Source organism: Aminipila sp. (genome assembly GCF_032051575.1).
GTDB lineage: Bacteria > Bacillota > Clostridia > Peptostreptococcales > Anaerovoracaceae > Aminipila.
On record NZ_DAMBYD010000015.1, the window covers coordinates 1 to 57,671 of the forward strand.

Sequence of the window (57,671 nt, forward strand, 5' to 3'; positions counted from 1 at the left end):
CAGCATAAAAAATCCAGCAGTTGTTGTACTGCTGGATGAAAAAGTTTATATTTATCCAGTTGTCTACTTGACGGGGAGCGGTTCACACTTTTAGTGCGGCAGCCTCTTTATATTTCCCTTAAAAATTCTGTAAACTTATCTAACCCTTCCTTTAATGTTTTAGAATCAAATGCATATCCAATCCGTAAGCATCCCTCTAACTCAAAACAGGACCCTGGAGTAAACAATACCCCCTTTTCCTTAATCAGTCTTACACATAAATCATAAGAAGGAATATCTTTGTCATAATATATGAGAGCTGTTGTCCCCGCTACAGGTTTTACATAATGAACTTCTTCTGTTTCATTCACCCATTTATCAAGGATTGCTCTATTTTGATTTAAAATTTTTCTATTTCTTTCAAAGATTTTATCTTTACTGGCAAGTGCAATACAGGCAAACAAATCATCCAATACTCCGCAGCATATGGTATCATAGTCTCTTCTTCTCCTGCAAGCCTGAAGCACGCCTTCATCTTTCGAAACAATCCACCCCATTCTTAACCCAGCAAGGGAAAAGACTTTAGACATACTGCTTACAGAAATTCCTTTTTCATAAAGATCTACAATAGAAGGCATATAGCTATCATCTTCTGCAATGCCTCTGTATACTTCATCCGATAAGATATAGGCGTCCACACTTTCAGCAATTTTTACGATTTCCTTCATAATATCTAAAGGAATCCATGAACCTGATGGATTGTTTGGGTTGTTTATGGTAATCATTTTCGTATCTTTATCCACCAAACTTCTTAATACTTTTAAGTCTGGAAGAAAAATATTTTCTGGATAAAGCTGCAAAGGCCTTACTTCAGCACCTATAGACTCTGGTATGGAATAATGTTGTTGATACGTAGGCATAACAGATACCATATTATCCTTTGGTTCAATTAAGGATGTAATAACTTGATGGTTTGCACCGATTGCTCCATGAGTAGGAATCACTTGATTTGTATGTACTTCTTTATATAAACCCGCAATGCCTGCTAATAACTCTGGTGAACCATCTATATATCCATAAGTCATCCGTTTATCTGCTAGTGATGCCAGGAATTCTTCCGCATTCCTGCCGGATAATTCCAAAAGTTCCTTTAATGTCATGGAATCAATGCAGGTTTCTCCTAGATTATATACTGCATCATTTTCATAATCGTTCATCCATTGTTCAACTTTAAAACTTTTAATTTTCATACTATCTCCCCCTATATAATTATAAATTCACGCTGGTTCCTAAATTCAATTTTTCTGCTTCATCGAAAGCAAGCTTTGCTGTCATTAGGTCAAGTAACGCTGTGCCCGTTGCATCAAACACTGTAATTTGTTCATCGTATTCTCTTCCCTTTACCCTTCCTACTATGATTTCTCCGATTTCACCTGCAATGTCTTCCTTAGTAATCATGTTTTTCTTAATGGGAATTTCTATTTCACCTATGTTTATACACTGATTAATGTCATCTACGAAAATCCTTGCTCCCCTAAAGATCTCTGGATCGATTTCTTCCTTACCAGACATATCTGCCCCAATACAACTAAAATGTGTACCTGCTTTTACCCATTCAGCCATTATTATTGGGGCTCTAGCTGGCGTTACGGTAATAATAATGTCGCAATTTTCTGTTGCATTTTTTATATCTTTTACTGCTGTGAATTTTGTAGTTTCTTTAACCTGCATATGAAAATTCTGGTCTAAAGTCGCTCTAATCCTTTTCACAAAGCTTTCAGCAGATCTATAATCCATCGGATCATAAACCATTACTTCTTCTATATTGGGAAAAAGGGTTAGTGTGGCCGCAACTTGAAAAACTGCCACATGTCCAGCGCCTACAATAAGTAACGTTTCAGAATCGGGCCTTGCTAAATATTTTGCACCTAAGGCCCCTGCTGCTCCAGTACGTATTCCTGTAATATACGAACCATCTAAAATACCAATTGGTACTCCTGTTTTATCGTCAAATACTAAAACAGTACCGATAAGAGCAGGTAATTGTTTGTTTACATTTTCCCCAAACCAAGAAACTAACTTCAAACCAAATAGTCCACTCCCTTTTAGCCATCCAGATTTTATATCCATATCTGCCACTCCAGAAGTAAATTCGTGAAAAATAAGCGGAAAAACTTCCGTATCACCTAATGCCTTTTGTTTATAGACTTCTTCAATTGAATGAATGACATCACTCATTTTCAATGCTTTTTCGGTTTCCTCTTTACAAAGAACTTTCAACTTAAACATACTTATACCACCCTTCAGCTTTTTATTAGAGTATACTTAATTAAAAGTTGTTTTTCATTATATAGTGTACAAACTTTTGTCGTTTTTTTGTACAAAAAAACAAAGCTCTAAAAGCTTTGTTTAATGTACCAAACCATTTATTAAATATATCCGAATGGCTGTTGCCAAATGTTCAAAAAACTCCATTTCATTGCTATTTATGTCTATCAGTTCATGTATTTTATTCACCCTGTATCGAACTGTGTTTTTATGGCAAAATAAACGCTCAGAGGCCTGATTTAAATCTCCGCCAGCTAAAACATACTGAACAGCGGTTTTAATCAGTTCACTTTGCCCTTCCCCATCATTTAGAATGGGGTGTAAATAATTCTGCATATATTTCTGCAAATGCTCAGATTTTATCTCTGGCAATAGCATCTGATACGCTCCAATCTCCTCATAGTTTATTACTTTCTTACCTTCAATCTGCCCCACAATTCTGCTATGTATTGCTTCTTCTATAGCCATTTTTATGTTACCTTTACCAGCATGTACCCTACTCTGCCCGATTTTCAAATCATCTTTTTTAATTCCTAAATAAAATAATGCATCTTCAAGTTTATGCTGTAAATTACTCTCCTCTTTGTCTGTGGACAGAATTATTAATAAATCTTTACCATATTTTGAAATTATGCTTTTTCTTTTTAGTTTTTCCGAAGGAGTAAAGGCCATAAGAAGTTTTATTGTTTTCCGTTCATCCCCAATTTCTAGATAAAATGCCTGGTTTTTATTTTGTAAATCAGGGTTCATGGACTCAACCACAGCTTCAATTTCTTCCTTTGACAATTCCTGTTTTAGAAGCTTCTTTATCTGCTCTTCCATTAGCTGAATTCTTGAATCTTGTTTCACTTGATCCATTATTGCAAAAATAATATCTTCAAAATATGCATCTTCATCCTGAAACTCCAGAATAGGCAGATTTTTACTATCAGCGAAATCTAGAATTTCTTGAGGAAGATTTTGATATATTACATTTTTATAGGCAAAAGCACTGATATTTAAATCCGCTAATGTTTTTATAGCCTTTACCAGAACTGTCTTATTATCCCTGGCGAACAGCAGGCTACTTATAACAAAGCTATCTCTATCAAACATTATTTTTCTTTGACTTTGCAAGCCATCCACAAATTCAAAGTCTAACACTTGAGCTGCTGCAATCCTGCGATTCAATCCTCTTTCTCCAGCGACTACCTTAAAGTTTTTAAAAGTATCCAGTTGAAATAAATCTTTCACATAAATGGACATATTTTGCTCCCCCAATATCCTGCTTATTTATTTTCTAATATCCAGTAGCTTCTGCTTTAGCTCCCCTTCCATACGGCTTAACTCTATCTCAGCCTGAGCCCTCTTTTGACGGCCCTCCTCTTGAATCTTTGTAACCTCTTCTAATGTTGAAATCAGACTTTGATTAGTATTTACCAATGTTTCCATATCTACAATCCCACGCTCTGATTCCTTAGCTGTGTCAATAGATGCCATTTTCAAGGTATCCGCATTCTTACGCAAAAGTTCATTGGTCATATCTGTCACCTGTCGCTGTGACTTAGCCGCCTGCTGAGAATTGGCAATTCCTAAAGCAAGTACCATCTGACTCTTCCAAAGAGGAATAGTATTGACCAGCGTAGATTGAATCTTATCTGACATTAATGTATCGTTGTTTTGAACAAGACGAATTTGTGGTGCCATCTGTATAGAAATCATCCGCGTAAGTTCCAAGTCATGTAGCTTTTTCTCAAATCGATTGCACAGAGAGGCTAAATCATTTGCCGCCTGAGCGTCTTCTGGCAGACCGCTGATCTGGGCTTTTTCTGCCAATTTAGGCAACTCAACACTCTGAACTTGATTTAATTTCTTCTTTCCCGCTAAAATATACATAGATAACTCTTTAAAGTAAACCTTGTTCATATCATACATTTTGTCTAACATTGCCACATCTTTCAGCAACTGAATCTGATGATTTTCTAATATAGTGCATATCTTAGTTACATTCACTTCAGCCTTGTCATATTTTGTTTTCATGTTAGCCAGTTTATTAGAAGTACGCTTAAAAATTCCTAAAAATCCTTTTTCATTCTCTTCTACTTCGAAACTTTTCAATTCAGTAACAACACTAGACAGAATATTTCCTACTTCACCAAGGTCTTTTGTCCGTACATTATTTAATGCAGACTCTGAAAAATCTGCAATTTTTTTCTGTGCTCCTGACCCATATTGTAAAATTAGATTAGAATTGCTCAATTCAATCTTTGACGCAAAATCGTCTACCATTTTCTGTTCCTCTACAGTCAACGGTACTTCCTGTACGGCTGGCTGCTGCTCTTTTGGCATCACAACTGGTTCAGGTGCAGTTGGTTGAACCAGTTCTCCCTCAAAAGGCTCAAATGTCAAAGTTGGTGTTTCTGCTTCATTTATCGCTTCACTCATTTTTTCCTCCTTAAACCCCTTGCAGCTTTCTGATTAAGCTGTCATCAGGCATGTTAATTAATAGCTACTAATTTAATCCTTTGTTTGTTATAAAATCGTCATCGGTAAGCCCCTCTTGAGCCAGTATAGTCTCTAATGCAGAGATATCAGATGAAACATCCAGAATATCTGTCTGCATTAATTTCTTCAATAAATTCTGATAAGCCATATTAATGGTATCAAGAGTTCCCTTGATTTCTAGCTTTGTATCAACAATCTCCGTTTCATTAAACCCATGCTCGTCAAAATTCTGGTATGCCTTGACCAGTTTAAGGGTAATTGGCATATAATAGCACATAAATTTTCGAATTTCTGGAAGCTTATCCGGGTGTTGTTCAACATAATCGAAAATCTTCGTCGTAACATTTTCCAGTTGATCAAGCTTTTCTGATATTTCTACTTCTGGTAATGCATCATTTGCAGCCTTTATTATTTGAATATAGTTTTTACCCTCATCAATAGTCTCTTTTAGTATATTTCCGTCTTGTCTGTTGGCCCACTTTTCCTTTTCCTTTTTCTCAGCCTCTTGCCTTTCTTTTGCATTTTTCATAGTTTCCAGATACTGAGTATATGTCTTGTAATCAGTCATCAGACAAGTTTCCTGCTCATCAAGATACGCTTCTGCAAACAACCCTGATTTAATCATTTTACGAAGATCACTTATGATGAATTTCGATTCTTCACCAGTGGCCGTAGACAATTCCTGTATCATACAATATGTACGACCATTCAATAATTTTTGATAACGTTTAAACCGCTTTATACGATTTCTTAATTTGTATCCAACAATAATCATTGGCAGGAAAACGAAAAAAAGCACTCCAAATATTGTACTAATGACTGTCAATGCTGGGATATTTCCAATTGTAGCTTCTGTTGCTATTCCAATTAAGGTTACCAATCCCGTAGTGATCGCTCCGATAAATCCGAAAACAAGAAACAGAATACTTGCTAAAGAACCTGTCCCTTTAGTCACTTTATGATTTGTTCTGTAGTTTTGTGTAGCAAAGGAACCATAGTTCCCTGCGTCATTATCATTCCGGTATTCTTTAGACAAGGGTGGTATCCCAGCCCCTTTAAAAGGATCTTGAAAAAATGGACTTCCCCCCATTCCCGGAACATTATTCATCGTACGATTAATCGTGTTCTTCAAATCATAAAGATCTTGACTATTCAACACTTTTCGGACTGTCCTGCTGATTTCTTCTCCAAAATCTATAAAATTGTTATTTCTCATGTTCAAAATAATCCCTTCCCATTGTAACTGTGTTTTTAATTATTTGGATTTATTATATCATAAATGTCCATATTTTCACATCTGTTTTATCTGTCCCGTTTTTTTGCATATGTTTTCCATTAGATTGTTAGTCGGTATTATATTAAAATAGTATTACATACAGTCTATCTCTTAATAAAAGTACTGGCAAAGTAATTTTGAGGGCACCAAGGAGGGAAAATATGAACAAAACAAAAAAAATCAGACTAATTTTTTTAGCATTATTCTTAACATCCGGTATCGCTTTATTTTTATATACTTCAACAGCATCTACTCAGAATCACAGCAACTCACAGGGACTAGAAAGTAAAACATCTCAACTAGATGCAACTGTCGCAATAAAAAGCACTCCGGATAGTATTAGTTCAAATATGAAGCAATTATCCGAAGTTGCCCCTGAAGGTTACCCAGATGAGCAAATGACATTTTTCAATGGGCAGACTGGTGATGAAGGAACTGTCATCTCTAGAGGATTAAGAAGTAGAGATACATATAAAAAAGAAAAATCTGTGAAGCCGTCTGTAGCCACGGCTGATTGGGCTGAAGAAAATAAAGAAGTTAACGAAATAGAAATCGCTGAAACTCCACAGGATGAAGTGAGAAAAATAGAAGCCCCACAAAGTACTCAGAGAAAAGATGATTCACCACATGAGAGTGACTTGGATCTGCTTGCAAGGTTAATTACAGCAGAAGCACAAGGTGAGCCTTACGAAGCGAAAGTCGCTGTAGGCGCCGTGGTTATAAACAGAGTAAATAGTGGTGTTTGGGCACATACAATAAAAGGAGTTATATACCAGAATATCAATGGGTATTATCAATTTACTCCAGTTGTAAATGGATGGATTGATAAACCTGCCCAGCCTGAATGTATCCAAGCCGCAGAAGCAGCAATGAATGGTGCAGATCCCACAGGGGGTGCGCAGTTTTATTATGATGATAAAACTACAAATGCATGGATTTTATCTAAACCAGTATCTGTACAAATTGGGCATATGATTTATGCGTACTAAAAGTAGAAAAAAGCTTGTTCAGAACTAATTCCTGAACAAGCTTTTTTAAGTTAATCTAGGTTAATGCATAATCGGCTAGATTATCAGTGTTATACGATTTTAGTACCGCTTTTACCCATCATAGCAAGTGGAGCTTTTTCTAGAGAAGCAATCACTGCAGTTCTTCCTTTTTTACTTTCTGCAAAAGCTATAGCAGCTTCTACTTTAGGACGCATGCTTCCTGCTGCAAACTGTCCTTCTTCACAGTAATTCTTTGCTTCTTTAACTGTAATCTCTGTTAGATTTTGCTGTTCTGGAGTGCAGTAATTAATGGCTACGTAATCAACAGCAGTTAATATAAACAGGTAATCTGCATCTACCAGTTCGGCAAGTTTAGCCGTTGCATAATCTTTATCAATAACTGCAGCTACACCTTTATAGTCTCCATTCTCATCTAGAATCACAGGGATGCCGCCACCACCACAGGCAATTACAATAAACTCGGAATCTAACAATTTTATTATGGATTCCCTCTCTACGATATCAATTGGCTTAGGAGAGGCAACCATCTGCCTGTAACCTCTTCCCGAGTCTTCTTTCATCACTATACTTTTATCCTCTTCCATAATTTTTTTAGCTTCATTTTCTGTATAAAAACTACCAATTGGTTTAGAAGGATTTAAAAATGCAGGATCATTCTTGTCTACAATCATCTGCGTAATTACAGTTGCTGCCTGCCAGGGCATACCCTGTCTGTGAAGTTCTTTTTTTATTCCCTTTTGAAGATGATAACCAATGTATCCCTGACTCATAGCTGTGCATTCTGGAAGCTCCATCTTGGGTACTTTTTCACTTTTTGCTGACGCTATATCAAATGCAAGATTAATCATGCCAACCTGTGGACCATTTCCATGACTAATGATAATTTCATGTCCCTGCTCAATTAAACTTACCAGGGAGGGGGCTGCATTTTCAATCATTCTTTGTTGTTCTTCCGGGGAATTTCCAAGGGCATTTCCACCTAATGCGATAACAATTCTTGACATATGTAATTCTCCTAACTTTTTAATATACTTTTGGCTGTTGTTGTGTAATACAATGAATATTTCCTCCACCAAGAAGAATTTCTCTTGCATAAACACCAACTACCTTATGATTTGGAAAACATTTTTGTAATGTTTCTTTAGCTTTTTCATCATTTGGATCATTAAAAGTTGGGAATACAACTCCACCATTGGCAATATAGAAGTTCGCATATGAAGCTGCAAGCCGATCACCTTCTTGACGTGGTAATGTTCCATCAATAGCATCTACGCCTTCACTTTCTTCTTTTGAAATTAAGATATTTGATGGAAGTAATAACTTAATAACCTCTAGTTTTCTTCCTTTTGCATCAGTTTCATTGCTCAAAATTTCATAGGCTTTCTGGCATATGTCATATTGTGGATCATCCTTATCCTCTGTCCATGCTAGTATCACCTTACCTGGTGCAATATAATGGATAATATTATCCACATGTCCATTTGTTTCGTCATGATAAATTCCATACGGTATCCAAATAATTTTTTCAAGATTTAAATATTCTTTTAATTTATGCTCAATTTCCTCTTTTGTAAGATTAGGATTTCTACCTCCACTTAGCAGGCATTCTTCCGTTGTTATTAGTGTTCCTTCACCATCTACATGAATAGAGCCTCCTTCTAAGATGAAATCGTCTAGACGATATCTATCCTTTCTTTCTAAATCACAAACCTTCCTTGCTATATGATCATCATCTGCCCAAGGAAAATACAGTCCATCAACTAAGCCCCCCCATGCATTAAATGTCCAATCGATTCCTCTTATTTCTTTACCATTGGTTACAAAGGATGGACCACAATCACGAATCCATGAATCATCATTTGACATTTCAACAATTCTTACACAATCTGGCAGCATATTTCTTGCATTATCATATTGCTCATCACTGACACATACGGTAACCGACTCAAATTCACTTATCACCTTCGCAACCTCTGCGAAAACCTTCTGTGCAGGTTTTCCACCAAGTCTCCAGTTATCTGGGCGTTCTGGCCATAATATCCAGCAACCTTCATGTTCTTCAAATTCTCCAGGCATTCTAAATCCATCTTGTTTTGGAGTAGTTGTTAAAGTTTTCATAATAATTCCTTCTTTCTAATCTAATTTTTCTGACCAACTTTTTTAATTTTAATAATAATTTCTCCGATGATAATACATACAATAGACCCAATGGTAATCGGTAGTGTTGCACCTAAAGTTTCTGCGTCAAAACTCAATGGTATTGCTAAAAAGATTAAAGCAATTATTATTAACGCCATAGGAACCATGGCTAATACTTTTAAGAAGGTTTTGCTTCCACCAACCTTAAATGGTCTTTCTACCTCAGAATCAATTTCTCGAAGCTTTAAGAAAGCCGGGAAAATTGGTAGATATGCCAATAAGAACATGACTAAATTAAGGGCAAAGAAGCTCCAGAATAAATCCTGGTTTGGTAACATTGGTGACAGAATAACAATAAGCGTTGCTACAATTCCATTCATGATTGCTGCACCTGTAGGCATTCCGTTTTTCTTGCTTGTTCTACCAAAAACTGCTGGCATATCCCCATTAGAAGCTGCATATTTTGCTACATTATTAACACCCAAAGACCAGGAAATCATATTTCCAAATAACGTCAGAAGAAACAAAATTGCCATTATACTGATGAAAATCCCTGTAGTCTTTCCTGTTAATAACTGTAAGCTGTCAATCATGCCACTACTTGTACTAACCTCTGCGGTAGGAATGGCAACACCTATCCCAAAAGCTGAAAAAATGTAAATCGCCGCAATGACTATTCCACCTACTATAATGGATTGTGGTATTTGTTTCTTTGGATTATTCATGCTGTCTGCAAAAGTACAGATAACCTCAAATCCTAAGAAATTAAATAATATTACAGAAATAAAGGATAAACTGTTAAGGTCAAAGGATGGTAATAAAGAAGATAAAGTATATTCATTTGCAACACCATTTGTAATTGCCCCATATATACCAAACCCTCCTACTACTAAAGCTAAAAATACCTTAATAATTGCCGCACCATCTAAAATCCAAACACTGTCACAAACTGGAAAAAAGCTAATCAATACAATAATCCAAATAAAAATCAGTTCGATAACAATACTTTGAACAACTCCCAACTGTTGCCCTAGAATCATGCCTATTATTTCTGGGAACATTACGGCTAGGGAAGCCATCCATAATGGGAAATTTATCCAGTAATACCACGAAGCTCTGGCTCCCCACTTCGCTCCAAAAGCTTTCTTTATCCAATCGTATAAGCCACCTTCACTGTTATATGTAGTGCCTAATTCCGATGAGATCAAACCATATGGTAATAGAAAGGTAATCATCAAAAATATCCACCAGAAATATTGTGAGTTTCCTATAGCGGCAACCGGTGCTGCTGCTTCTGCTACAAACACAACACATATTACCGCTAATATTGCATCGATTAACCTGAATTTCTTCTTTTCATCAAATTCTGACATTGAGTTTCCTCCTTTCGATTAAGCTTAAAGTGCTCTTTTTAGGAATACTTCTAAATCTGCCTTTGCTTTTACCTGCGCTTCTTCATTAACTGGTTTTTTTGCCTTTTCTAAAAAGTGAACCAACAGCCCCCTCATTGAAGTTAATCTATTCTCTGCTTCGTCAAAACAAATGGAATACTCTGAGTCAATTACTTCATCTACCACTTCTTCTCCTCTGCTTGCTGGTAGACAGTGCATAAACTTAGCGTGAGGTGCCGCTTTTTTCATCATTGCATCTGTGACCTGATACTTTGGATAAAAGATTTTCATTCTTTCTTCCTGAGAAAGTTCAGCATCATATAAGCCATACCATACATCTGTATAAACAAAGTCTGCATCTTTTAATGCCTCATTTTCATCTTCAGTAATGAAAATGCTTCCGCCTGATTTCTTACAATTTTCCTGTCCAATTTTTATATGATCTTCTCTTAATTGATAGCCCTTAGGCCCAAACTGTAAGAAATTCATACCTAATTTAGTTGTAATAAACATTAGTGATGCACAGACTTGTGTGGCATCCCCAACGAAAACCACTTTGCAATCTTCTAATTTTTTACCTGCAGGAAGATGTTCTATCATAGTGCAAACATCCCCCATTTCTTGTGTTGGATGGTTATAATCAGACATTCCATTAATTACTGGAATTGTTGCATTCATAGCAAGATCTGTAACACTTTTATGTCTGTCAACACGAGCCATTACGATGTCAACTAATTTGGATAAAACCCTACTTGTATCCTCAATGGTTTCGTGTCCACCCAGCTGTATCTGACCAGGAGCTAAGTACTGAGCATGTCCACCTAACTGTCCCATTGCTGTTTCAAAGGATATTCTTGTTCTGGTAGAAGATTGCTGAAAAATCATGCCTAAGGTTTTGTTCTTTAATAATTGCGGATAATAACCGGCTTTAATACATTTCTTAATTTTAAGAGAAAGATTAATGATATCCATTAATTCCTCTTTTGTGAAATCATTTGTGTCAATAAAATCCTTTTTTAAATTTTCCATTACTCTAATTTCTCCTTTTCTTTACTGAATTTATGATGATAATATTAGTTAGTTAACACCGAGCATGGGCTTAAGTTATCTGCTTGCTGCAACTAGATGTCTCGACCATACCCGTGATTAGCTCAGTTGAAAAGGGTGATTTTCCTATATCTTGTATATCTACGGTCTTTTCCGCCTCTAAACTTTTCTAATCTTTTAAATTACGCTTAAAGTTTAGGCCCGTTTCAACAAGTCCGTATTGCAATCATTTTTTTCTTCCGTTATACTGATTTTATTAAAACAGAAAAGAGGATCACGCTGGATGGATATCATTGTTTTTTTATATAACGTAGTATTGCTTTTATTGTACGGTACAGCTATGATTTACAGTTTTATCACCTATGGTCTAAAAAAGTTTCCAGTCTGTTTTTATTTAACAGTACTTTTTTTATTCTATATCTTCGACAATACTGTCATCTACATGACCGAATTTGTCCATGATTTTTCAGTAACATATGATACCTCATTTATGTCTGTTCCTGCCTTTAAAACGGTCATTGTAATCGTAACCGGCTTTTGTCTGACCAATATTAATAAACGCATTTTTAAAAAATCATTATCTACAATGGATTTTATTGTACTTATTTCATTAGGCCTATGGGATCTCTTTGTTCCTATGTTACGTGATAGTGCATTTATGGTTTGGCTCTACTATCTTCCCTATCAGCTTTTTACCCTATATATCAGCGTAACGGGTCTATTAATCATAAAAAAGGACACAAAAATAACAGAAGCAATACCATTTTTAAAGCATTATAAAAAAATACTTCTCTGTACTCTTCTGTTTTCTTTTTTAATCGTGATAGAGGATACTATCGTAATATTTAATTTTGATAGTTATAATAACCTTTTAGTTAAGATTAATAACCGCAGTCTGACCGAAGATATTTTAAGTATTATTTATTCACTTTTCGTCATCCACCACCTATCAAAAGAACTACAAAACGATACTTTAAACCATTCACCTATGCCTATGGTTGTTAATTTAGATAATGACCACTTTTATAAGTTTGTAAAAACTCATAATTTTACAACAAGAGAGCAGGATATCCTCAAATATCTTTTAGAAGATAAGAATAATCAGGAGATTAGTGATATTCTTTTTATTTCCATCGGAACAGTAAAAACACATGTCCATAATATTTATCAGAAAATGAACGTTAGTAAGAGAAACCAATTAATTCGATCCTATGAAGATTGGATAGATTGTAATTAAAAAAGACCCTAATGGGCCATTTTAGTGTATGTTCATTGAAAATATTCTTTTCCTAGCTGCCAAAGGTACTTATCAATTTCCTTTAAGTTATATTGTGTTAAATTATAGTAGATTTGAAATTCTTTAAGAATTTTTTTGAAGTTAGAGTAGATTTTCAGTTTCTCTTTACTATAAGAAGAAAATTTATCAATTTTTCTAAAATGTTTTAAACTCTTAGCAATATAACTATCATATACTGGGAACTCTTGTGGAACATGGTGACTGCAATACTTTGATGCAAAAGAATAAAATGTCTTTGTTACTTTATTACCCATATGAACTTTTGCAATATCATTAACAAGAAAAGCATCACCCATATATAATCTTTCGTCAATGTTAAGATTAACAATATGCTTTGCCACTTTATATGGGTTGAAAATATTTGTGTTATAAAAATCATTTAAAAGTGAAACTTTAACTAAGACCTCATCAATGGAAGTATTGGCAGGATATGTATTAAGAAATAACTTATTTAGTGCATTTTCTTTTACTTTATAATTTTCAAGTTCATTCCACTTTTTTAAATAATAATCAACTTCCTCTACACAAGGTCTCGGAACAATTACATGAAAAGTTGTTTTCACCTCATCCACATCATGTTCTGTATCTTCGAAAGTTTTAGTGTTATCATAATCAAGTGCAGCGGTATTAAGTAGTTTATGAACTCCACCATAGCTATTGTCAATATACTCTTTAAGTTTCTTTATGGAACCAATATAAGTAGAGGCATCCCGTTTTGGATTCAAACGATTCCTCTGCTGAAAAAATTGTTCCAGAAGTCTTTGGCACCTTTTTATTGATTCATCATCTTCAAAAACATCCCAAAATCCAATACCAATATTATGTCTTAAAGGGTAGAAAGCATCACTAATTATTATATTTTTATCTTTCATAGTTGGATAGTCATTTTCAATATGACTTCTAAAACTATCTCTTATTTTCATAATTTGTGAACTGTTAAGATTTATCTCATTCATTCGGCCAAATCTCCTTAAAGTTCTCAGTGAATTTTAATTCTCTTTTTAGTATTTTATTTTATAAATTGCTTTAGTTTTATTTTTTTGATTATTTACTACATTTTCACACATTTTCATTTAATTATCAAGCATATTTTCTTTTAAGATGTACACGATATATTTATTTTTTATATGCTAAAAAACCCGTAACATCATGCTACGGGTACTTTAAACTTTGTCTTTATTAAAATATAAGCTTTAACATTCACCTATTCAGTTTTACGATCTTGATAATTTCGACAAGAGGCGTTCTACTGGCTGATTTCTTCCAAAGATCTACCCATAGTTTCCTTACCAAAAATGGCCACTACGATTGCTACCATAGCAAATACTGCAGTAAGTAATGCAAAGATATATCCGTACCCAGTTTTTTCACCATATGTGTTATAAATCACTGGTACCACAAGAGGTGCTGCAAACGCCCCAATTCTACCAAAAGCTGCTGCCCAGCCTGCACCGCTGGCTCTTGCAGCAGTCGGATATACTTCTGGAGTGTACGAATAGACACATCCCCATGCTCCCAGGCTAAAGAAGTAAAGCAGACACCCATATACCAGAACTTGAGTTGTAGTACCGGCATGTCCAAACAACCATGCGGCTAAAGCAGTCCCTGCAAAGTATAAAGCCAGCACTTTTTTTCGTCCAATCTTTTCAACAAAATAGGCTGCACTGAAATAACCTGGTAATTGTGCAAGACACATAATCAATGTAAATTCAAAGCTCTTAACTAAAGCGAATCCCTGTGCCATCAATAAGGATGGTGTCCATAATACAAAACCATAATATCCAAAATTTATTCCAATCCAAATTATCCAAAGCACAATTGTAGTTCGTATATATTTCTTTGACCATAAATCTCCTAATGATAAATGATCTTTTGTTTCTTTGTTGTAAATATATTCATCTGCATGAACCGGTAAACTTTCAATATTAGCCTGTTGTTCCATTATTCGAACCAATTGATCGGCTTCTGCATGTTTCCCTGCTATTTCCAGATATCGAGGAGACTCAGGAACAGCTTTCCTCAAATAAGCTGCAAACAAAGCTGGTACAGCTCCGGCCCAGAACGCTACACGCCAGCCATAAACAGGAATAAGCAGATATGCAACCAAAGCTGCCAAAATCCACCCCCACGCCCAAAAGCTTTCCAGAATAATAACATTGCGTCCACGAATCTTCTTCGGGGAATACTCACTAATCAAAGTTGAAGCTGCAGGTAATTCTCCACCTAATCCAAAACCTGTGCAGAATCTTAAAACCAAAAGCATTGGATAATTCACAGCAAACCCCGACAAACCGCTAGCGATACCATATATGATTAATGTACACATTACAATATTTCTTCTGCCCCATTTATCAGCAGCCATGCCCGACAGTGCCGCTCCTAAGATCATACCTAACATACCAGAGCTTCCCAATAATCCAATCTGTCCTGTGTTCAATCCCCAGTCAGTTCCAATGGCTGCCATTACGCCTGATACCATTCCTTGATCCATCGCATCAAACATCCAGCCAATTCCTGTCAAAAATAAAATCTTTTTTAACATAGGGGTAGTTGGTAATCGATCAATACGATTTGCAATATTATTCATTTTTTCTCTCCTTCTTTAGTAAATACCTAATTGCAATGCAGCTAGCATATACACATGTCTTGTCACTTGTTTTATTCTACTATATTAATATGTAACAATCAATACAATATTAGTCATTTTAATATCTTTAATAGTTTATAATATCTTGTTCAATCTTATTTGTTCTGATTCTCTTTTAAATATATAAATCTTATGTTTTTTTATATGAATAGGAATAAAGTGCGTTCCCATGTCCTGAGAACGCACTTTATTCCTATTCATCCATATTCTCTTATGGCAGTGGCTTTATTCTAATTATTTTACTTTTTCCTCTAACTCAGCAATCATTGATATATATTTTGACTGTGTATTTTTAGTTTTAGCCTCTTGTTCAAACTGATCACATTCCTTCTCAAGTATTTGCTGAGTTTCTGATGATAAGTTTTTCTGAGCAAATTGATAAACCACATTATCTTCCTTTTCGATATGCCTGTAAAGTAAATGAGTATACGAAATAGCATTGGCAATAATATCTAGTCTGGCTTCATCTTCTCCCTTAAGAACATTGTTTACTGCTGTCTCCAATTCCTGCATATACAGTCTGCCCATATCATGTTCCACTAACATACCATTTCTCACCAGTTTTTCTGCAGTAGGCCCAAGCTCTTTTATCATTCGGTCAAAAAGTAGTTTTTCTTCTTTCCCATGATGATGTTTATCTGCGTAATTTCTAACAAAATCAATTAATATAAAGAAATCTGCATAATTTACCTCTTCATTTTTTAATACTTTATAACAATACTTTCGAATTACCGAAAGCACCCTTTTAATATTGCTGTGTTCTTCCACCATCAGTTCAATATAATTCATCTTCCATTCTCCTTCCTATCTTCTTGTGATTCTGTGATTTCCATCTTCATCCTTATTGTATTGAAATTCAGAATTTAATCCCTTAATAAAAGCGGATACCCATGCTTCCCTTAGATCGTAGAAATTCTGTATATTTCCTTTTACTTCTATCCAGTAAGGTTCATGAATGGACGTTTCAAGTCTCCATATAATTTCATCATTATCATTTGATAGGACTTCGCTCGCTCTATCACAAGGCATTCCTTCCAAAACATAATCATTCATTGCATTGAACAATCCTTCAGGAGTATTCGGTTGTTCAGTATATTCAAGGGCTGCTGCTTGCCCTTGTGACTTAAAGATATCAAGGAGTCCATCTTTATATCCTTTATTTTCATCCAATATATTTGTAATTAATGCAGCCTGTCTTAGTTCAGCACTTTTGATTCGTTCCTGCAGCCAGCCATGAATATTGGAAGTGTCTATAATATCCTCTAATGCTTGACTTTCTGTTGGTGGTCCATATTTTTCAATACCTTGCAGGACCCACTGCTCAACAGGAAGTTTATTTTCATTTGCAAATGATATAATTTCTCTTTCTGTTTTTTCTGCCCATAATATTTTATTGTACAACCAATAATGTATTTTCCCTAAAAATAAACTCATGCTTTTTTCTCCTATCGCTAATTTTATACCGCTGCGTTCAGCTTATCTATTAACTTTTCAATCTCAATGCCATGAACAGAAGCTGCTTCTTCAAGTGTTTCTGATTGTGCCGAAGGGCATCCTACACATCCCATACCAAAGTCCATTAAAATTTTAATTGCTTCTTGATGATTTCTTATCACTTCACCAATGGTCATTTCTTTTGTTACTTTCATAATTATTATCTCCTTTTTTATAATCTTAAAACTCTCTTATTTAGTTTCACGTATTTGGGTTATTTGATATATGAATTATATTCGAATAAACCCATGCTTTCCGTTGTAAAAACAACGCAAATATATTTATTTTTATAAGTTAAAATTAGATATATTAAATGAATGCAAAAAAATAGGGTGTTAACCCTATTTTTCATTTTTTTATATTTTATAAAATAGATTGCGCAAAGCAATAACTATGCATTCTTTTTACTGTTTTTTATAGCAATTGTTACTGCAACTGCGCATCCACCCCAAAGTCCACCACATCCGATAACCATCATAATTATAGCACCTACACTCATCTTACGCTACCTCCTTACGTGATACTTTGTTTAAATCCGCATATCCATCCTTACCTTTCATGGTACTAAGAATAGTAGCAACAATAGCAACAACAAGCATGGTCCCCCATCCAAATACAGCTACATTTGAAGATGCATATCCACCATAACCATTCATTAAGTAATCCTTAGTATTTAAGAATACCATAATTCCAAGAACAACAACAGTAACAAACTTTAGGGAATAAACCCACCATCTTCCAATACTGAAATTAGAGAAACTGTTGGCTTCCTGACGAAGTTTCTCTGTATCAAAGAACCATCCGACTAATATAACTTCAATCAGCCCTGCACCTACTATACCTATATTATTCGCAAAGGCATCTACGATGTCCAAAATATTTAATCCTGCTCCAGTAATAAATAATATGCTTATCAAAAATGCTGGAATAATAACAGTAGTAACTGCTTTTTTATGTGACACTTCAAACTTATCCTGTATGCCTGCAATAACTGCCTGCATAATTGAAATAAGTGAAGTAATACCTGCAGTAAATAAAGCACCAAAGAAACAAATTCCGAAGAAACCATTGAATGCTGGAAGGCTGCTGATAGCTGCAGGGAAGGTCATAAATGCCAGGCCAACACCAGCTTTAGCAATTTCTTCAACTGCAACATTCTGCGTATAGGCCATATAACCCATAATACTAAATACACCAATACCAGCAAAAACTTCAAAACCATGATTAGCAGTGGCTGTAATAAATGCACTGTTTACAACGTCTGTTTCCCTTGGTAAATAACTTGAATAGGAAATCATAATTGCAAAAGCTATAGATAAACTAAAGAATATCTGGCCATACGCTGCTACCCAAACACTAGGCTTTGCAAGTGCAGCCCAATTTGGTGCAAACATGTATTCAAGACCAGCTGCAGCACCAGGAAGCGTAATACCACGAATTACTAAAATTGCTATCATGACCAATAATACTGGTAAGCATATTTTGCAAGCAAGTTCGATTCCTTTACTAACACCTCTATATAGAATAAAGGCACTTATAGCCCATACAAGTAAAAATGGTATAATTAAGTGCGTCTGAATACCACCAAGTTCTAGGGCACTATTGGTCAAACCAAGGTATTGAACAAAGAATCCGGTTGGATCCGATCCCCAAGCCTGTGTTGCTGAAAATCCTATGTAGCTTACAACCCAAACTACAATTGCGAAATAGTAAACTGTAATGACAAAAGCAACCATTACCTGAAGCCATCCAAGCCATTCAAATTTTTTCTTCATTCTGGCAAAGGTTACCGGGGCTCCAGCCCTGTAAGTTTTTCCCAAAGTATACTCTAAAATAAGAATAGGAATACCAGCAGTAATAATAGCGAAAAAGTAAGGTAATAGGAATGCTCCCCCTCCATTCTGGGCTGCTATATAAGGAAAACGCCAAATGTTGCCTAACCCTACAGCAGAACCTATTGCAGCTAATAAAAAGCCCAATTTTGTGTTCCATTGTTCTCTCAAAGAACTCACATCCTCTCAATAAATATTAAACAAATAATAACTGGTTGATTAAATTAAAATTCAAATCAAACTAAAATACCTTATTAGTATACTGGTACTTTTCAAAAACGTCAATGATTTTTTGTTTTCAGAAACAGTTTTTTTGTTTTTTAATTGTTCGTGTATACAAAATTCAAAATAATATAAATTTTAATACCTAAAAAAGCTAAAAAAATAGCCCTGCAGATTAAACCTCTTTTCTAGTGGTTAATCTACAGGACCTATTTTTTATTTTCACAGATTCAGCAATCTAGTGGATGAATGCAAGCGATAACCATGGGATATAGGTTATAAGGGCAAGCCCCACTAGTCCTACCATAAATAGTGGAATAATGTACTTAAACATACTTTCCATCTTGATTTTTGCAACTGCCGCACCCACAAACAAATTGCAGCCGTATGGCGGGGTACATAGCCCTAGTGCTAAGTTAACTGCCATAACAACACCAAAATGAATGGGATTTATATGCAGCGCAGCCACTGTAGGCATCAGCATCGGTGCCATAACAATAATTGCCGGCACCGTATCCAGGAACAGCCCTACAACAAGCAAAACGAGATTAATGAAGAGCAATACTACAAGTGGATTATTAGATACGCTTGTCAAAAATTCAGTTATCATCTGAGGTACTTTTTCATAAGTCATAAATGTAGAGAAAACAGTGGAATATCCTAGTAAAAATGAAGTAATTCCGTTTAAAACCGCTGTTTCAAGAAATACATTTTTAAGTTGCTCCATGTTCATTTCCTTATAGACAAATACACTAATGATAATTGAATATACAACGGAAATACATGCAGCTTCTGTAGGTGTAAATATACCGGAATAAATACCACCCAGAATGATAACAGGAGATAGCAATGCCCAAAATCCATCCTTGATGCTTCTACCAATTTCAGTAAACCTAAATTTCATGGCTTCCCCTAGTGATACCATTTCGTCTTTTTCCCGGGTATTTTTCTTCAGATCCGTACCATTAATTGTACAGATTACAATATTTGCAATGGTAAATAATACACCGATTAAAATCCCAGGCACAACGCCAGCTAAAAATAATTGTGAAATAGAAACACCTGTAGATGCCCCATATAATACAAAGGATAGACTTGGCGGAATGATTGGGCCTACTATCCCTCCAAAACAAACGATTGTCGCAGCATATGCAGGATCATACCCTTTCTTTCTCATCTCTGGAATCATCATTCCGCCAATAGCTGAAGTTGTAGCCATCCCAGATCCTGAAAGTGCTCCGAAAAACATGCATGCAATAACAGCAACACAGCCTATTGAACCATTTACAAAGCTGATTAAAGCGGATGCAAAATTAACAATTCTTCTGGCAATCCCACCAGTTGACATGATAATTCCTGCTAGCATAAAGAAAGGAATTGCCATTACTGTAAACGAAAATATGCCACTATAACAGTATTGTGCATTAATGACCATGTTCAAATCTGAAGCCATTACCATGGAAATCATTGTAGCTCCACCTATGGCAAATCCAACAGGAACACCAATCAACAGCAATACAAACAGGGATATAAACAATATAGTTACTGCCATTAATACTCGCCTCCCTCTATCTGCACATCATTTTTGACAATACATGTTATTGCTTCGATGAAGTACGCAATTGCTCTTATGATAAATAGCGCACATCCAAGTACAACAGATAAATACCCCCACGCCGTGCTGATCTTGATTCCTGCATACGGAATATTCATTTGAATTTGTATCATTGTAAATCCGTAATACATTGTGATTCCACAAATGGCAATCAAAATAATTTCTGTCAGCGCTTCCGCAGCCTTATTTAGTCTGTACGGCAGTTTATCTACAAGCATTGTAATTTTTATATGCTCTTTTCTTCTATGCCCGATGCCGATTCCAAGCCATGAAACCCATACAAACAAGAACTTACCCATTTCCTCCGACCAAGAAAGTGAATTGTTAAATACATATCTCATAATAACCTGAAAAAAAATGATTCCAACCATTGCTGCAAACATGACAATCAGGCAAGTATCTTCAATCCTATCTATGGTCTTTACTACCTTTTTTATCATAAACTATCATTATCTCCTAAAAAGTGATAATGACCTCCTTTCATACTTCCCTATTAGTGTAATTTTAAAATACTAGTTTTTCATCTTATTTAGGGCGTGTAGCTAACCATTTATCAAGCATTTCATCGCCAACAAGTTTTCTTTGATAGTCATAAACTGGCTTAACTGCTTCTTCAAATGCAGCCAACTCTTCAGGAGTCAACTCATAAACTTGAGCACCTTCTTTTTTAAAGCGTTCAATGTAGCCTTGCTCTTTTGCATATTCTTCAGCTCTCTGATTTTTTGCCACTTCTCTAACTCCTGCTTCAAGCACTTGTCTGTCCTCAGGATTTAAAGATTCAATCCATTCTCTTGAACAAATGATTGGGAAAGGTGAACTTGCATGATTTGTTAAAGTGATATATGGGGCAATTTCATGTAAATTAAAGTCATTAAATACTCCTAATGAATGATCCAGCGCATTAATCTGGCCTTGAGACAACGAGGTCACAACTTCACCCCACGCCATTGGTGTTGGATTAGCGCCCATGGCTTTCCAGATTTCAATGTTTAAATCATTTTGCGCAATTCGAATTTTTTGTCCTTTTAAGTCTTTTTGATTGTGGTAGATTTTATCTCTGCTTATAACTTGTCTCATACCGTTATAGTACATATCAATACAGTAATAACCTGAATCTTTCAGAGTTTCGTTAAATAACTCCAATCCACCGTTTTCAAATGTACCTTTTTCCCAATCTTCAAAGGAAGGATATAAATAAGGTAGATCAATACAGGTTGAATCCGGTCCTGCTGCTGATGTTATAACGGATGACAAATCAAACATCATTGTAACCGTTCCCAGTTTAATGCCGGATACCAAATCTGGAGTATCTCCTAATTGTCCATCAGGATAAACTTCCACTTTAAATCTTCCTGGTGCTTCTTTTTCTAAATATTCACCAAGTGCTTCACTCCATTTATGGGTTGATCTCTGTGATGAATCGGTATGTCCAATCTTAATCACAATTGGACCTTCTGCTTCAGCTGTTGTCTTAGTCTTGGCTCCACACCCTCCAAATAAACCAATTAACAATACCATAGCTAGAATAATTGATAATAATTTCCCTCTTCTCATAATTTCTAAATCCTTTCTTATAATTTTGAGTTACATAATAATCATCTAATTATCATGTGACTTATATAAGAGCAAACATCATGCCAATTATTTAACAATAAACAATTATAGCCGGAATCCTTTAAATTCCTTTGATTCTGTTTTTCTTCATCAAAATCCTGTATAAAAAAACGTGTAATTTCTTACACGCTTCTTAATAAAATACTGAAAAATTATTCACACTTTTTACAGTCAATCTTATACTCACTGATCTTATTCCACAGTTGTCTTGTACTTATATTTAATTCTTTTGCTGTTCTGACCACATTCCCCTCATTATTTTTTAAAGCCTTTAAAATAAAATCACATTCAAAGTTTGATCTGGCTTTCTTAAGAGATTTTACGCCAACTTGCTCTGTGGTGTTCTTTTCTATGACATCGCCTATAGGCATTAGGATTTCATTGATGGTAATAACACCATCTTTACTGAGTGCAATCATTCTCTCCGTTATATTCTTTAACTCTCGTATATTCCCTGGATAATCGTAGTGAAGCAGGAAATCCATCACATCATCATCAACTCTCTTGATTTTCTTCTTCTGCTCAATTTCAATCTTTTTAATAAAGAATTTAATCAGAGCTGGCAAATCCTCCCGCCTCTTCCTCAGCGGTGGTATATACAGTGACAATGTGTTAATTCTATAAAACAAATCATCTCTAAAATCACCTTTGAATATTTGTTTTTCAATATCCTTATTGGTTGCTGAAATAAATTTCACATCAAGGTTAATCGACTTATTACTCCCAAGTCTTTCAATTTTTCGGCTTTCAATGGCTCTAAGCAGTTTTCCCTGAGTAGCAATAGGTAAATCTCCAATTTCATCTAAAAACAACGTCCCAAAGTTTGCCTGTTCAAACTTGCCAATTCTTGAATCAATAGCACCTGTAAAAGCACCCTTCTCATGCCCAAACAGTTCAGATTCAATCATGCCTTCAGGAAACACCTGGCAGTTGACAGCAACAAAGGGTTCCTGTCTGCGACTGCTTAATCGATGGATATATTTAGCAATGATTTCTTTTCCCACACCCGATTCTCCAAGAAGCAAAACATTGATACCCGTGTCTGCTGTTCTTTTGCACATTTCCAGAAGGCGTTTATATTCTTCATTCTTTGAATTCATAAATATTTCTGTATCATTTTGGTTCTTTAACAAAACAGAACTTTTTCTCTCTAGCCGGAATATGGTGGATAATCGATCAATTTTCATTACAAGTTCTTCCATCTCACCACTTTTAACAAAATAGTCAGTAGCACCATATTTAATTGAATCCACGGCACTCTCAATACTTCCAAATGCCGTCATCACAATCACGTCCACATTGTCATATTTTTCTTTAATTCTCTTAATTAGCTCAACCCCATCCATAACAGGCATTTTTAAATCGGTCAGGACCAGATTTACAATATTATTTTCAATATATTCAAGCGCCTCATGCCCATTAGAGCAGCTGGCTATGTCATATCCCACGTCAGATAAGATTATGGATAAAACTTTTTGATATTCTATTTCATCATCAACGATAAGTATCTTATATCCTTTTTTTGAAACCATTTAAGTCACTCCTTTATGGGTAAAATTATGTCAAATTCTGTCCCGTCGCCAGGGTTGCTCTCAACTGAGATTTTGCCATCATTATTGAAGATTTCCGTACTGATGACGTAAAGCCCCAAGCCTGTTCCTTTCTCTTTGGTGGAATAAAAGGGATTAAATATATCTTCTATTATTTCCTTTTCTATACCACATCCATTATCACTTATTTTAATGTTTAAGTGGCTCTCTTCCACAATAAGTGACAGTTTAATTATTTTTGCTTCTCTTTCAATTCCTTCAAATGAATCAATGCTGTTGTTAAGCAAATTGAGTAATATCATTTTCAATACATCTTCATTCATGACAATGGGCCTTAAATACTTGCCACCAACCCAGCTATTTATAGTAATATTGTTTTGTTCAATATTTTTTGTTTCTAATTCCAAGATAACATTCAATAAACTCTCAATATCCACCAGCTTGTTCTCATCATTGGAAAGTCTTGAAAACCTTAATAGATTCTCTATGAGCTTATTGATTCTTCCTACAGAGTCATTGATAACTGAAATAGCATGTTTCCCGATCTCATCTGTACAATACTTTTCTATAATATAGCTGTAGCTTTTTATAAGTCCCAAAGGATTTCTGATTTCATGAGCCAAACCAGCTGAAAGCTGCCCAATAGCTATCATCTTGGCTTCCTGTCTGGCGGTTTTCTCATGGACATATTTTTCTGTATAATCCTCTATGCTTATTAATTTTTTATTACTGCTAAAATTTTGACAGGTTATGTAATAGTAAGCCTTTTTTACATTAAAGACCTGATTCATATGCAATTCATTAATAAATGGCTGGAGTGCCTCAATTTGGTTATAATTTATGCCAATCAGATTATCCCTGGCAATTCCCGCTAATTTTTCTACAGCCTTGTTGCATTCAATAATTGTTGAATCATTTTTAATAACCATTATGCCGCTTCGCATGGTATCTATAATAAGCCTAAGCTCTTCTTTGCTTTCAGATAATTCTCTGGTTTTGGAATTAACTCTCTGCGTAATGATGTAATTCCAGCTTGAAAAAATTGCTATAATCAGCGTGATTCCAATCAAAATTTTATAAGTCAATTCTATTTTTTGCAAATCCAGGCTATCACTGTGGAAATTGCCTAGCCATTTATATTGAGTCTGTGCAATCAGATTCTTTTTCTTCAGCTCCAATATTCCCTTATTTAGAATATTTACCAGCTCATAGTTGCCTTTTTGGGTTGCAAGACAAATTTCCTTTTCATAAACTGTAGGTTTTAAAAAGCTGAAATTCGTCTCTCGATTTGTAACTTTAAGAAAATGTGCAGCTTCCATATCATCCCCCACAAATCCCACTGCAACATCTTTGTTAATCAAGGCAAAGCATTGATAAATATTTTCTACTTCTATAATTTCAATATTGTGTTTTGTCTTAAAGTATTCTTGTATGCTTCCGTTTCGATAATCACTTTTTAAGGCGACTAATCGCATATCATTCAAATCGTAGATACTATCAATATCTAAATTGTTTTTAACTAAAATTTTACCCTTAACTACACACAGCGGCTGGCTTATTTCAAATCTTTTCTCATTGTCTGGCGTCCTTTCAACCACAGCGATATCAATTTCTTCATTATTCAAGGCATCGGATAAATACTCTTCAGATTCTACTTTTAAATGAATATCATTCCTCAACTCAATTGCCAGCTGAGACAAGTAATCTACTACAATCCCCGTATTATAATTGTTAAATTCATTAAGAAAAGCCAAAGGAGGGTCATTATATAGTCCAACAAGAAAAGGTTTCTCTTGGAGTAAAGTCTTTTCCCTTGGGGTTAATACACTATTATATTTATAATAATCCAGAACACTTAAATTGTATTTTAAATTTAAATCCAATTTTCTAATGCCAACAACACATATGACAAGCAGTACTATCAAGAGAAGAATCTTCTTCTTTTTCATATTTCCTCCAAGATTGGTATCCAGTAAAATCATGCAACATTTTTTCGATTATTTCTATTGAATATAGAATATCTCATGACAATGCATAAGTAAACATCAAAATATTCATTTATAAAAAACAAACACCGTGTTGTTTAGTCCAAACGGTGTTTGTTTATAGCCTTTTATTTGTATGTATATCAATTATTTATCTGTTTCATAAACAGATACGGTTACATCTCCGTCTTTATCTCTGCTAAATAAAACCGCAACCTGATTACTAACCTTATCCTTATCACCTTCTTTAATTATATTAAAATTCTTTGAATATCCTATTTGTCCTTCATCAAACAATGCGTCTTCCGTAATTGAACCTTCTCCAGAGCCCCCTTGCATTGTTTTATAAGAATAGTAAATTGTTCCCGCCTTATCTGGTGCGACTTTTTTCTCTGAAAGTAATGTCCAGTGCTCTGTTATTTCAGTTATATCAACTACCCCTTCTTTGCTTTGATTCTCTGCAGCTTTATTATTATCTACATCATTTCCTTGTGACAATGCTAATTTCTTTAAATATAGTTCTGCCGCTTTTTTATCAGCCTTATCACTTTTTAATGGTAAATGAAATAAAATGTTCATTTCCTTGTAGCTGCTATTTGGCGAGATTTTTCCAGTTTTCTCATCAAAGTTATACGCTTCATTATTATAGAAAGCTGTATTACTAACTCCTAAATAAAGGTCTCTATCGGCAAACAATTCAATATTGTCACATTCAATCATACGATACATAATACCGTTCTTAACGATTTCAAAATAACCACCATTCATTGTAAAAATATTATAATCTTTTGGGTTCAGTCCCTGAATAAATGGTGAAATAAGAAATGATTCTTTTCCATACTCGTTGCTTGATGTGGCTGGCATTGGAGTTCCATCATTTTGGGATATAGCCACAACCGCATACGTTTTGGCCGTACTTACTTGATTGTTGTCCGAACAAAAATCACTTAAATCACTACCCGACACTGCACCTAATAAAGTAACCATATATTTACCATAGGTTTGAGATTCATTTATTAAGACAGCGTCTTTACTTTCAAAAGCTTTTGCAAGTTGTTTATCCCCATATTCACTTGCAATATCTTTTGGTGTTAAGAAATTCCATGCTGCAAATGCTGTAACAGTACAGCATAGAATTAAGCAGCAAACTGCTGCGACAGTAGATAGTTTTTTTACTCTTTTGGTCTTTATCATATTATTACCCCTTGCTTTTTGCACAATTCTTACGTTCAGTTCATAATCTGGTTTAAAATTTGTTGAAAGGGCATTTTTTAGAAATTGATTTAATTCTTTATCTTCCATATCCACTATCCTCCAGGTATTTTTTAACCTCTCCCCTTGCCTTATGTAGCCGGCTTTTTACTGTACCTTCTGGCCTCTGAAGAATTTTGCTGATTTCTTTTAATGACATATTGGCTGCATAATATAGATACATTGGCACCCGGTATTGTTCTTTCAGAGCTCTAACCGCTTCTGCCACCATTTTCTGTTTTTCTTTTTCTAGCAGCTGCTCCTCCGGACTTTGCTCTTTACTAAACTGATATTCCCCATAATCCAATTCTTCACTGTGACATTCCATCGTTGCGATTCTTCCCCGCCAGGCAAATTTTCTTTTGCGGTTCTTCCATAGTTTTACTGCAATGGACATTAAATAACTCTTTGGATTGTTCCCTACATCAATTCTATCGCATAGCTCTACAGCCTTTAAAAATGTGTCCTGATAAAGTTCATCTGCTTCATCTTTATTTTGGGTTAACTGCCTGCAGAAATTATATATATCCTTGCCATTAACATTAACCAGTTCACTTACCTCTATAACTTTCAAATTAATTTCCTCCACATGTGGTTTTGCCCTTCACCTATATATGGTAATAACTTTCCAGTTGGTTCACAGGAATTTGCCGATGTGCTTTTTTCTACCATTCCTTTATTTTGTATATCTTTATGGAAAACTGAATAGAAAGAAATGAAACCAAAACCACCGTTGCTGCAAGAACGCAATAATTTGCTGAATCTGGAATAGCTGAAATAAAATCAAAATGGAAGTTATGTTTTGCACAAAACATAGCGATTCGCGGCAATAATGCTGGCGTTCCTAGTACAACTGCCATAATCAAATATTTCATTTTTTCATACCCAAATTTGTAATCCAATGTAAGATACCCACCGAGTGCCACACTAACCAACACCAAAGAATATAAGATTTCTTTCAAGTTAAGTAACGTTATCTGAGGAACTATGATACTTAATACCGAATAGCAAAATAATGCAAGGAAGTACCACAAAATAAGAAACAAATATCTTGAAAGAACAATTAACTTTCGAGAATAGGGAGTTGCACAAACAGAAGCTGCAGCCTTCGGATATTTCATCTCTGCCATAGATAAGGATGCTAATGGCATATACAACGCAAATACTAAAGTCATAACAAAAGCAGAAAAGTCAGACAGTTCTGGAATCTCTGAGCTTATAAAAAACGGCAGTGCAATCATCACAACAATGCTGAATAAAAGATACCAATTAATTAAGTAAAGATCTTTTTTAATTAATGAAACTATCATTTTCATTAGTTCACACCTCCAATATGTGCAAGCATAATATCCTCAATGCTTGGTTTCTCAATAATGATCTGTTTTCTGCAGGCTTTTTTAACCATATCTGTTTTTTCAGTTATGCCTATGAACCCATAATTATTTGTCTGAACTGTAAGAAATATTTTTCTCATTTCCTCAGATAAATCCGACAAGTCTCCTTTGACTGTTCGGTATTTCTCAAGTAATAAATCTTTTTCCTCTTGAAAAACAATCTGGCCCTTATCAATCAAAACAAGCATATCTGCTATTTTTTCTAAATCAGATGTAATATGTGTTGAGAAAAACACACTTTTACTTTCACTTTTTACAAAATCCAATAAAATCCCCATAAGCTCTGAGCGAATAAGTGGGTCAAGTCCGCTAGTCGGCTCATCCATAATAAGCAAATCCGCATTGTGAGATAAAGCAATTGTAAGGGCAAATTTGATTTTCATACCTTTTGATAAAGTGGATATTTTTTGCTTTGGATCTAAATTAAATTCTCTCATATATTTCTTATAGTCATTTTCATTCCACTGAAAGTAAGCAGGAGCAAGAATATTTTTCATAGTCTGCATCGAAAGATTTTCATAAAACGCACCATCATCTAAAACAATACCAACTCGATTTTTTATGATTTCCCCATCGGTATCCATACTTTTGCCGAAAAACTTTATTGAACCGGTATTGGGTAACGCAAGACCGAGTATATTTCTAATCGTTGTACTTTTGCCCGCACCGTTTACACCGATAAATCCAGTAATACAATTTTCTGGTAAACTGAAATTAACTTTTTTCAAGCTAAAATTTCCGTAAGCCTTGCACAGATTTTCAACTTCTAAAACATTATTCATATTTCCTCCCCCATTTCATAAAGAATCTCCATCATTGCTGATAATTCTTTCTTACTGATATTAAAAAGCTTTGCATTCTCTATTGCTTCCTGTAGTTTTTCTTCAACTAACCTTCTCTTAGAGTCCATAAGCAATTCTAAATTACCTGCTGACACAAATGTGCCTTTACCCGCCTGACTCGTTACAAATCCATCTGCTTCAAGCTCATCATATACACGTCTGATTGTAAGAACACTAACATGAATATCATTAGCGAAACTTCGGATTGAAGGTAATAACTCTCCTTCAGATAATTCTTCCCTAAGTATAGCATCTTTAATTTGCTCCTTAATTTGCTGGTACAAAGGTTTATCCGATGTATTTGAAATTAGTATGTTCACAATTTATACCACCTCTCACTGTGCATGTTTATAATACACAGTATACACTTTAATCTCAAATTGTCAATGCATTATATAAAAACGGAAATACAAAAAAACAATTTATCATACCCAAAAAACATGCAATAAAAAACCCACTATATCCATACTGAACTAACTTTAAGTGGTCACCTCATACTATATGGTAAATAGTGGATTTTATATTTTTACTATCATTCTACAGGCTAAAAAGAGTAAGCTTTTTCAGTGCCCTCTTACAATACCCTATTTTATTCTGTCTGTAACCTTTGTACAATACAGATAACGCATTCTATAAGCCCCATATCTCAGCATTAATAATGGTGTATCTCATCTGCTTCGGCTATTTCTTTTGTTTCATGAACTGTTCCATATAGATGGGCAGGAGGTGCATAAATAGAATACAATTTAAGTGGCCTACTACCAGTATTAATTAGGTTATGCCATGTGCCAGCAGGAATAATAATGGCAAAATTACCATCCACCTCTCTTTGATAATTTAATTTTTCTTTGTCACTGCCCATCTTAACAAAACCATAGCCTTCTTCAATCCGTATAACTTGATCCAAATCTGGATGCATTTCCAAACCTATATCTTCTCCCACTTCAATACTCATTAATGTTAATTGTAAGTAATCTCCAGTCCATAAGGCTGTACGATAGTTACAATTCTGCATAGCAGCCTTATAAATGTTAAATACCAGTGGTTCTAGGCCATAATCAGTTATATCAGATGTGTTTATTTTATGATTATACATGTTTTTATTCCTTTCGATCTTTCCCTTCATATACTATATGATGTAATTTGATTGAAAACCACGGTATTCTTCAATACCGTGGTTTTGTTTACCCTTATTAAAATTAATGCTTTTTTAATGATTTCCAAATTATATTATCATTAGTTTATACAATACCTGCGCCATTTCCGCGCGATTTGTCGTATTCTTCGGATTGATCTTTCCTCCGTTTCCACTAATGATTCCTGTTCCTGCAAACAATGTCATGGCAGGATTTGCCCAGTTTGCTACTTGGCTGGAATCACTGTAAGCTGTTAACGTTTTCGCTGTGGTACTTGTGGGAAGTTCATTTATTTGCTTTAAAGTATTATATAAAAGAGTAAACATTTCCTGTCTGGTAATTTCTTTCTCCGGAGCAAATCTATCATTTCCTATTCCGTCTGTAATTCCAAGTTTTTTTGCGGTAGCAAGATAACCCGTATAATACATATTTCCTGCATCTGAAAAATTATCTTTAGAACTACTATCTGCGGATAGTCCGTAAGCTCTCATGACCATTACAAGGAATTGTCCTCTGGTTAATTTGGCGGCAGGCTCATAATTTCCATTTCCCACTCCAGTACTAATTCCTCTTGCTGCTACATAGCTAACAGCATTGCTGTACCATGCTGTTGAAGATACATCATTAAAACTTACTTTATTATAACCAACCGCATACTGAGAGAAGTGTGTTGTCTTAAATGTAATCATTCCTGTTTTCGAGTCATAAGAGCAGTCCGTAACGGCCTCCGGTTTCCCTTCTGAATTAATGTAGTAGATAACGATAGAATTTGTATCTTCCCCTGTCTTTGGAGTATATGGCACGGATACAGTCACATTGCCGTTAAACTGTGATATTGTCTTTTCACCACTTGTTACATTAAAGTTGAATACAGGTCTATCTCCAACGACTTGTTTTGCCTCCTCCGAAAGGATCTTTGCACTTACCTTGGAAATAGTAATCGTCACATCCCCTGCTGCTGCTTTTGATATAGTATCAATTGAATTCTGATCAAAAGCAACAGAAGCAATCGGTGTTAAAATGGAAAGAAAATTTGTTGAGCTATCCGCTATATCCGACATTGATTTCTGAGGTATACCGGTAGCAACAGAAGTTGCAGAGTTGTTACTTCCTTCCACCCTGATTTCAACCACAGGCGCTACAGAATTTCCCTTCTTTTGAACTTCTAAAAACGCCCTGCTGATTGCATCACTTACTTGTGACTGGGTAACTGAAGCCGTAGCTTTCCCCTTTGCATCTACAGTAGCAGTAGTACTTGTTGTTGCAGTGACCGTGTTGCCTGAGGCAGTGGTTTGATTTTTCGTTATATCTGTTGAAATTCCTGTACCTGCACCATTTCCTCCAGAGCTGCCGCCACTGCCAGATGATGAACCATTATTCGAATTTGCCCTTGTTATGGTAATGATATAAGTCTTAGGACTCTTGCCTGTCTCCGTTGAGGATACCGTGATCGTTTTGGGAGTTCCTGCAGTCAAATCAATGGTTCCCGAGGCAGTACCGCTTGCGACGGTAGTTCCATCAACGGTTATGCTTCCTATCCCTGTAGGAGTAACTGTTACACTTGCAACAGTGTTTGCCACCGTAACAGCGTTATAATTGTATGTACCTCCTGAAAAACTGTAGTTTGCGGGACTGCCGCTCAGTGCAAGCTCTGTAAGGTCTGCAGAAGCTGCCCAGGTATAGGAAGCACTACCCATAGAGCTGTTGTCGCTGCCGGCTTTTACCGCTATGGCTTTCACTGTCGTTCCATGATTTATGACTGGCCGTGAAGAGTCATTATACTCCATTGTTGTCCCCGTTACAGCGGTCGCAGGGTTCGTTCCATCCAGCGTATAGTAAATATGATCTGCAGCAGGGAACATGATTTGTACCGGAGTCCCGTCAACAATTGCTCCTGCGGAGGGTTCAAAAGTAGGAACCACTGATGCAGGAAGATTTCTTGTCACAATAATGGTATAAAGTTTGGCACTCTTGCCTGCTTCCGTTGTGGACACCGTTATTGTCTCTGGGCTTCCAGCAGTTAAATTAATTGCTGCTGAAGGCGTGCCGCTTAATACCAATGTTCCGTTAACTGTAATATCCCCTGTTCCTGTTGGAGTTACCATTATTTGTTCGACAGAATTGGCCACTGTAACCGAGTGATAGGAGTATATACCGCCATCAAAGGCATAATTGGAAGGATTGCCGCTCAGCTCCAGTGCGGTAAGGTCTGCAGAAGGCATAAGGGCATATGTAGCGCTTCCAATCAGGCTGTTCACCTTTCCAGCTTTGACAGCAATGGCCTTTACAGTCATCCCCCCGTTTATGATGGGTTTAGAAGAATCACTGTATTCCATTGTCGTTCCCGTTGCAGAGGCCTCTGGATCTGTTCCATCCAGTGTATAATAAATATGATCTGCTCCTGAAGATATAATCTCAATGGAAGTTCCATCTGTAATTGCTCCAGCGGCAGGACTGAATGTCGGCGTAGCCTGTGGGCCTTCTCGGGTGATATTGATGGTATACGTTCTTGGTTTATAATCCTCATAATATACCGGAGTAGCGAGAACGGTGTGCACCGTAATGGATTGTTCAACACCGGGAGGCAAAAGGATTGGCGGGGATTCTGCTCCAGAGGTGACAAATGTTCCATTTACTGTGATTATCCCCAAGCCCGTCGGCACCACCTTAACGCTTTCAACGTTGGCGGCCACGGTTACATTATTATAGATCGTCGTTCCTGGGCTAAAGGTGTAATTGAATGGAGATCCGCTCAGACTGATATTCGACAGTCTGAGCGGCAAGTAATTTGTTGCGTCTCGGCTAAAAGCCTGCAGTACACCCCCGTCTTCAGATTTCACTATTCCCGGTGCATAAAAAACCTTCACATTTTGATCTGCCTTAATCGGATTTGTCAGTTTTAAATAGTAATTAGATTTATAAATGGGATCGGGAAGAGGCTCGGGATGAGGTTCAACTGCGATGACCGGTTTATTTACACCATCTATACTGACTGAAAACCCTCCTGGCGCAGACGGTGGGGCAGCCATACCCTTATCAAATCCAACAGTCACATAGTTGCTTTGCTCCACATCAACCTCGTTAGGTCCCCCTATCGACACATAAACTGTGGAAGGCGGAGTTCCCTTCACATTGTTCATCACAGTTAAATTGCTAAATGAGGCAAGCAACTCACCGCTTGTTGACTCCACATTAATCCCGGTATAAGAAAGGGTCACCGTTTGATTTGCCTGTATGCCTTGGTTTATAACAAGTACATACTTCGTACGATCCTCATTTGATATATAACTAAGGGAACCAGTACTTGCGATAGTTCCATTAATTTTGACTTGAAAACCTTTTTCATAGTCTAACCCGAGGGCCATCTCCTGATTAAAGCTAATGGTAATATGCCCACTGTCGATTGCTACCGCTCCGGTTACCATCGGTGCAACTGTGGCCATGACAGGCTGAACGTTAATCGACAGAGAGCTCAGCAGTAGCAGCATTACCATCGCTACATTAAAAAATACTTTCCTTGATTTTAACACAATAGAATTCCTCCTTTTTTATTTTTGCGCCAATTGAAAAATTTCGTTGATGGATATTTCTATTTGATCTCCCCAGCGTATAAAATCACCGTCTGTTGACACACTTTTAAAAAAATCTTTATCTGCTAGCATACCAAACCTGACTGTCTGCAACCTGCTTTCAAGATTTAATAAGATACTGCTTCCATTTTCAAGATCCACATGGAGACAAAAATTATCTCTTATTTCGACGTTTTTTATTTTACTCATAAAATCCCTATACCCCCAATTAATAAAATCCACCATACACAATTGTATGATGGATTTTATTAATACCAAACTACCCGATGGGTAGTCTTTTATAAATTTATTCAAAAATCATTTAAATACTGTTTTAAAAGCACCCTATTATTAATAGAAAGTTTAAAGAAAATGTTTTTTAGCGCCATTTTTACAGTATTCGTGCTAATAAATAAGATTTCTCCGATTTCTTTGTTTGTAAGTCCTTTAGCCGCCAGCAGCGCAATCTCTTTTTCCCTTTCAGTTAACTGTGGTTTACTCTCTGTAAAATTTTCTTTTATTATTTGTTCAACTGCTACATGATAGGATTGATATAACTCTAAAATAGCACTAATTGCCTCTCTGCATACCCCTTCCCTGTAAAGTTCTTGAAGTGAAGGGGTAATATAGTCACAGTTTTCCACAAAAGGCATATAAATCTGATCTGTCTCTGCATAATGCAGTGCTTTCTCTATGGCTGCTAGTGCATCACTACGACGGTGAACTTTTAAATTTGCTGCTGCTATATAAATATAGGCATAAATCATACTTAATAAATTAGGGAAAATAGAAGCTTCCATGATAAGTTCTTCTGCAATTCCTAAAATTTTTAAATACTCACCTTTTATTAATAATACCCTTCCATAAATAATATTATAAAATGCTCGTGTAGGGAAATATAATTTACCAGAATCTAAATCTCCTTCCTTAACCCACGAAGGTATTTTTTCGTACTGCTTCAATCCTGAATAAAGAAATGCTTCGCAAAGATCAATAGTATACATTAATCCATACCACCTTTTTCTGGTCATTTTTTCACGCATTCTTTTTAAAACATTAAGAATAGAGTTATAATCCCCTTTGGCGATTGCTATTCTTGCCTGTAAAAACATTGCACTTATGACAATGTCCCCTTGACCATTACGATTAGCCGGATAGAAAGCTTTATTCTGAAAAATTTCAGTACTTTCAAAATCACCTCGATTAAAATAGTATTCCGCCTCCATAATTGATTCGCAACCTGTTCCATGCCCATTTGTAAGCTTTTTGTAAACTTGTATTGCATCTTTTAGATTTTTCAGTTCTTCTTTCATTGATCCTGGTTCTCTATAAAACATGTACAGAACTGAAGGAGAACCAAAGGTCCAACTGCTTTTCGTATCCAAAAATTGCGCAGGCTGCTTTAACAGCATAGCGGCTTTATTGATATGTTGGTACATTTTCTGAATGTTATTATATTTGGTAAAGGATAAAAGCAATTCAAATTCGCCATTTAGTTCACAAATTCTATCTTTCACAAACCGATCACTATTTTGGACTAATTCTTCAAATTCCCTACAAGTCTGATCAAATCTTTCCATCTCGTTAAAGGAAAAAAGACAAATTGCATAAATCAGCATTGCAATGGGATGCGATTGTCTTAATTGTTTAGGACATTCTTCAAAATAGCGGATAAAAATTTCCTGCTGTTCATTATGAATACTGTGACCTTTATCCGCTTCTAAGGCACAAAGCATATTTTCAAAATCACTAGCCATATATGAATTTTCCATTGCCTGTACATAATTACCGTTTTTCAACTGGTAATTTGCCATTTTTTGATAAAGCCCCCTTTGATCAGCAATATTCCTGCCATGAAAGAGAGATTGTAGATATTTACTGAAAATATGGTGCACCTGATAAGTTTTTGTTTTTTCCTCATATTTAACAAAAGCATTCTCACTGATTATTTCAGATAGAAGTCTTTCAGCACTATCATTACCACTTAAGGCTGTAGCCAGTTCAAGGTTAAAACTGTCAAACAAGCTAATTGCATATAAAAACTCCTTAATTTCATCTGAAAAATTAAGGTAGATAGTGTTTTCAATCAACTTATAGATATCTCGGGTGGCTTCAAAACTGTCATGCTTTATATAATTCAACATTAAAAGATACAGTGCGGTAAACCAGCCTTCCGTAAGTTTATAAAGTTTTTCACAATCCGAATCCTTTAGGTTGACTCCACAGAATTTATAATATTTCTTTATTTCAACCAGTGTTAATTCAAAGGTTTCCTTAGTTATGTGATATAAATACCCTTTTAAAGAAAGCTCCTCTATCTTTTCAAATTCAATAAACCGAGCAATCAAGATAATATGTAAGTCAGCTATTTCATGTACCGTCAAGAATTTGATAAAATTACCAACCTCAGGCTTATTTATCAAGTGATAATCATCTATAATTAAAAACGTTTTTTCCGGGAATTTGATTTTCCTTATTAATTTTAAAGCCTCCTGCAAGGATACACTATCATCTGGAAAGCCTAGTTCTATTAGGCTTAGAGAAATTTTTTCATCAAATCCTTCCAATGTATTACAGAGGCCATTCCAAAAACCACTTATTAAGCTATCATGTATCCTTACCCATAATTCATTTGCCTGAATAGTTCTCAAATATTCCCTTACAGCAGTAGTTTTACCATATCCCATGGGTGCTTCTACAACAGTAAGAGGATAATCGGAAATGCCTTCCATTGCCACCTTTATCTGTTTGGGAAAATAGAGACTACTTGTTTTATTATCCTTACCCAATGCTTAATCTCCTCAACGGTTAATTTTCATTTTATTATATAATACTTTATTACGAAAATCACCTTGAAAAGATATAAAACTTTTAGGTTCTTCTTAATGCCGACTATTAGATACTTTGGATAGTATATTTCATTTTGAATTAAACACGGTTGATATTTTGCCATTCCTTAAAATGGACAAAATATCAACCGTGTTTTTAAATTCTATCTGGATAGCGTGCGGCAATCTCTGGATCAACAATAACTTCTCCATCTTTGTCAATTTTAATTATCAACATGTTAATACTCTCATTCAAAGCGCTGGCACCCAAGCCGAATACATATATATCGTCTCCTTCACTTACTTGGCTAGTCACTTCTTTACATGTTAAGCCTGTCCACACATTATTCTCTTCATCATTGAGTTCTAAAAGCTTTTCCTCTACTCTAGTAACCTTTCCTCTAAAATAAAACTTGTCTGATACGTGCTCATCTATATTATTTATATATTCATCAAAATCCGCTTGCTCATACCCCGTTGTATCTGGAGTATACGATTCAACAGGTGTTTCGACACATCCGGCTAAACCAAAAGCTAGAGTAGCAATTACTATTAAACTTAAAATTCTCTTCATGAACATTTCCCCCTATTCTAACTTTCATAATACTACCAAATATTACCAAAGTCAATTAAAAACTGTGAAAAGCGGCACAACTCAAAAAGTAAGACTTGTTCTCTTGATTTTATTCGCATTGGCATATACACTAAAAGTTATAGAGCACAATGGAGGAATACAAAATAATAATTAGCATGGAGAGGTTGAAATTGGATTACAATATTTTAGTAATTGACGATGATAAAGAGTTATGCGCCTTGATTAAACAAAGTGTAACAAAAGAAAATATAAGTGCAGAGCACTGCTATTCCGGTGCAGATGGACTGATATTGCTTGAAAAAAATGATTACCATCTTATCGTTTTGGATGTGATGATGCCGGGAATGGACGGCTTTCAGACAATGAAAAAAATACGAAAGCAAAGCAGCATTCCCATCCTAATGCTGACTTCTAAAAATGACAGTATGTCAAAAGTACATGGACTTCGTTCCGGTGCAGATGATTATCTCACAAAACCATTTGATATGGAGGAACTGATTGCTCGAATTATTTCCTTAATACGCAGATACACACGTTTTAATTTTGTAGACAATCATTCACAACCCCTGACTTACAAAGGCCTGACCATAGACTTTGACAGTCGAAGTGTTATTACGCAAAATGGCACATTTGAATTGCCGCGGAAAGAATTTGATCTTCTTCTGTTCTGTGCAAAAAACCAAGGCAGAATTTTAACTAAGCAGCAGATTTATGAGGAAGTCTGGGGTGAATCTTACGTTTATGATGACAGCAACATTATGGCAATCATCAGCCGTCTCCGTAAAAAGATTGAGCCTGATTCGGGCACGCCATTTTATATCCAGACGGTAAAAGGGATTGGTTATCGTTTTAACAAGGAGGTGTAGGGGATGCTTCTGAATGTGATTTTAGGCATATTATTTTGTCTTGCCCTTTTATTCGGGGTTAGCTGCTTCATAAAACTGATTAGTGTAAAACGGCAGCTTAAGGATATGACAGATACCATGAATGATATTCAGTCTGGAAACGGTAGCCGAAAAATCCTTGCCGTAGGAAATGAATTGACCGCAGACCTTTCTTATAAAATGAATGAAATTGTCTACGATTATGAAGAACAGCTCTCTCAGCTTAGAGTAACGGACGAAACCAATCGTCAGCTTATGACCAGCCTTTCACATGATGTACGGACACCGCTTACTACCCTGATTGGGTATTTGGATGCAATTCACAGAGGTGTAGCTGCCCCAAAAAACCAAGAGGAGTATCTTGAAATTGCAAGGCGAAAAGCACACGATTTGAAAGAATATATTGATATTCTATTTGACTGGTTTAAACTGAATTCCAGTGAGTTTTCTTTATCCATAGAGCAGACAGAGCTTGCGGAATTAACGAGAAATATTCTGAAAGACTGGATTCCCATTTTCGAAGAAAAGCATCTGGATTGTGAAATAGAAATTCCGGAAAAGCCGTTACTTGCAAAAGTAGACTTAGACGGTTATACTCGCATCATCAACAATTTAGTGCAAAATGTCATGAGTCACAGTCAGGCCACACAGATTAAAATTAAAATGTTAAAAAAGGAGGCAGAAATTAAAATTCGTATAGAGGATAATGGGGTCGGCATTGAAAAACCGGATCTGCAGCACATTTTTGAAAGACTGTATAAATGTGATAAAGGCCGTTCTAATAAGGGAAGCGGATTGGGGTTGTCCATTGTTCGGCAGATGGTCGAAAAAATGGATGGCAAAATTACGGTTCATAGTGTACCAAACCAGTATACGGTTTTTACCGTTTGTTTTCCCGAAAGGAATTAAGAAAATCCCTGTCTGTTGGCAGGGATTTGTTTTATGCAAATTACAAGGTTAATGCAAGGTTGCGGCAAGGTTAATGCAAGATTGACATGATAGACTAATTTTAGTAAGAAAAGGAGGTTCTTAATTTGAGTAATTTTATAATTGAAACAAAAAATCTTACCAAACAATATGGAGAGCAGAAAAGTGTTTCAAACCTAAATATCCACGTAAAAAAAGGCCGCATCTATGGCTTGCTCGGCAGAAACGGTGCGGGGAAAACCACAGCTATGAAGATGCTGCTGAATCTGACGAGGCCTACTTCCGGAGAAGTTCAAATATTTGGTAGAGGCATTCAGGGAAATGAAAAGAAAATTCTACCCCGCATCGGCAGCTTAATTGAAGCGCCGGGATTTTATCCAAATTTGACAGGCACAGAAAACCTAAAAATCTTTGCTCTGCTTAGAGGTGTTTCTAAGCGTACCGCTGTAAGGGACGCACTAGAGGTCGTGGGGCTGCCATACGAAGATAAAAAGCTATTTTCACAGTACTCCCTTGGTATGAAGCAGCGCTTGGCCATTGCTCTTGCCATTATGCACGATCCGGAGCTGCTTATTTTGGATGAGCCAATCAATGGGCTTGATCCAATCGGGATTGCCGAGGTGCGTTCGTTTATTCGGGGGCTGTGCGATGTGAAAGGGAAAACCATTTTAATTTCCAGCCATATTCTTTCAGAAATCTCCCTGTTGGTGGATGACATTGGAATTATCGACCACGGTGTATTACTGGAAGAAGAAAGCCTTGCCCAACTGGAAGAAAAAAACGGTAAATACATTCATTTTGGTGTTTCTGACACAGCGCAAGCAGCCAGAATCATGGAGAGAAACTTTGGTGTAAAAAACTTTACAGTGGAAAATGACCACAGCTTACGCCTGTATGATAGCAATTTTTCTGTGGCTGCACTCAACCGTGCTTTTATTGAAAACGGATTGGAGGTATCCGAAGCTCACACCTGTGAAGATACCTTGGAGGATTACTTCAAGCGTATAACCGGAGGTGAAGGCATTGCATAACCTGCTTCTTAGCGAATTTAAAAAATTCAAAAGAAAGAGAATATTTCTCTTTGGAATACTGGCAGCTTTCATTTTTCCTCTTTTCAATGCCGCATTGCTGTCAGATTCCAATTTTGCAAGCATCCAGTCTGGAGTAAGAGAGGACAATGCTTTTTTGCTTTTAATGCCACTGCTGATTATCATGGCGGCTAACGTGTTTTTTGTAGAACAGGACAATGATACATTAAAAAATCTGCTCTGCATTCCAGTGTCAAAAAAGCAATTGGTTATTGTAAAGTTATTGGTTTTATTGTTTTTTTCAGTAGCTTTTCAACTAATGGGTTTTACGGTTAGCACAGCAATTGCTATTTTTCAAAATATACCGGTGAATGACTTTGCTTCTCAGTTTTCTCTAACCGCATCAACGGGTGTACTCATGTGGGCGGCTGCGCTTCCTTGCATTGTACTGGTCATCTGGTTTAACAAAAGCTACATTCTCTCGGTGATTATTGTGTTCTTTTACACACTGTTAAATTATGTAATGCATTTCAGCGATGCCATTATGATGCAGCCTTTCGGGGTGAATGCGGGAACGCTTATGCCTATCCCCATGATTTTCAGATGGCTGTATCAGTTTTACACGCCCACCGGTGAAATTCAGACAGAGTTTTACAATCGCTTCAGCCAATACTTTGTACCGGCATATGTATGTTTTGGTGTGCTTTTGTTAGAAGCGGCAGTTTGCATCTATTTGATGATCCGCATCTATCGACGCAGAGAAATTTGAAGAAAAGGAGGTATCTTTATGCTTCGTATTTTAAAAACCGAATTTTTAAAATTAAAGCGATTTCATATTTTGCTCATTGGCCTTATTGGTATGACCCTTCCTGCAATTTTGTCTGTATTCACGCAGGCAGTCGCCACTCCGGAGACCACAACACAAAATTTTGACTTTTCCGCTCTCTTTAACAGTACCATATGGAATAGCGCAACGATTTTTATGCCTGTAATTTTCACCTTGATTGGCGGCTATTTAATCAATCGGGAATACACTGACAACACCTTGAAAAACATCTTACCTGTTCCGATAAGCTTTCAACGCCTGTTGTTCGGAAAACTGCTGGCAATGGGAATCTTAAGTGTACTGTTGGGGCTATACAGCTATGCAGTAACTCTGGTTGTCGGATTGCTGTCCGGTATTTCAGGACTGAGCATTGCTATTTTGTTCACAGGCCTTTTACAGATATTAGGGATATCATCTTCCACATATATTGCGGTTCTGCCCATCATTGCTGTTACAAGCAGGAGGCCGGGAGTTTTTATGGGCGGCGTTGTCATATCCTTCCTCTTCGGATATAGCGCCATGTTTATCAAAAACGTTACAATGCGCAGTCTGTATCCGATATTGTCTGGGCTGACGGTTATGAGATTTGATACGGAAACATTCATGAACACTTCCGAACCCGGAAAGCTCACTTTGTCCATCTTATCCTTGGCTGTCATGCTTTTGCTCACAATCATAATTGTGATGCTGACAAATCCACCACAAACAGCTTCCAAGAGTAAAAAACACAAAACAGCCGGTATGTTCCTAAGGCAAGGGCAAAAATGCCGATAGTTGTTCGGCGAGGGTGGTGTTTTTAATGTGGATGGAGATGAGTTTACCAGATCCATCAAATTAGAAATTTACGAAAGAGGTGATATCATTATGAAAGATAAAATTTTAAGTACAATTGCATTAATCACTATATTTGTTCCATTTACAATAGCTTTTTTATGGAATCCTACTGACCCAAAAGCCACTGCCATCATAATTGGCTATTGTATTTTTATCGCACTTGGCTTTTGCTATTCGCTTTTCCTGTTTGTCAAAAAGCACTTAAGAGATACGAACACAAAGGTTTCACTTGGGGTAAACAGTCTATATCTTGTAGGCATTTTGGTCTTTGTGGTAATTCCACATCTAATCTGATAAGGCCGTAAGAACCCGCCATATCTTAAAATGCTTTAATACTCTTTTCAGCCCTCCAAACCCGCGAGTTTAGGGGGCTGTTTATTTTAAAGAGTCGATACTTCTCATGGCAGAAGTGAAATATGAAAGATTCTGTTATTTTTTATAAGAATTGAAGAATTTCATAATACCTTCTGCATTATAACTTGCCACTTTATCTCTCCATTCATTGCTTTTCAATAGTTCAACTTCTTGAGCATTTGTATAGAACCCGTGCTCTATCAATACAGAGGGTATGGATGTATGTTTGATTACATATAAATTTTCTGTTGTTTTAATGCCCCGATTATAGATGCCTATTTGTGGAAAATTAGAACTCGAGATGTCCTTTGCAAGCTGATTGCCCACAACGCTTCCCTGAAAATAATAGATTTCCCAACCACTGGGGCTAGTCCATTCACTTCCGTTGCCAAAAGCATTCGCATGTATACTAACAAAAATATCAGCATCAGAATTGTTTGCACTTGCACATCTTTCCGAGAGGCTTGAATCAGAATCACTATTTACTGTAAGAAGCACTTCAATTCCCTTAGCCTCTAAAACGTTTTTCATTTTATCTGCCACAGCCCGATTAAACTCATACTCTCTTAACGAACCATCTGGACTTCGTTTGCCCGCCGTAGATTCCCCATGACCCGGGTCCAGCATCACTACCAATTTTCCATCTTCCATGGGATTAAAATATGTAGTCAAAGTTCTAAAGGAAATTGTCAAGGTTTTACCATCTTTAGACAAATCCACAACGGGATTTGTTGCTTCCTTTAGGTCACATACAATTCTAACATCATTTTTATTATAAGCAGAAATCCTTACTGCTGATAATGGGGAGTCCTTTTGGTCATAAATCAAGTCCGATACCTTTGAGTCTACCATAAAATCCTTTATATCCAGAACAAATCTGTCAGGCGAGGTCAACATACTGGTAGAATAGCTACCTACTGATTTAAGTGGTTCTGAAATTTGAATGGTTACTTTTGTGTTGTCTTTAGTTGAGTTCCCCTTTTCTGCCAGAACTTCTGTGACGCTACCTGTAATCACAGGAGGTTCTTCAGGCTTTTCAGGTGAAGTGATTGTTACGGTCCGTGTGGAATCAACCCATCCAACAAGAAACCCTAGTTCCTCTGCAACAAACCTTGCAGGAATCATGGTCCTGCCATTTATTATTGCGGCTGGAACATCCAGCGTTTTTTCTTCACCGTTTACCGTAGCAACCTTATTATTGATTTTAAGAATGACGACAATATTGTCGTATTTAACGGTAACCATATAATTACTCTGATCCCATTCTACATTTCCTCCAAGGGTCTCAAAAACTGCCCTTGCCGGAACCAGGGTCCGATCGTTTTGAATAATTGGCATAACATCTGCCGCTACTTGCTCGTTATTAATCACAAGATTAATGTCATCGTGGGTTGCTGCAGCAACTGGTTTTCCCATAATCACAAAGAAAACCATTAGGAATACAAATATGCTAATAAATATATTAATAAAACTTATTTTTTTAATCATTAAAAAACCTCTTTTGCACAATATCATTATTTTATATAAAGATTATAGCAGAGGAAACGACAAAAATCTATTTTATAACTAAATGGTAATACAAATGTTATACAAAAATCGAGACACTAAAATAGAGCTAACGAAAACTGTAATTTTTACAATTTTCACTAGCCCATACCTTTATTTAAATCTGGTTATTATTCCTACCTATGAATTTCTTCAAGTGCATACATGCACATATCTACTGCTGCAGCCAGACAATCTTCATCAAAATCAAACCTAGCATTATGTAAAGGTGAAGTAGTGTCCGTACCGATTCCTATATAAGTGCCCTTTCCACCGTTATTCTGGACCTTATTTATCATTACTGCTGCATCATCAGTGCCGCCTACGTTGCCTTCAAAGTAAATTTTTTCAAACCATGGAACCTTACCTGCTGCGCGCTTAACTACTTCCATGATTTCATCGTCGCTTACACCGGCTGGTACCTCTCCATAATCAATATAGTTATAGGACAGATCATAAGACTTGGCGGTTCCATCAAGTATGTCAAATACACGTTTACCCGCATATTCGCTGATTTCTTGCGTCTGCCCTCTATATTCCAGACGCATCAATGCATTAGGTGCTATTGTATTTGCACATACACCCGCATGTATTTCACCAACGTTTACTCTGAACAGACCTGCTTCGTGAGGAGCTATAGCATGGATGTTAAGCGCTGCCGAACATGCAGCAAGCAGTGCATTTTTTCCTTCCTGAGCAGCCCCACACGGATGCGCCGCTTTTCCCTCAAAATAGACATCCAGCTGTCTGTCACTGAGAAAATCCTTACACCCACATGCAATCGTATTTGATGGCAATGGTCTGTTTTCCCCACTTAATGCGATATGCATTGCTAAGAAATAATCCACGTCATCTAGGTGCCCTTTATCTACAATGGATTGAGCCCCATAGAAGGTTTCTTCGGCTGGCTGAAATATCAGCTTAATCTTCCCTGAAAGTTGTCCTTTCTTGCCTATAAGTTCTTCTGCAATTCCAATGCCTATCGCTGTATGCCCATCATGACCACATGCATGAACCCTGCCCTTGTTAACGGATACATATCCTTCATCAAAAGGTCGGTAGTCTTTTTCTTCAGGCTCCTGATATGGCAGGCAATCCATCTCAAATCTAAATGCAGTGACCGGGCCAGGCTTCTCAGTATCAAACACAGCCAGAACACCTGGATATCCCTTTGTTCTGTCTACATAAGATGGCTTTGCTCCCTGTCTAACAGCTCTTTCCATAGCCTCATTCCTCTGCTCAGGTGTCAATTTTTCCGGTTCGCCAATACTGTCAGTATTGACGACGTCAGGCCCCATTAGTACATCATATCCCAGTTCAGTAAGAATTTCGGCAACTCTGGCACTAGTTCTGAACTCATGCCAGCCATATTCGGGATACTTGTGAAATTCCCGTCTGTACTCTACTATCTTATTCATTTTTCAAACCTTTCTTTTGCTTGCATCAATTGCTTCTCCCAACAATTCTATGCCCCTTTTTATTTCATCATCACTGACATTAGAGAAGCAAAGGCGCAAATGCCCCGTACCTTTGTACTTATCAAGATAAAATACAAATCCTGGCATTACCAGTACTCCCCTTTTTTCTGCTTCCTCATATACCCCCTTCTCACTGATGTCATTGCTAAGTGAACACCATATTAACACCCCACCTCGCGGTTTATCATATGTGATTCCTTTGTCTGATATGGCGTCAAGACAACAACACATTAAGTCTCTTTTCCTTTTATAATGGTTGGCGAGCTCAAGCGTATGCTCTTTCAGCAGCCCACGTTCTATATATTCATTCAGCAAAAAATCACCAATATTATCAATAAATATTTCATCTAAAGACACAAGAACACCTAGCATTTTCACAAGATCCGTAGGCCCTATTACGTATCCAGTTTTAATCCCATAAGGAAATAACATGGTAAAAGAGTCAATATACACCACGGATTTGTATCTGTCTAATGAGTATAAACTTGGAATACGTTCTTCTGTGTATCGGAAATCACGCTGTGAATCTTCCTCGATAATTGGAACCCCGTTTTTATGTGTCAGTTCAAGAAGTTTTATCCGTTTTTCTAAAGACATTACTATGCCGCTTGGATTATGAAATGTCGGCATAGTGTAAACAAATTTTGGCTTATGCCGAACAATCATATTCTCCAAATACCCCATGTCCATTCCATCGTTCTCCATTGGTACAGTGATAACCTCTATGCCTTTGTTCCGAACAATAGAAACAGCATCTGGCATGACAGGTTCTTCCACAATGATACAATCTCCTTGTCTCATATATAAGGTAGTAATGAGATTAAATGCCTTGGTTGTTTCAGAAATCAACTGTATATTTTGTGGTTTTACATATACATTCTCGTCTACCAGCATGTTGCATATGTTTTGCTTGGTACGCTCTGTTTCATTGAGTTTTGCTAATAAAATGTTTCCATCTGAAGCTTTCTCCAGCAGTTTTTTGATGATATCCTCCATACCTTTAACCGGTGAGCATTCTTTGCTCATATTGATTCCTGCAAATGAAATATATTTGTCACTGAATGTATCGGCAAATATATCCATAAACTTTTTAGTATGACGATCATAATCGTACAATATCATCTTCTCTAAAGGGAAAAACCTGTTAGTAAAGTTATCGTCTTCAGCGGGTATATCAATGAAATAACCCTTAGGCGCACTTCGTGATACAGTCATAAATCCCTCAGATACTAAAACACTGTAAGCCTTAATAACTGTATTTCTATGAACGTCAAGCTCCGTTGCCAATCTTCTTTCAGAAGGCATTTTATAACCATGTATTAGTTCTTGATGTTCAATCATATTTTTTATGGCCCTAACGATCTGCATGTAATAGGGCATTTCGCAGTTTCTATCAATTTTAATATTCATAACATAAATTATAATATTAGAAAGTCAGTAATTATTCAATCATATTTTTATGCATTGATTGCAGTTTCATCAGCTGCAGCCAATTCTCTGTTCTTTTTGATTTTTTTTACATATCTGTCCCATATAGTCAACATTACAATGCCTATGACCATAATAATTGTAATACCAATAAACATATAACGATACGCACTATCTCCAAATGTATCCAGGAGTTTACCTGAAGCAAACGGTACGATTACCTCTGGAAGGTATCCCAATGTACATACCAATCCAATGGCAGTTCCAGCCACTCTTATAGGAATTCCACCCTCTTCCATCATAGAAAATACCAAACTATATCCACCGTACATACCTGCATAAATAAGGATACATAAAACAATAAACAGAGTAGAACTCATATTACCCATAACGACCATCAGCAAGGTTCCGATTGCCATCATAGAAAATGTTACATACATAACCTTTGATCTTCCAATTTTGTCTCCAAATATTCCTCCGCCGAAGGAAGCTACTGGTCTCACATACTGCGCAGCAATGGTTATGAAAGCCCCTGCAGTTGCTGCCAGACCAAATCTAGATGTTGCATACGGAGTAAAGTAATAGAAAGCTATGTTCATTACATATGTACAGCACAATATTGCAGAAAGTATCCATACTGCTGGCATTTTGACTACTTCAATAACTTGTGATAGTGAAATTTTATCGCTTTGCTCAATGTTACCTACTTTTTCTGCTGAAGGTTTTGAATCTTTTAGTAGAATAAATACCATAACTCCCAAAACAACGGCTATAATCGAATAGTATGTGATTACCCCATTAAGTCCTGCCGCATCATTGCTTACTTTGCTGAAATAGGCAAATATGGCTACTATGCAAGCCCCATCTATGGCATAAACTATGCCTCTTCCTCCATCCATAAAGCCATATGCTTTACTTTGTTCATCATCGTTTGCAATTTCTCTCAAACTTTTCAGTAGTGATGGCCAGAATGCAAATAAAGAAGTAAATCCCCACATGGCATATATTGCGAGTAGCATTATATAGCTCGGATTCATCAGATGAAGAAAACCTCCAATTCCTGTCAGTATCAGCGAAGCGGACATTAACTTTCTAGGAGATACCATGTCTGCAACAACGCCGCCAAACAGATATGATATCATTCCGAAAATACCGAACATTGATCCAAAGGCTCCCATCTGAGTATTTGTCAAATGATACGTGCTGAGATAAGAATCATAAAAATATGATCTAAAATAAGGAAGCCCATATATCATTGCACCTGCAATGGTTATTACTACTAGCACAAATATGTGCTTTCTAAGTTTTGAAGTAGATTCCATTTTATTCACCTCTCATTATTCCATTAATTTAAATATTTTTATTCATTATATTTCATATAATTTTTTATAAAAGTACCAAAAAAAAATAGAATTAATATTTTAAGTAGTCCAAACTCTAGGTTACTAACAATAATCATAGTCCAAATGTGTGCTTGACATGATTATAAACTCATACTAATACAGCCACCACCATCTTGGAGAATCCAAAAGGGTGGTTAAGCGTTTTCAAGCAGCAAAAATCGTGTTTTATTAAAAATTTAATTTTTCGCACTCGGCTTATTGACGTATTCGAACCATATGATATAATTATAGTATTTCATAATGTAATATTAATAATTATGTCAAATAGTTTTTAAAAACAAAATCATCTTCGCTAACTTATAGCAGACTATTGAACGGAGGATCATATGAAATTAACATCTTTAGTGATAGGCGATTTAACTGCTCGTATTCCAATTATACAAGGTGGCATGGGTATCGGGATTTCTCGGGCCAACTTAGCAGCAGCAGTTGCAAATGAAGGAGGTATCGGGATTTCTCGGGCCAACTTAGCAGCAGCAGTTGCAAATGAAGGAGGTATCGGGATTATTTCCGGCGTACAAATTGGATTTTCAGAACCAGATTTCAAAACGAATACTTTAGAAGCAAATGCCAGAGCACTTAAACGAGAAATAAGACTTGCAAGGAAATTAAGTCCTCAAGGGATACTCGGTGTTAATTTTTGGGTGGCCATGAATAACTATGAGCAGCTTGCAAAAACAGCAGTAGAAGAAGGAATTGATATCATCATATCCGGTGCTGGACTTCCCACCAGGCTTCCGGAAATCGTACAGGGCTCTAAAACCAAAATTGCGCCTATGGCTTCTTCTGCCAGAACAGCCTCTGTCATCTGTAAATTGTGGGATAGAAAATATAATCGGATTCCCGATTTTATTGTTGTAGAAGGTCCTGATGCTGGAGGACATTTGGGTTATAGCATGGAAGAATTAACCTTAGATGTTATGCCCAATCTCCACCAGATTATTAAAGAAGTCCTCGAAGTAATCCAACCTTACGAAAAAAAATACGATAAAAAGATTCCTATCGTAGCCGCAGGAGGTATTTTCACCGGGGAAGACATCGCCAAATACCTAAGACTTGGTGCTTCAGCAGTTCAGATTGCTACAAGATTCATTGCAACAGAGGAATGTGATGCCCATATTAACTTCAAAAATGCCATTCTAAATGCTAAAGACGGAGATATAAAGTTAATAAAAAGTTCCGTTGGAATGCCGGGAAGAACTTTAAATAATAAATTCATCGAACAGTTAGAATCAACCCCTTTAAACATAAAAAACTGTTCAGGCTGTATGAAGGCTTGTCAGGCTCAACAGGATGCTTATTGTATTTCACAAGCTCTGATTAATGCTGTAAACAGAAACATCGACGAAGGACTGGTTTTTTCCGGATCAAATGCACACCGAATCCATAAGATTGTTAAAGTAAAAGATTTAATGAGCACCCTTGTCCTGGAAGCAGAAGAAGCTTATTCCATTCCTTTTTATTTAATATAATAAGCACGCCAATAAAGATATGTTCTTTTCTAGTAAATATAAAAAAAAAGCAAGGCCCCCCTTGTTTTTTTATGCATTATTTGCACAGTTCTTATATATTTAATAATCCTCCGTATATTAAATCCATCCACCCTGCTCTTATCAATAATAGGGTAATCCCTGCTGCAATTAGAAGAACAGGCAGACATCGCTTCGCCTTTTTGGGAACATAGATTAACAAACACACTATCATACATATATAGAATGTGAACAGTAATATATTCTCCCCTCCTGTTATATACCATTCCGTACACAATGCTACGATTGGTAAAGCTGCCAGGATATTTGCAATACTTTTATTTTCCTTTGCATACCATATGACTGCGGCGCAGATAGGCGAAAATATCGATATAATGCTCCATAAAATTATTTGTGATTTAGGAAAGAACCCAAGAAATAAAATTGTATATGAATAATATGTTAAGAGCATTGAGATAAAAAAGCTAAATACTCTTATTGCTGCATATACAGGAGTATTGGAAAAAACAGATAATAGTGTTGCTATAAAAATCCATACACCAAATCGTCCAAATATGTCATCCAATATGGGCAGAGTCCCTGTTATTTGAGGTACGTCCACAAGCTTGGCAACTAGTCCTAAAATTATACCAATTGTTACAGTAAAAAGAATTGAACGGTATTGCATAGTTGGTTTAATTTTTCCGAATTTACATTGCAAACAGTTCCCCCCCTTAAATTTCCATTTGATTACATGCTCAATAAATAATATGACCTCAGTATATCATAAAAAATACTAACCAAGAATACAAAAATCCAAATTGAGGCTTATGCCCAGACACATAGATTTTCTTGGAGTGAGACAACTTTAACATCTAACTATAGTAAAAACGCTACCATATCTAAAAGTGCGCCAGCCTTATTAATAAGACTGGCGCACTTGCCCATAGTTCACCTGTGAATTTGTAGTGTTACTTAAAGAAGAATCCATAAAGCTTGCAAATCGGTAAAGCATTGAAGCCATTTCTTCACGGCTAATTTCCCTGTCTGGTTTAAAGTTTCCATTTCCAACGACAAAATACCGAGTTTTATATTTTCATTTTTAGAAACTTCTTAACAAAGTATTCTGACCTATAAAAGATACTAAGACCGCACTAAAAAATGCTGAGCTATTTTGCCCAGCATTTACTATTTTTTTTATAAATTCAATAACTGCTGTTTCTTAGCAGCAAATTCCTCTTCGGATATAATACCTTCATCTAAAAGTTCCTTAAACTTTCTGATTTCATCTGCAATATTATTTTTATCTTCAGTGACTGTAGGCGTATTGTTTTGTGAATCAACTTGATCTTTAATTCTTTCAAGTGCAGCAAGAACCTTTTGTGCTGACTCGAAAATAGTTTTATATATAAAGCTATCACATTTTGTTTTTGTTGTTAAAAAATTAATATAAATAGGAGGGGTTCCCATATCCTTTACAGTAATCTTTATCTTAAGACTATTTACAAATTTCTTTGATTTTTTACCACCAACTACACTTCCTACAATTGCACCGGCACCTCCAAAAGTCAATGCTCCAAGAGCAGCCATTCCCAGCCCTCCTTTTGTCACTGATGCATCATCCTCAATTAATTCATAGCTTAGTAAGTCAGTATAGTTATAGATACATAGTGGTGCCCCTTTTCCTCCAAAAATTTTTTGTTTCAAAACTGCCCATTTCTTGTTTTGATCGTCAATCTCAAAATAGTTATTTACAGTTATTGTGGGTGTCCAAACCTGAACTTCATTATTTGATGCTTCCATTAAATCTTCTTTGCTTTTTCCCATGACAGTCTCCTTTTATATACAATTTCGTAAACATATATGTTCTATACTACTCCATAATTTTCCATATTGCAACAAAGTAGGGGATTTTTAATTATGAAAATATAAATGCCGCCCTATTTTTGGATCGGCTATGTTATTAATATCTTTCTGATATCTTTAATTAGTCTTATTACAAGAGCTCTATCAGTCTTCAGATATTCCTTGCAATTTATCCATAAGAGACAGTCTATCTTCTTTGCTTTCTATACCACCAATTTTATGAGCATTAAGATTAAAAGTGCATTAAGCAAAGAAGCTGCTGACGAAGAATCCAATATAACTACAGAAGTGGAGAAATTTGAACTAGAGAAATCAAATATTAGCAAAATAGCAACGACAATCGATGCTATTATAAAATCAATTTTAAGAAAAGTTGTTGATAGCAATCGTATCGATTACCGTGATACCGAAAGCTATTGGGGAATTCTATTAGATGATAATAACCGAAAATGGATATGCCGTAATCAGGAAGCAGCACAAAAGATGGATGATTATTTCTCAAAACTCATCAGTCAAAAATAACTTTTACGACAATTTTACGACAAATGACATTTCTAAAAAAATAACCGTTGAAATTTCAACGGTTTTGTGGTGGAGATGAGGAGAGTCGAACTCCTGTCCGAAAGCATTTCCACATGAATTTCTCCGAGCGCAGCCAATGTTTTATTGTTTCGCTTCTCCGATCGCCCGTTGGCAGGCTATCAGGTCCGCTATCCTATTAGTCCCCTGTGCTACTAGGAGCTCACACAGAGTTTTCCCGTATGTCGACGCCGGGTTCCACACCTACGGGTGAATGTGGGCCGACGACGCTACCGCTGTGCGCGGCGCTGAACTATGCAGCTAATGCGTAATTGTTATTATTTTTAGCGTTTATATTTAACGTGCCATTTTTAACGCAGACTTGGCAAACTGCGGCTCGCTTATCAGGCTTCTACACCCCCGTCGAAACCTTTACATCCCCATAACTAATAGATTTTCTTAACTTTTGTTCTACCCTCAAGGAATACAACTACAGCCTTAATCATTAGCGGGATATAGGTTATAACAAATACAAATTCAGCACTTCTCTTTACCGGCTTCTTGGTTTTATTGGAAACGGAGGTTCCAATAATCACACCTAAAGAACATAGGCACATCTTCAATAATGCCATATCCTTCCAGTTTGCCTTTTCCATATATCGATCTGCATAGTTTAATAACTTCTTCATAAATAACCTCATTACTTTCAACATTAATCATGAAACTTATATTGACTATTATGTGCTAAATTGTATCGTTTTATTAATTATACACAATAATTTTATAAAATCAACATTAAATTTATATTACTTTTACTGCTATATTTTACTAAAAAAAGTTTTTTGTTTTATCCTCAATGATTTTAAGAACAGTGTCATATCCGTTTACACACTCCCAATCACCTGCTATATAGTATTTGACAACATCATAAATCATTGTTTTATAATTTTCTAAAACTTCCTCTTTCGATGCCCCCTTCTCTTTCATTTGTTTGACGTCAGATTCTGCATACTCTATTTTTATTTTACATCTTTTCTTTTCCTTGTCATCTGTTACATCAATAATGGAAATATCACAATTAGTAGAAAAAGGAATATCCGGTATTAATTTAATTTTCCTCATTACTATCCTCCATGTATTAGTTAATTTTAGCTAAAAAAGCACTTCAATTGAAGTGCTTTTGCATTTAGTAGTTTTTAGCATCTCTTCTAACAGCCTGTTGCATTTTTCTGTCAGCATCTTTTTTGGCTATATCCTCACGCTTATCATAATTTTTCTTTCCTCGTGCCACTGCAAGCTCCAATTTCGCCATACCCTGCTGATTTATATACACATTGAGAGGCACTAAAGTCAGTCCCTTTAACGTAGTTAATCCTATTAATTTTCGTATTTCCTGTTTGTGCAGCAAAAGTTTCCTAGGTCTAAGTGGATCTACATTAAAACGGTTTCCTTGTTCATAAGGGCTTATATGCATTCCATAAATAATCAGCTCACCATTTTCAATTTTAGCATAGCTCTCTTTTATATTTATTTTCCCATTACGAATGGATTTTATTTCAGTCCCAGTAAGCACCATACCAGCTTCATAAACTTCTTCTATAAAATAGTCGTGTTTTGCCTTTTTATTGCTGGCAATCAACTTTTTTTGTTTCATTTCTATGCTCTCCCTTCGAAGGGCTCAATGGCCTTATTATCCCCATACTTTTTTACTTAAATACTCTTATATTATTAAATGGATATAACCTTACGAAAGCTTTGCCTAATACATCATCGATTTTTACGCATCCTACCTCATCCAGTCTGCTATCAATGCTCACCAGTCTATTGTCCCCCATAACAAACAGTTCGCCCTCTGGAATAGTTAACTTGTCAATATGTCCATCCGTATATCCATCTTTTGTATATTCTTCCGTCAGCAATTTATCATTAATATAAACATTGCCGCCGTCAATACTTATAGTTTCCCCAGGTAGTCCGATAACTCGCTTTATTAGCATCTTTTCTTTTCCATTTTCAAGCTTCAATCCAGTATGGAATACGACTATATCCCCTCTCTTCGGTTCTCCAAAATTGTAAGCCTGCTTGTTCAGTAGTATGTAGTTATTTTCATACAGTGTAGGCTGCATTGATGACTCTTTTACAATGGTAGGTTTTATAAACTGCATAATGATAAATGCAATTACAACTGCTATTAATATTTCTTTAATTAATCCTTTCATTTCTAATCCCCCTAATCGAACAATTCGTGTCTTATATTCTCTAGATTTTGTGGCAGTTTCCCTTCTATCTCTTTTCCTATCATATATTTTAAAGGCTCCTCTGCCTCATGAAAGGACAATTTATACGCATGAAGAAACTGCGTGGTTAACCCAAACATTTTATCAATCTGTCTATTTGCAGATGGATTACCATACTTTGTATCCCCTATAACCGGATAACCTGCACCACCTAAGTGTGCACGTATCTGATGAGTTCTTCCGGTTACAAGTTCCACTTCAACCAAAGTAAACCCATTTTTAGAGATTATAGGCCGGGCAATAGTCTCCATTACCTTGCCGCCTTCTTCTTCCATGGGCATAACTTTAACCATATTTTTACTGTTGTCTTTTTCCATCTTATCTTTTAAGATTAATTCTTTTTTTAATTCTCCTGCTACAACCGTAAGATAATACTTACTTACATATCCTTTTTCTCTTACCATTAAATTGAGAGTCTGCAAGGAATTACTATTTTTTCCAAACATAACAAGCCCTGTCGTATTACGATCCAGTCTGTTTACTGGGGAAGGCACAAAAGTCCTTTCTCGGTCAGGCCTGTAATCACCTTTTTCAATAAGATAGGAAATAACTTGATTAGCCAAATGATTCTTCTTTTCATGTAAATCCCCATGAGTAAGTAAACCAAAAGGCTTCTCTACTACAATAATATTTTCATCCTCGTAGGCAATATTAAACTGCTTCTTTGCTATTTGAGTTTTCTTTTTCACCATAAGAGAATTAAAGTCTTCATCACTTATATACAAGGTCAATTCGTCGCCTTGCTCTAGTATAGTCTCAATACTTCCCCTTTTGCCGTTAATTTTTATATCCTTACGTATAAGTTTATAAATATAGCTTAAAGAAGCATTTTTTAAATATTTTTTTAGAAACCTGTCAAGTCTCTGCTTATCTTCGTTTTCTGTTATTACTAATTTAATCATGAAATGATTATAACATATTCTCTCTCAAATATACAGTGTAACAAAAATTTAATAAAAAAGTATACTATTATTCGTCAAAATATGATAGATTATTTATATATGGTTTTAAAATTCAAACTTATGTTTAGGGGGATTGTTTAATGGGAAAGGTTAAAGATATCTTATACGATATTAGTGATATATTAACAGCTTTTATTATTGTAGGAGTTGCGGGTTTAGTCATTTGGTTTAGCATTGGGAATATTATGGAATATCCATCGATTGTTTCAGCAGCAACAGAGCAAAATAAGGAAAACACAAATTTTGGATTAGCAGTTCCCGTAGGGGATAGTACAACCAGCCAGGGGGCTGTAACCGGAAGTGCAGTAGGTAATAAAGCAACAGCTGATCCATATTCCATTTATATTAACTATGGAGAATCAACTACTGCAATAGCCGAAAAATTTGTTGGAGTAGGGTTATTTGATTCTGTAGACCAATTCAATACATTACTTGCACAAATGAATGCTGCTTCAAAAATTAAGTCAGGGAATTTCATTATTCCTGCCAATGCAACACCAGAAGAAGTCATTACAAAAATTACAACTACATCAGGCCAATAAGCCAATTATTATTAATGATTAGACTAATATTACAAATGAAAAATAGGGCTGTTTTATAACGGCCCTATTTTTTATTTCACCTTATTCTCTATTTCTCTTACTCATCTAACATTTTTAATAGTCCATCTAATTTTTTTCGTTGTTCTCCCGTCATCATAGGTCTTAAGGCCTTAACCATCTCCATCTGCTTATCAAAGGCTTTTCTATCCTTTTTTAAAACTTGTTTCAGTTTAAGTATTTCCTGTAAAAGCTGATCATCACTTTTACCTGTAAAATTTTCTGTTGCTTGGGAAATCATATCTGAAGTTCTTTTCGAATTTTTTCCGCCAAGACCTAATTGATTTGCTAAATCCATTAACATTTTATCATCTATACTCATATTATACCCTCCATAATTAAGGTTTTCTCTATACTATATGCACAATGAGCGTCATTATTTCATATAATGATACATAAGATTTTATTTACAACTCAGATCTGCTTATATTGGAGGTATATTATGAATCCAATTATTGTTTTTGTTCTTTTTATGCTTCTATACCAAGAGGACAACAATTTTCCAAATCATTTTGATACATTTAGGCTTGAACGACTTTTAGAGAAGCTAAATACTACAGTCTCTTCTCTTGACCGTATAAATCACCTAAATGAACTTGCACACGAGCCCCTAATTAAAGGTAACCTCGCCCATACCATTGAAGACTCTATACATACTGCGAAGCCATTATTCCCTGAAGGTAAACCACAGCAACATCTAGATACAATCGAATCCGTTATGGAGAGCATAAAAAAAATCGGAGGCCTTCAGAAAATGGCGCAAAATCTCGGTCCTATGCTAAATATATTAAGTAATTTCTCTACCGCTTCACTTCCTGAAAGTGACAGTACGCAGCCGGACCCTTATGACTATTCCCATATTATAGAAAAAGAGGATCCTTATTTATAAGAATCCTCTTTAAAATTACATAATTATCTTTGATTTGAAGCATTTAGCACATTCTTTATTTTGTGCTGAACCATTCTCTGGATAGCATCTCTGGCTGGTGCAAGATATTTTCTTGGGTCAAATTCTTCAGGCTTTTCAATTAAGAATTTTCTTACTTCAGCCGTCATAGCTAATCTTAAGTCTGTATCTATGTTCACCTTACATATACCATATTTAGCCGCATTTCTAATCATTTCTTCCGGCACTCCCTGTGCCCCTGGAATGTTTCCTCCATACTCATTGCATCTCGCAACAAATTCAGGCAGAACAGTTGATGCTCCGTGAAGCACAAGAGGCGTACCTGGAAGTAGTTCATGTATTTTTTTTAGTCTTTCAAAATCAAGATAAGGTTCTCCCTTAAATTTATATGCACCATGACTTGTTCCAATAGCAATTGCAAGGGAATCCACACCAGTTCTTTCAACGAACTCTACTGCTTCATCAGGATCTGTGAATGTTGCAGAACGCGCGTCTACTTTTATATTGTCTTCTACTCCTGCCAACTTTCCAAGTTCTGCTTCTACTACAGCACCCTTGCTGTGGGCATATTCAACCACTTGTTTTGTAAGTGCAATATTTTCTTCAAATGCATGCTTTGAACCATCAATCATAACAGAAGTAAAGCCATCGTCTACGCATTTTTTACAAATATCATAATCCTCACCATGATCAAGGTGTAACACAATATCTAAACCAGAATCTTCGATCGCAGCCTCTACAAGCTTTAAAAGATATGCGGGTCTTGCATATTTTCTAGCACCAGCTGAAACCTGAAGTATAATTGGTGCATTCTCTTCCT

The 57,671-nt window shown here is 36.0% G+C and carries 56 protein-coding genes, 1 other RNA gene and 1 pseudogene (1 of these 58 running past the window's edge); 12 read left to right on the top strand and 46 right to left on the bottom strand.

What is annotated here, in order from left to right; all coding sequences use genetic code 11:
- Positions 1-107 precede the first annotated feature (107 nt).
- The 5 genes from RTW14_RS17085 to RTW14_RS17105 form a co-directional block, all read right to left on the bottom strand.
- Positions 108-1,229 (bottom strand): aminotransferase, encoded by a 1,122-nt coding sequence (locus RTW14_RS17085; RefSeq protein ID WP_312653702.1) that lies wholly within the window; start codon positions 1,227-1,229, stop codon positions 108-110.
- 19 nt (positions 1,230-1,248) lie between these two features.
- Complete coding sequence (locus RTW14_RS17090) at positions 1,249-2,268, bottom strand: ornithine cyclodeaminase family protein (protein ID WP_312653704.1); 1,020 nt, start codon at positions 2,266-2,268, stop codon at positions 1,249-1,251.
- A gap of 120 nt (positions 2,269-2,388) precedes the next feature.
- Entirely contained in the window at positions 2,389-3,552 is a 1,164-nt protein-coding gene (locus RTW14_RS17095) for a PucR family transcriptional regulator (protein ID WP_312653706.1), read from the bottom strand.
- 27 nt (positions 3,553-3,579) lie between these two features.
- On the bottom strand, positions 3,580-4,731 hold the full coding sequence (locus tag RTW14_RS17100; protein ID WP_312653708.1) for a toxic anion resistance protein: 1,152 nt from the start codon (positions 4,729-4,731) through the stop codon (positions 3,580-3,582).
- Between the two features lie 67 nt (positions 4,732-4,798).
- Positions 4,799-6,007, bottom strand: coding sequence for a 5-bromo-4-chloroindolyl phosphate hydrolysis family protein (locus tag RTW14_RS17105; RefSeq protein WP_312653863.1), 1,209 nt, complete (start codon positions 6,005-6,007; stop codon positions 4,799-4,801).
- A 221-nt stretch (positions 6,008-6,228) separates the two neighbouring features.
- On the opposite strand from RTW14_RS17105, the gene RTW14_RS17110 reads away from it, so the two are divergent.
- Entirely contained in the window at positions 6,229-7,056 is an 828-nt protein-coding gene (locus RTW14_RS17110) for a cell wall hydrolase (protein ID WP_312653710.1), read from the top strand.
- Positions 7,057-7,145: 89 nt separating this feature from the next.
- Here RTW14_RS17110 and arcC read toward each other — a convergent pair whose 3' ends face one another.
- The 4 genes from arcC to ptcA are packed head-to-tail and all read right to left on the bottom strand — an operon-like array spanning position 7,146 to position 11,636.
- The gene (arcC, locus tag RTW14_RS17115; RefSeq protein ID WP_312653712.1) at positions 7,146-8,081 is read right to left on the bottom strand and encodes a carbamate kinase; all 936 of its coding nucleotides are present in this window, start codon (positions 8,079-8,081) and stop codon (positions 7,146-7,148) included.
- A 19-nt stretch (positions 8,082-8,100) separates the two neighbouring features.
- Positions 8,101-9,195, bottom strand: a complete 1,095-nt coding sequence (aguA, locus tag RTW14_RS17120; protein ID WP_312653714.1) for an agmatine deiminase — start codon at positions 9,193-9,195, stop codon at positions 8,101-8,103.
- 20 nt (positions 9,196-9,215) lie between these two features.
- Complete coding sequence (locus tag RTW14_RS17125; protein ID WP_312653716.1) at positions 9,216-10,589, bottom strand: APC family permease; 1,374 nt, start codon at positions 10,587-10,589, stop codon at positions 9,216-9,218.
- A gap of 24 nt (positions 10,590-10,613) precedes the next feature.
- Positions 10,614-11,636: a putrescine carbamoyltransferase gene (gene ptcA / locus RTW14_RS17130; RefSeq protein ID WP_312653718.1), complete on the bottom strand. Its 1,023-nt coding sequence runs from the start codon at positions 11,634-11,636 to the stop codon at positions 10,614-10,616.
- A gap of 301 nt (positions 11,637-11,937) precedes the next feature.
- On the opposite strand from ptcA, the gene RTW14_RS17135 reads away from it, so the two are divergent.
- A complete protein-coding gene (locus RTW14_RS17135) occupies positions 11,938-12,891 on the top strand; it encodes a helix-turn-helix domain-containing protein (protein WP_312653721.1) in 954 nt (317 codons plus the stop codon).
- Positions 12,892-12,923: 32 nt separating this feature from the next.
- Here RTW14_RS17135 and RTW14_RS17140 read toward each other — a convergent pair whose 3' ends face one another.
- From RTW14_RS17140 to RTW14_RS17245, 22 genes are all read right to left on the bottom strand, one after another.
- Positions 12,924-13,907 (bottom strand): hypothetical protein, encoded by a 984-nt coding sequence (locus RTW14_RS17140; protein WP_312653723.1) that lies wholly within the window; start codon positions 13,905-13,907, stop codon positions 12,924-12,926.
- A 290-nt stretch (positions 13,908-14,197) separates the two neighbouring features.
- The gene (locus tag RTW14_RS17145; RefSeq protein ID WP_312653725.1) at positions 14,198-15,538 is read right to left on the bottom strand and encodes an MFS transporter; all 1,341 of its coding nucleotides are present in this window, start codon (positions 15,536-15,538) and stop codon (positions 14,198-14,200) included.
- Between the two features lie 294 nt (positions 15,539-15,832).
- On the bottom strand, positions 15,833-16,387 hold the full coding sequence (locus RTW14_RS17150) for a hemerythrin domain-containing protein (protein WP_312653727.1): 555 nt from the start codon (positions 16,385-16,387) through the stop codon (positions 15,833-15,835).
- A gap of 15 nt (positions 16,388-16,402) precedes the next feature.
- Positions 16,403-17,032, bottom strand: a complete 630-nt coding sequence (locus RTW14_RS17155; RefSeq protein WP_312653729.1) for a hypothetical protein — start codon at positions 17,030-17,032, stop codon at positions 16,403-16,405.
- A gap of 23 nt (positions 17,033-17,055) precedes the next feature.
- Positions 17,056-17,247 (bottom strand): DUF1858 domain-containing protein, encoded by a 192-nt coding sequence (locus tag RTW14_RS17160; protein WP_312653731.1) that lies wholly within the window; start codon positions 17,245-17,247, stop codon positions 17,056-17,058.
- 236 nt (positions 17,248-17,483) lie between these two features.
- A complete protein-coding gene (locus RTW14_RS17165) occupies positions 17,484-17,591 on the bottom strand; it encodes a MetS family NSS transporter small subunit (RefSeq protein WP_312653733.1) in 108 nt (35 codons plus the stop codon).
- A gap of 1 nt (position 17,592) precedes the next feature.
- Positions 17,593-19,095: a sodium-dependent transporter gene (locus RTW14_RS17170; protein ID WP_312653735.1), complete on the bottom strand. Its 1,503-nt coding sequence runs from the start codon at positions 19,093-19,095 to the stop codon at positions 17,593-17,595.
- A 289-nt stretch (positions 19,096-19,384) separates the two neighbouring features.
- Positions 19,385-20,698, bottom strand: coding sequence for a TRAP transporter large permease (locus tag RTW14_RS17175; protein WP_312653737.1), 1,314 nt, complete (start codon positions 20,696-20,698; stop codon positions 19,385-19,387).
- On the bottom strand, positions 20,698-21,201 hold the full coding sequence (locus tag RTW14_RS17180) for a TRAP transporter small permease (RefSeq protein ID WP_312653739.1): 504 nt from the start codon (positions 21,199-21,201) through the stop codon (positions 20,698-20,700). Before RTW14_RS17180 ends, RTW14_RS17175 begins: the two co-directional genes overlap by 1 nt.
- Positions 21,202-21,286: 85 nt before the next feature.
- Positions 21,287-22,315 (bottom strand): TRAP transporter substrate-binding protein, encoded by a 1,029-nt coding sequence (locus RTW14_RS17185; protein WP_312653741.1) that lies wholly within the window; start codon positions 22,313-22,315, stop codon positions 21,287-21,289.
- 212 nt (positions 22,316-22,527) lie between these two features.
- Entirely contained in the window at positions 22,528-23,907 is a 1,380-nt protein-coding gene (locus tag RTW14_RS17190) for a sigma-54-dependent transcriptional regulator (RefSeq protein WP_312653743.1), read from the bottom strand.
- Between the two features lie 5 nt (positions 23,908-23,912).
- Complete coding sequence (locus tag RTW14_RS17195) at positions 23,913-25,874, bottom strand: ATP-binding protein (RefSeq protein ID WP_312653745.1); 1,962 nt, start codon at positions 25,872-25,874, stop codon at positions 23,913-23,915.
- Positions 25,875-26,057: 183 nt separating this feature from the next.
- Positions 26,058-27,212, bottom strand: a complete 1,155-nt coding sequence (locus RTW14_RS17200; RefSeq protein WP_312653747.1) for a hypothetical protein — start codon at positions 27,210-27,212, stop codon at positions 26,058-26,060.
- Positions 27,202-27,735 carry an RNA polymerase sigma factor gene (locus RTW14_RS17205; RefSeq protein ID WP_312653749.1) on the bottom strand — a complete coding sequence of 178 codons (534 nt, stop codon included), beginning with the start codon at positions 27,733-27,735 and terminating at the stop codon, positions 27,202-27,204. Before RTW14_RS17205 ends, RTW14_RS17200 begins: the two co-directional genes overlap by 11 nt.
- A gap of 91 nt (positions 27,736-27,826) precedes the next feature.
- The gene (locus RTW14_RS17210; RefSeq protein ID WP_312653751.1) at positions 27,827-28,477 is read right to left on the bottom strand and encodes an ABC-2 transporter permease; all 651 of its coding nucleotides are present in this window, start codon (positions 28,475-28,477) and stop codon (positions 27,827-27,829) included.
- On the bottom strand, positions 28,477-29,337 hold the full coding sequence (locus RTW14_RS17215) for an ABC transporter ATP-binding protein (RefSeq protein ID WP_312653753.1): 861 nt from the start codon (positions 29,335-29,337) through the stop codon (positions 28,477-28,479). The genes RTW14_RS17210 and RTW14_RS17215 overlap by 1 nt, the downstream gene beginning before the upstream one ends.
- Positions 29,334-29,717 (bottom strand): GntR family transcriptional regulator, encoded by a 384-nt coding sequence (locus RTW14_RS17220; RefSeq protein WP_312653755.1) that lies wholly within the window; start codon positions 29,715-29,717, stop codon positions 29,334-29,336. Before RTW14_RS17220 ends, RTW14_RS17215 begins: the two co-directional genes overlap by 4 nt.
- Positions 29,718-30,049: 332 nt before the next feature.
- Positions 30,050-30,493, bottom strand: coding sequence for a cupin domain-containing protein (locus RTW14_RS17225; RefSeq protein WP_312653758.1), 444 nt, complete (start codon positions 30,491-30,493; stop codon positions 30,050-30,052).
- Between the two features lie 129 nt (positions 30,494-30,622).
- Positions 30,623-34,063, bottom strand: a complete 3,441-nt coding sequence (locus tag RTW14_RS17230) for an S-layer homology domain-containing protein (RefSeq protein ID WP_312653760.1) — start codon at positions 34,061-34,063, stop codon at positions 30,623-30,625.
- Between the two features lie 18 nt (positions 34,064-34,081).
- Entirely contained in the window at positions 34,082-34,312 is a 231-nt protein-coding gene (locus RTW14_RS17235) for a DUF2442 domain-containing protein (protein ID WP_312653762.1), read from the bottom strand.
- Positions 34,313-34,413: 101 nt separating this feature from the next.
- Positions 34,414-36,891, bottom strand: coding sequence for a helix-turn-helix transcriptional regulator (locus RTW14_RS17240; RefSeq protein WP_312653764.1), 2,478 nt, complete (start codon positions 36,889-36,891; stop codon positions 34,414-34,416).
- A gap of 196 nt (positions 36,892-37,087) precedes the next feature.
- Positions 37,088-37,504, bottom strand: a complete 417-nt coding sequence (locus RTW14_RS17245) for an LptM family lipoprotein (RefSeq protein ID WP_312653766.1) — start codon at positions 37,502-37,504, stop codon at positions 37,088-37,090.
- A gap of 176 nt (positions 37,505-37,680) precedes the next feature.
- On the opposite strand from RTW14_RS17245, the gene RTW14_RS17250 reads away from it, so the two are divergent.
- From RTW14_RS17250 to RTW14_RS17275, 6 genes are all read left to right on the top strand, one after another.
- Positions 37,681-38,391, top strand: a complete 711-nt coding sequence (locus tag RTW14_RS17250) for a response regulator transcription factor (protein WP_312653865.1) — start codon at positions 37,681-37,683, stop codon at positions 38,389-38,391.
- Positions 38,392-38,394: 3 nt separating this feature from the next.
- On the top strand, positions 38,395-39,318 hold the full coding sequence (locus tag RTW14_RS17255) for a HAMP domain-containing sensor histidine kinase (protein WP_312653768.1): 924 nt from the start codon (positions 38,395-38,397) through the stop codon (positions 39,316-39,318).
- 125 nt (positions 39,319-39,443) lie between these two features.
- Positions 39,444-40,367 carry an ABC transporter ATP-binding protein gene (locus RTW14_RS17260; RefSeq protein ID WP_312653770.1) on the top strand — a complete coding sequence of 308 codons (924 nt, stop codon included), beginning with the start codon at positions 39,444-39,446 and terminating at the stop codon, positions 40,365-40,367.
- Positions 40,360-41,133: an ABC transporter permease gene (locus RTW14_RS17265; RefSeq protein WP_331654505.1), complete on the top strand. Its 774-nt coding sequence runs from the start codon at positions 40,360-40,362 to the stop codon at positions 41,131-41,133. The genes RTW14_RS17260 and RTW14_RS17265 overlap by 8 nt, the downstream gene beginning before the upstream one ends.
- 18 nt (positions 41,134-41,151) lie before the next feature.
- Positions 41,152-41,964, top strand: coding sequence for an ABC transporter permease (locus RTW14_RS17270; RefSeq protein ID WP_312653775.1), 813 nt, complete (start codon positions 41,152-41,154; stop codon positions 41,962-41,964).
- Between the two features lie 27 nt (positions 41,965-41,991).
- On the top strand, positions 41,992-42,318 hold the full coding sequence (locus tag RTW14_RS17275; RefSeq protein ID WP_312653777.1) for a hypothetical protein: 327 nt from the start codon (positions 41,992-41,994) through the stop codon (positions 42,316-42,318).
- Positions 42,319-42,453: 135 nt separating this feature from the next.
- On the opposite strand, the gene RTW14_RS17280 is transcribed toward RTW14_RS17275, so the two are convergent.
- The 4 genes from RTW14_RS17280 to RTW14_RS17295 all read right to left on the bottom strand — a co-directional run bounded on the left by RTW14_RS17280 (position 42,454) and on the right by RTW14_RS17295 (position 48,151).
- Positions 42,454-43,866, bottom strand: a complete 1,413-nt coding sequence (locus RTW14_RS17280; RefSeq protein ID WP_312653779.1) for an N-acetylmuramoyl-L-alanine amidase family protein — start codon at positions 43,864-43,866, stop codon at positions 42,454-42,456.
- A 194-nt stretch (positions 43,867-44,060) separates the two neighbouring features.
- Positions 44,061-45,341: an amidohydrolase gene (locus RTW14_RS17285; RefSeq protein WP_312653781.1), complete on the bottom strand. Its 1,281-nt coding sequence runs from the start codon at positions 45,339-45,341 to the stop codon at positions 44,061-44,063.
- Between the two features lie 3 nt (positions 45,342-45,344).
- A complete protein-coding gene (locus RTW14_RS17290; protein WP_312653783.1) occupies positions 45,345-46,811 on the bottom strand; it encodes an aminotransferase-like domain-containing protein in 1,467 nt (488 codons plus the stop codon).
- Between the two features lie 47 nt (positions 46,812-46,858).
- A complete protein-coding gene (locus RTW14_RS17295; protein ID WP_312653785.1) occupies positions 46,859-48,151 on the bottom strand; it encodes an MFS transporter in 1,293 nt (430 codons plus the stop codon).
- Positions 48,152-48,558: 407 nt separating this feature from the next.
- Between RTW14_RS17295 and RTW14_RS17300 the strand changes: the two genes are divergently transcribed.
- On the top strand, positions 48,559-49,704 hold the full coding sequence (locus RTW14_RS17300; protein WP_312653788.1) for an NAD(P)H-dependent flavin oxidoreductase: 1,146 nt from the start codon (positions 48,559-48,561) through the stop codon (positions 49,702-49,704).
- 91 nt (positions 49,705-49,795) lie between these two features.
- Here the strand turns inward: RTW14_RS17300 and RTW14_RS17305 are convergent, their stop codons facing one another.
- The 3 genes and pseudogenes from RTW14_RS17305 to RTW14_RS17310 all read right to left on the bottom strand — a co-directional run bounded on the left by RTW14_RS17305 (position 49,796) and on the right by RTW14_RS17310 (position 51,528).
- Positions 49,796-50,422, bottom strand: coding sequence for a hypothetical protein (locus RTW14_RS17305; protein ID WP_312653791.1), 627 nt, complete (start codon positions 50,420-50,422; stop codon positions 49,796-49,798).
- Positions 50,423-50,623: 201 nt separating this feature from the next.
- Positions 50,624-50,770, bottom strand: a pseudogene (locus tag RTW14_RS18885) (S-layer homology domain-containing protein); the annotation flags it as partial.
- A gap of 128 nt (positions 50,771-50,898) precedes the next feature.
- Positions 50,899-51,528: an SHOCT domain-containing protein gene (locus RTW14_RS17310; RefSeq protein ID WP_312653793.1), complete on the bottom strand. Its 630-nt coding sequence runs from the start codon at positions 51,526-51,528 to the stop codon at positions 50,899-50,901.
- Positions 51,529-51,786: 258 nt separating this feature from the next.
- Between RTW14_RS17310 and RTW14_RS17315 the strand changes: the two genes are divergently transcribed.
- Entirely contained in the window at positions 51,787-52,089 is a 303-nt protein-coding gene (locus tag RTW14_RS17315) for a hypothetical protein (protein WP_312653795.1), read from the top strand.
- A gap of 67 nt (positions 52,090-52,156) precedes the next feature.
- Here RTW14_RS17315 and ssrA read toward each other — a convergent pair.
- The 6 genes from ssrA to RTW14_RS17345 form a co-directional block, all read right to left on the bottom strand.
- Positions 52,157-52,528: a transfer-messenger RNA gene (gene ssrA / locus RTW14_RS17320) on the bottom strand.
- A gap of 4 nt (positions 52,529-52,532) precedes the next feature.
- Complete coding sequence (locus RTW14_RS17325) at positions 52,533-52,775, bottom strand: permease of phosphate ABC transporter (protein ID WP_312653797.1); 243 nt, start codon at positions 52,773-52,775, stop codon at positions 52,533-52,535.
- A 139-nt stretch (positions 52,776-52,914) separates the two neighbouring features.
- Complete coding sequence (locus RTW14_RS17330) at positions 52,915-53,208, bottom strand: hypothetical protein (RefSeq protein WP_312653799.1); 294 nt, start codon at positions 53,206-53,208, stop codon at positions 52,915-52,917.
- A gap of 64 nt (positions 53,209-53,272) precedes the next feature.
- The gene (gene smpB, locus RTW14_RS17335; protein ID WP_312653801.1) at positions 53,273-53,740 is read right to left on the bottom strand and encodes an SsrA-binding protein SmpB; all 468 of its coding nucleotides are present in this window, start codon (positions 53,738-53,740) and stop codon (positions 53,273-53,275) included.
- 52 nt (positions 53,741-53,792) lie between these two features.
- A complete protein-coding gene (gene lepB / locus RTW14_RS17340) occupies positions 53,793-54,305 on the bottom strand; it encodes a signal peptidase I (protein WP_312653804.1) in 513 nt (170 codons plus the stop codon).
- A gap of 11 nt (positions 54,306-54,316) precedes the next feature.
- Positions 54,317-55,285 (bottom strand): RluA family pseudouridine synthase, encoded by a 969-nt coding sequence (locus tag RTW14_RS17345; protein WP_312653806.1) that lies wholly within the window; start codon positions 55,283-55,285, stop codon positions 54,317-54,319.
- A 140-nt stretch (positions 55,286-55,425) separates the two neighbouring features.
- Between RTW14_RS17345 and RTW14_RS17350 the strand changes: the two genes are divergently transcribed.
- Complete coding sequence (locus tag RTW14_RS17350; protein WP_312653808.1) at positions 55,426-55,887, top strand: hypothetical protein; 462 nt, start codon at positions 55,426-55,428, stop codon at positions 55,885-55,887.
- A 97-nt stretch (positions 55,888-55,984) separates the two neighbouring features.
- Here RTW14_RS17350 and RTW14_RS17355 read toward each other — a convergent pair whose 3' ends face one another.
- Positions 55,985-56,266 carry a hypothetical protein gene (locus RTW14_RS17355; protein ID WP_312653810.1) on the bottom strand — a complete coding sequence of 94 codons (282 nt, stop codon included), beginning with the start codon at positions 56,264-56,266 and terminating at the stop codon, positions 55,985-55,987.
- Positions 56,267-56,386: 120 nt separating this feature from the next.
- On the opposite strand from RTW14_RS17355, the gene RTW14_RS17360 reads away from it, so the two are divergent.
- Complete coding sequence (locus tag RTW14_RS17360; RefSeq protein WP_312653812.1) at positions 56,387-56,833, top strand: hypothetical protein; 447 nt, start codon at positions 56,387-56,389, stop codon at positions 56,831-56,833.
- A 23-nt stretch (positions 56,834-56,856) separates the two neighbouring features.
- On the opposite strand, the gene fba is transcribed toward RTW14_RS17360, so the two are convergent.
- Positions 56,857-57,671: the 3' portion of a class II fructose-1,6-bisphosphate aldolase gene (gene fba / locus RTW14_RS17365; protein WP_312653815.1), read on the bottom strand. Its footprint extends 115 nt past the window's final position; the window shows 815 of its 930 coding nt (coding positions 116-930); its start codon lies off the right edge, out of view; it ends in the stop codon at positions 56,857-56,859.

What these genes read in the sequence shown, in the direction of transcription:
- RTW14_RS17200 (WP_312653747.1), bottom strand. Translation starts at nt 27,212, where the DNA reads ATGGAAGATAAAGAATTAAATCAATTTCTAAAAAATGCCCTTTCAACA.
- RTW14_RS17105 (WP_312653863.1), bottom strand. Translation starts at nt 6,007, where the DNA reads ATGAGAAATAACAATTTTATAGATTTTGGAGAAGAAATCAGCAGGACA.
- RTW14_RS17355 (WP_312653810.1), bottom strand. Translation starts at nt 56,266, where the DNA reads ATGAGTATAGATGATAAAATGTTAATGGATTTAGCAAATCAATTAGGT.
- RTW14_RS17190 (WP_312653743.1), bottom strand. Translation starts at nt 23,907, where the DNA reads ATGGTTTCAAAAAAAGGATATAAGATACTTATCGTTGATGATGAAATA.
- RTW14_RS17150 (WP_312653727.1), bottom strand. Translation starts at nt 16,387, where the DNA reads ATGAATTATATTGAACTGATGGTGGAAGAACACAGCAATATTAAAAGG.
- RTW14_RS17250 (WP_312653865.1), top strand. Translation starts at nt 37,681, where the DNA reads ATGGAGAGGTTGAAATTGGATTACAATATTTTAGTAATTGACGATGAT.
- RTW14_RS17345 (WP_312653806.1), bottom strand. Translation starts at nt 55,285, where the DNA reads ATGATTAAATTAGTAATAACAGAAAACGAAGATAAGCAGAGACTTGAC.
- RTW14_RS17165 (WP_312653733.1), bottom strand. Translation starts at nt 17,591, where the DNA reads ATGAGTGTAGGTGCTATAATTATGATGGTTATCGGATGTGGTGGACTT.
- RTW14_RS17235 (WP_312653762.1), bottom strand. Translation starts at nt 34,312, where the DNA reads ATGAGTAAAATAAAAAACGTCGAAATAAGAGATAATTTTTGTCTCCAT.
- RTW14_RS17145 (WP_312653725.1), bottom strand. Translation starts at nt 15,538, where the DNA reads ATGAATAATATTGCAAATCGTATTGATCGATTACCAACTACCCCTATG.
- RTW14_RS17095 (WP_312653706.1), bottom strand. Translation starts at nt 3,552, where the DNA reads ATGTCCATTTATGTGAAAGATTTATTTCAACTGGATACTTTTAAAAAC.
- RTW14_RS17180 (WP_312653739.1), bottom strand. Translation starts at nt 21,201, where the DNA reads ATGATAAAAAAGGTAGTAAAGACCATAGATAGGATTGAAGATACTTGC.
- RTW14_RS17155 (WP_312653729.1), bottom strand. Translation starts at nt 17,032, where the DNA reads ATGAGTTTATTTTTAGGGAAAATACATTATTGGTTGTACAATAAAATA.
- RTW14_RS17245 (WP_312653766.1), bottom strand. Translation starts at nt 37,504, where the DNA reads ATGAAGAGAATTTTAAGTTTAATAGTAATTGCTACTCTAGCTTTTGGT.
- RTW14_RS17175 (WP_312653737.1), bottom strand. Translation starts at nt 20,698, where the DNA reads ATGGCAGTAACTATATTGTTTATATCCCTGTTTGTATTGCTGTTGATT.
- arcC (WP_312653712.1), bottom strand. Translation starts at nt 8,081, where the DNA reads ATGTCAAGAATTGTTATCGCATTAGGTGGAAATGCCCTTGGAAATTCC.
- RTW14_RS17185 (WP_312653741.1), bottom strand. Translation starts at nt 22,315, where the DNA reads ATGAGAAGAGGGAAATTATTATCAATTATTCTAGCTATGGTATTGTTA.
- RTW14_RS17290 (WP_312653783.1), bottom strand. Translation starts at nt 46,811, where the DNA reads ATGAATATTAAAATTGATAGAAACTGCGAAATGCCCTATTACATGCAG.
- RTW14_RS17100 (WP_312653708.1), bottom strand. Translation starts at nt 4,731, where the DNA reads ATGAGTGAAGCGATAAATGAAGCAGAAACACCAACTTTGACATTTGAG.
- RTW14_RS17135 (WP_312653721.1), top strand. Translation starts at nt 11,938, where the DNA reads ATGGATATCATTGTTTTTTTATATAACGTAGTATTGCTTTTATTGTAC.
- RTW14_RS17255 (WP_312653768.1), top strand. Translation starts at nt 38,395, where the DNA reads ATGCTTCTGAATGTGATTTTAGGCATATTATTTTGTCTTGCCCTTTTA.
- RTW14_RS17280 (WP_312653779.1), bottom strand. Translation starts at nt 43,866, where the DNA reads ATGATTAAAAAAATAAGTTTTATTAATATATTTATTAGCATATTTGTA.
- RTW14_RS17125 (WP_312653716.1), bottom strand. Translation starts at nt 10,589, where the DNA reads ATGTCAGAATTTGATGAAAAGAAGAAATTCAGGTTAATCGATGCAATA.
- RTW14_RS17215 (WP_312653753.1), bottom strand. Translation starts at nt 29,337, where the DNA reads ATGAATAATGTTTTAGAAGTTGAAAATCTGTGCAAGGCTTACGGAAAT.
- RTW14_RS17160 (WP_312653731.1), bottom strand. Translation starts at nt 17,247, where the DNA reads ATGAAAGTAACAAAAGAAATGACCATTGGTGAAGTGATAAGAAATCAT.
- RTW14_RS17315 (WP_312653795.1), top strand. Translation starts at nt 51,787, where the DNA reads ATGAGCATTAAGATTAAAAGTGCATTAAGCAAAGAAGCTGCTGACGAA.
- RTW14_RS17330 (WP_312653799.1), bottom strand. Translation starts at nt 53,208, where the DNA reads ATGAGGAAAATTAAATTAATACCGGATATTCCTTTTTCTACTAATTGT.
- RTW14_RS17270 (WP_312653775.1), top strand. Translation starts at nt 41,152, where the DNA reads ATGCTTCGTATTTTAAAAACCGAATTTTTAAAATTAAAGCGATTTCAT.
- RTW14_RS17110 (WP_312653710.1), top strand. Translation starts at nt 6,229, where the DNA reads ATGAACAAAACAAAAAAAATCAGACTAATTTTTTTAGCATTATTCTTA.
- RTW14_RS17325 (WP_312653797.1), bottom strand. Translation starts at nt 52,775, where the DNA reads ATGAAGAAGTTATTAAACTATGCAGATCGATATATGGAAAAGGCAAAC.
- RTW14_RS17210 (WP_312653751.1), bottom strand. Translation starts at nt 28,477, where the DNA reads ATGAAAATGATAGTTTCATTAATTAAAAAAGATCTTTACTTAATTAAT.
- RTW14_RS17140 (WP_312653723.1), bottom strand. Translation starts at nt 13,907, where the DNA reads ATGAATGAGATAAATCTTAACAGTTCACAAATTATGAAAATAAGAGAT.
- RTW14_RS17225 (WP_312653758.1), bottom strand. Translation starts at nt 30,493, where the DNA reads ATGTATAATCATAAAATAAACACATCTGATATAACTGATTATGGCCTA.
- lepB (WP_312653804.1), bottom strand. Translation starts at nt 54,305, where the DNA reads ATGAAAGGATTAATTAAAGAAATATTAATAGCAGTTGTAATTGCATTT.
- RTW14_RS17285 (WP_312653781.1), bottom strand. Translation starts at nt 45,341, where the DNA reads ATGAATAAGATAGTAGAGTACAGACGGGAATTTCACAAGTATCCCGAA.
- smpB (WP_312653801.1), bottom strand. Translation starts at nt 53,740, where the DNA reads ATGAAACAAAAAAAGTTGATTGCCAGCAATAAAAAGGCAAAACACGAC.
- RTW14_RS17300 (WP_312653788.1), top strand. Translation starts at nt 48,559, where the DNA reads ATGAAATTAACATCTTTAGTGATAGGCGATTTAACTGCTCGTATTCCA.
- RTW14_RS17195 (WP_312653745.1), bottom strand. Translation starts at nt 25,874, where the DNA reads ATGAAAAAGAAGAAGATTCTTCTCTTGATAGTACTGCTTGTCATATGT.
- RTW14_RS17085 (WP_312653702.1), bottom strand. Translation starts at nt 1,229, where the DNA reads ATGAAAATTAAAAGTTTTAAAGTTGAACAATGGATGAACGATTATGAA.
- RTW14_RS17310 (WP_312653793.1), bottom strand. Translation starts at nt 51,528, where the DNA reads ATGGGAAAAAGCAAAGAAGATTTAATGGAAGCATCAAATAATGAAGTT.
- ptcA (WP_312653718.1), bottom strand. Translation starts at nt 11,636, where the DNA reads ATGGAAAATTTAAAAAAGGATTTTATTGACACAAATGATTTCACAAAA.
- RTW14_RS17350 (WP_312653808.1), top strand. Translation starts at nt 55,426, where the DNA reads ATGGGAAAGGTTAAAGATATCTTATACGATATTAGTGATATATTAACA.
- RTW14_RS17360 (WP_312653812.1), top strand. Translation starts at nt 56,387, where the DNA reads ATGAATCCAATTATTGTTTTTGTTCTTTTTATGCTTCTATACCAAGAG.
- aguA (WP_312653714.1), bottom strand. Translation starts at nt 9,195, where the DNA reads ATGAAAACTTTAACAACTACTCCAAAACAAGATGGATTTAGAATGCCT.
- RTW14_RS17090 (WP_312653704.1), bottom strand. Translation starts at nt 2,268, where the DNA reads ATGTTTAAGTTGAAAGTTCTTTGTAAAGAGGAAACCGAAAAAGCATTG.
- RTW14_RS17295 (WP_312653785.1), bottom strand. Translation starts at nt 48,151, where the DNA reads ATGGAATCTACTTCAAAACTTAGAAAGCACATATTTGTGCTAGTAGTA.